The organism is Acinetobacter rathckeae, assembly GCF_015627125.1.
Classification (GTDB): Bacteria; Pseudomonadota; Gammaproteobacteria; order Pseudomonadales; family Moraxellaceae; genus Acinetobacter; species Acinetobacter rathckeae.
Genome location: NZ_VTDO01000012.1, coordinates 1 through 45,190 on the forward strand (window position 1 = coordinate 1; position 45,190 = coordinate 45,190).

The window sequence follows — 45,190 nt, forward strand, 5'->3', positions numbered from 1 at the left end:
CTTATTCCTTAAAAAGCCCCCTATAATAAGGGGGCTTTTTTTTATGCTGGAAATTCAATCAGACTTAAGAAAATATAATATCCTTCATAATGCGTTAGGACTTTATAGGTATAAAAATGAATATAATGAAACCATCTAAAATTTTATACAGCTAATAATCAAAGCTTTATTAACTGGTTTTAAACGGTTTCACTATAAAGCTTTTATCTACAATGCCTTAATAAAAGCAATTGTCACTTTTGCTGCATTACGTTGGGCAACACCAGATGAGAAAAAAGCACCTACATTTGGGTCATGATCTGCACCAGCTAAATCAGATAAGCTACGAAAGGCAATAAATGGAATATTGTTTGCATAAGCGACTTGCGCAACTGCAGCTGTTTCCATATCTACACAATCCCCTTTTAATTGATTGTGTAGATAATCTCTATATTCACTATTGGCTAGGAATGATCCACTCGATACACCACGCTCTCCTATAATAATTTTAGGCTGATAACAGTTATTCTTATTTGCACAAATCGCTTCTAAAGAGGGTTGAGTAATATTTTGAATGCGAGCTGCAGTATTTAATAATGTTGGATCTACACTAAAATCTGTTTTCATTTCACCATATGCAACAGGAATAGCTTGATCACCAATTTGTGTTGTTAATGCAATATTTTGGTAGTTTGATGAATTAATTACATTTGTTTGTCTAAAAAAATGAGTCTTATATGGCGGGATACTTTGATCTAGTTTCAGACCAAGACAGGAAATATCTCCTGTAGAACCACAAGCAGATGGCGTCTGTGTATTGTTTGCATAAAATATTTCATTTGGAGCAATCCAGCTTTTTACAATAACAACATCGCCTACATGATAGTTAGGGTTTAAGCTACCTGCAATGCCACTAAAAATAATGTGTTGGCTATTAAAGTGATCTGCTAGAAGCTGTGTAGTCATTGCTGCATTTGTCATACTTATACCACTTAAAGTAATGACAACGGCTTTATTTTCTAATAATCCTGTTGTGAATTTTTTACCTTGAATAATATAGTCTTTTTTGTCTTTTAATGAAGCCAATAATAAATCAGCCTCTTGACCAAATGCTGCAATAATAGCGAGTCTTGGTGTACTATCACTTAAGTATTTGTTATTTTGAAGTACTGCAGAGCTTGGTATCTTTTTATTGATGTTGTTAGAGCTACAGCCAATGAGTGCTATACCACAGCCAATCGCAAGGCTTAATAAAGATAATTTTTTAAGATTCATAGATATATCCTAAATAAAAGTAATAGTGAAACAGAAGTAACATCTTTCTTTTGAGCTGTCTATTAATAATAAATGTTAATTTTTCACTCTTCATTGAGGCTGTTTTTAATGGAGGTAGATTAGAGCAACACGTGCAGTATTCTTGAAAAAAGCTAGATTCTATTAATCTCTTTTGGAAGTTCTCAATTCACAATTAAAACGTATGTAATGAGCCAATATACCTTATTTTACAGATTAATATCGAGTAACAGAGAGGGAAAAGAATAAAAAATATCAATGGTTTAATTCGTAAACATTTGCCCATATTTTTATTATTCGCGTAGATGGTATACGTATGTTGAGTTATTATCTTCGTAAGTATTTAGGCTGGAGAATCTAAACTAAAGTTATAGCTAATTCGAGGGTGTTGAATGTGCAACTTGAATCTGTCTGATATACTTACTTTACAATTCAACGCCATGGTAAGTTACTGATAGTACACTTCATGGAGTGAATGATCTGTAAATAATATCATCTACAGATCATCAGTGACTTTAATCGTCTAATAAATCCATTTGTTTTGCAATTTGATATAAGTTATTTGCTCGGCTACCTGTACGGCAGAACATCAAAATAGGTTTTGGAAGTTCATTGTAGTGATTCGCAAAGGTTCTAACATCAAGTTCAGTGATTTGCCCTGAAATGACAGGTTGATAAACGTAGTCTAAACCAACATTTCTAGAGGCTTCTTCAATTTGTGCACTGGTGGGTTGTTCTGACCCACCTTCAAAATCAGGGCGATTGTTAATTACAGACTTAAAGCCTTTTTCCACAATTTGATCGACTTGTTGAGGACCAATTTGTCCTGCAAAACCAACATCTTCAGTCATTTGGTGCTCCAGTGTTTTAATGTAGATGTGTGTATATTACTCTAGATTATAAATAATATATGCTGTGATGTAAGTGCTTGTTAGGTTTTTATTTGATAACAATAGCGTTAATTGAGCTGGTGGCATGATACGCACTTTGTGATTATGATAGGGTATTGTTGTATGTTTAGAGATGAAATATAAAATGATTTTGGTTTGCCCAGCATGTACGGCTAAAAATAGAGTAGAGACAGATCAACTGGTTAATCAACCCATCTGTGGCCGATGCCAAGATATGCTAATACCGCAACATTCAATCGTGTTAAATGAGCAAAATTTTAGTGCTTTTATACAATATAGTGATTTGCCTGTAGTGATTGATTTATGGGCAGACTGGTGTGGCCCATGTAAAGCGATGGCACCACATTTTGAGCATGTTGCATCGCAATATACAAATGTGATTTTTGCAAAAATTAATACTGAAGAAAACCCACGTTTAAGCCAAGCATTTAATATTCGTAGTATTCCAACATTGGTTTTTATGAATAAAACAACAGAGTTAGCACGTGTGAGTGGTGCACTCAAAGCGACCGAATTAAAGCAATGGGTTGATCAGAGCTTAACAAAATTATAAAGCATAGGAGGGCAATCATGACACAAGCAATTAAACCAGAAGGGACTTTATCACTGCAAACGATTGCAATGCCTGCAGACACCAATTGGAGTGGTGATATTTTTGGTGGCTGGATTGTTTCACAAATGGACTTGGCAGGTGCGATTCATGCTGAACGTTTTAGCCAAGGTCGCTGTGCAACAATAGCCATTAATCAAATGTCTTTTTTAGTACCTGTAAAAATTGGTGATGTGATTAGTTGCTATACCAAAATTTTGAAAGTAGGAAATACATCTATTCAGATTCAAATCGAGGTGTGGGACAGTCACGATGAATCTAGACCTGCTAAGCAAGTCACTGCAGGTATTTTTACATTTGTTGCCGTAGATGCAAATGGCCGTAAACGTCAAATTGCTGAGGCATTAAAAGCGAAAATGTCTGATGAAACAGCTCCTTAAGGAGCTGTTTTTTTAATGTTTAGTCTTTAAAGTTGTTGAACTGTAAAGGGATACCAAACTGTTGTTCTTTCAAAAATGCCATGACATTTTGTAATGTGTCGCGCTTTTTATCTGTAACACGAATTTTATCGCCTTGAATAGATGATTGAACTTTAATACCACTTTCTTTAATGGCTTTGTTCACTTTCTTTGCAGTATCTGAGTCTAGGCCATCTTTAAGTTTAATCACTTGTACAATGTGCTTTCCCGAAGCTGTTGCTTTTTCTGGGTCCATGGCTTGTACGTCAATTTTACGCTTGTAAAAATGGTTTTCTAGCATACTGTAGACTTGTTCACACTGAAAATCACTTTCAGTCGAAATTTTAATTTCTTTGTTTTTTTCGTTAAGTTCGATTTTGACGTCTTGCCCACGAAAGTCAAAGCGTGTTGAGATCTCTTTTTGAGTGTTTTGTACCGCATGGTTCACTTCAAAAAGCTCAAGTTCAGAAACGATATCAAAAGATGACATATCTATACCTTTACAAATGGATGAAATATCTGAGATGCTATGAGGGTTTTCTTGATTTGCCAAGTGTTGTTTTATAAAAAGGAGTATAGCATGATCCGTAAACAAGAAATTACAACATTTGACTTCCCAAAGGATGCAGTCATTTGGGATGTTCGTGATGTTCAATCATACCGTGAAGGGCATTTGAAAGGCACAGTCAATTTACCAATTGATGAGATTACTGAGCAGAGTTTGATGAGTGTGTCAGTAGGCCAGCCGATCTATGTACTTTGTGGTGGTGGTAGTAAAGCACCACGTGCAGCAGAGAAATTAGAAAACTATGATGATAGCCGTGAATATGTAGTTTTAATGGGCGGTATGCGAGCTGTCCTAGCTGCAGGTATGCCTATACAAAGTTAAAAAAAGCGCCTTAGGCGCTTTTTTTAACTTTGATAGTAAGGCTTCTTAGCCTTCTTTTTTTTGTCAAAACGCTGTGGCGCGAGTTTATTGTATAACTGAGTAGGAATGGGGAGAAGCTCACCATGAATTTCAGCGGCCAAAATTTCAGCACACAGTGGTGCAAATAAAAAGCCTTTAGAACCTAAGCCTGTATGGGTATAAATGCGGGTACTCTCTGAGGTAATACCAACCAAAGGTAAGTAGTCTGGACTTTGTGCTCTAATTGCACTACGACCTTGCCACGTAGTGGTCTGAGGAAAGTGTTCGCTATATTTTGGGTAGGCTTGATTGAGCAGTGTTAAGTTATGCTCATGGTCTTCAAGAAGTACGTTTGTGTCTGTACGTTGTGGTTGAAATGATGCCCCTAAAATGACTTGTGTTTGGTCTAGCTGTGCCATATAGCCACCATAGCTGAGTGCAGTATGTGCTTTAAGTGGTGAACTGCTGGTTTCGAACCAACTGACTTGGCCACGAATTGGTTTTAATGTGGGGTGATTTTTCACAAGCTCTGGGCTTGCTGTCGCCACACAAGACACAACATAGTCTGCTTGATAGATGTTTTCGTGTGTGTCTGTTAGAACAACGTCATTAGCGTGTTCAGTGATGTGTCGAATATCCACTATATGCAACCGAATATTTGCATGTGCCAGAATTTCATCTTTAAGCAGGTGTGGTGTAATGGTGCCTGCATGCATAAGTGTTGCCGTTGGGTGATGACATTGATGATCAGGTAAACTCAGTGCTGTAAACGTATTCTTAGGATAGTTCTGGGCAATGTGATGTAGCTCGCCTGCATGTTTAAGGTCGCTTTGTTGCACGGCAATGGGTGAAAATGCATTAAATTGTTGATAGTAGTTTTGCGCATATTGCCAACTACAGACCATGAGGTGTTCATGGGCTTGTTCAATTGGGCAGACTTTTGGGTTAATGAGTGCCAGAGGGTTACCAGAACCACCACACAGTGGCGTGGTTTTCTCAAAGAGATCTACACGATACCCTCGCTGTGCAAAAGCCCATGCTGTCGTTAAACCTGCAATGCCTGCACCAATAATAGCAATGTGTTGCTGTTTATGCGTAGGTTGGTTTGGTTCAGTACTTATTTGTGGCCAGACACCTTTGAGCATTTCACGTTTATGTCCAAAGCCTTTAGGTCGGCTAATGTGTATGCCGTGAGCTTGTAGGCCTCGTTTGATTATACCTGCCACACTAAATGAAGCGAAGGTTGTTCCCATATCTGATAATCGAATGATATGTTTGAGAATATTTTCTTGCCATAACTCAGGGTTACAAGATGGGGCAAAGCCATCTAAAAACCAAGCATTAACAGGTGTTCTAGTCGTGATTACTGGGAAAATATCGGCCGCATCGCCAAACCAAAGGTCAATACTAAAGCGTTCTTCTGAGAATGAAAGTCGATGACAGCCTGCAATTGCTTGAGGGTATTGTTCTATCAACTGTTGTGCCAGAGGTTCAAGCTCGGGCCATGCTTTAAGTGCACGGCTCAGGTCTTGATGTGATAGCGGGTATTTTTCAACGCTGACTACGTGTAGGTGGCTGTGATTATCGCAACGTACCTCACGCCATAGTTGCCATAGGGCTAAAACATTTAAGCCTGTACCAAAGCCTGTTTCACCCACACAAAAATATTGATAATCTGTGAGTTGAGCTAGGCGTGTGCTGAGGTCATTGCCATTTAAAAAAACATGCCGTGTTTCGAGTAAGCCATTGGCTTTTGAAAAGTACACATCACCAAATTGGCGAGAGCAAGGGATATCTATACCATCAACGGACTGCCAGTCTAGTTCGGCATGTTCAATCTTTCCAAACACAAATATTCCTTTACTTACCACTGTCTACGGCGTTTGGTATAAATATAACCCGCCAAAATAAAGCCAAGCAGTACACCAACCCCAAGTGTTGCTGCACCATACATAAATAATTGTGCTGTACGTTCACTTTGTAGCACTTGAACTTGTACCCCAAGATTGTCATTTTTAAGTTGTAATTCTTGGTTGCGTGCCAGTGCATCAAGGTTGGCTTTTTCAAGTTGTTGCATACGTACTTCTTGATTTTTAACCAACGCTTTTATTTTAAGGTCATCTTCTGCTTTTTTTTGTGCCAATTGAGCAGGTGAGTTGGGCTCAACAAGAGGTGCTGGCCCTTTTTTTACTGTAGGCGATATAGCGACACTACTTGCCGTAGCTGTAGCCTGAGTAGTTTGTGCAGTAGGTGCTAGAGCCCAGCTCAGTGATGGTAGCCAGAGTATGCTTGCGAGGAAACGACAGACAACATGACGCATAATGTTAGCCTTTAGGGAAAACTTGAATGAATGGTTTAATATCGATATGGCGGTACACACCTGCTTTGAGGTAGGGTTCTTCTGCCAACCATGCATCGAGTGCCTCTCTCGTGGCAAAATCAACCACAAGCGTACTGCCATAAAACCCATCTTGAATATTGTCTGGATTTTTAGGCATTGGCCCACCAAGTATGAGTTGCCCTGCTGCGTCTAGTTTTTCTAAACGTGCCAAATGGTCCGGGCGAGCAGCAAGGCGTTGCTCGAGTACATTGTCATGGTCTGTGCAGGTAATGATATATAAAGCCATGTTAAATTCCTTTTAAATAATGTGCTTAGTTGTCTGATTTAAAGTGTTTTCTGAGTAAAATGAATTGTCCAATAATAAACGAAAACATCACCAGTAAATCACCAAATGATGTAAATTCACCCCAGTATTTACCTTTCATAAAAATAAATGCAAAAAATACATGTAGTGAACACATCACAAAAAACATAGCTGCCCAAGCATAGTTGAGTTTACGCCAGCCTTGAGCTGAAAGTTCGAGTACAGGGCCAAACATACGTTTGATGAGTGGTGTACGCTCTTTGTTAAAGAAAGGTGAGAGTAGGAATGCACCTGCAAATAATAGATTAAGTAGTGCCGCTTTAAGCTTAATATAGAAGTCATCACTGAGCATGAGGGTTACACCGCCAAAAACGACGGTCATGAATAAAATTAACCATTGTTGTTTTTCAAGACGAAACTTTTGGGAGATAAATAGTACGGTATAGACGACAACCATTGAAATAATGAGTGCTGCTGTTGCGACTAAAATATTATTATTGTCTTTACCACCTGCTGAACCAATCAGCGTGAGTAATGGGTGGTGGGTATTATTAGGATCAACAGTTTTATAAAAATAGAAAAATATAATTAATGGGATAAAGTCCAAAAGTGCTTTCATGTTAAAGTGTTTAATCCTATCTCTTGAGTGGTACAGTATAAGATATGCAGGGTATAGATTTACATACGCATAGTAATATTTCTGATGGTGCTTTGTCCCCCGAGGCGCTTGTAGAAAAAGCTGCTCATTTAGGGGTTCATACGTTGGCACTCACAGACCATGACTCGATGGACGGTGTGCAACGTGCAATAGATGCATCGACTGAGCATGACATAAAAATCATTACAGGTGTAGAAATTTCAAGCCAATGGTCACGCCCAAGCACCAATAAAAAATATGGTGTGCATATTGTGGCGTTAAACATGCAGCATGTCGAATGTTTAGAAGTAGTATTATGTACGCAAAAGCGTGTGCGTGCTGAAAGGGCACAGCTGATCTGTGAAAAATTAGAAAAAGTACTCAAACATGATTTCTATAGTGAAGTGTTAAGTCGTGTAGATGGGCAAGCAGATCATATTACCCGTAATCATATTGCACAGGCTTTGTTGGAAAATAGGGTGGTGAACCGCCTGCAACAAGCCTTTGATCGCTTTTTAAAAGAAGGCAAGCCTGCGTATGTGGGTTTAAATTGGATTGACTTGGCACAGACCATTCAAACCATTCATGAGGCTAAAGGCATCGCCATACTTGCACACCCAACACGTTATGGTTTATCTGCAACGAATATTCGTTATTTAATGGCGTTGTTTCACCAGTTGGGAGGCGATGCGGTAGAGTTGCCTCCACGTACTGAAACCGCTTCTACACGGCAAATGATAGATCGTTTAATTACACAATATGGTTTTGATGTATCTATTGGCAGTGACTTTCACGGTGACCATATGCCGTGGGCAAAGTTGGGTCAAACGCCTGTGTTGAAAGATGGACAAGTCGGCGTTTGGGAAAGGTTTAATTAGTGTAAATTGTGCTTATCTAGTGCAATGGTGGGTGGTAGAGGTTGTTTGAGTGAGGTGAGTAGCTCTCGCTCTATGAGTCTTACAATAGAGTCGAGTGGTAAGTCGTTATCTTGTTTACCAAAAGGTTCTTCGAGCTCTGCCCCGAGTTTATCTAGACCTAAAAACATATAAGCCAACAAGCCAACCAAAATGGGTGTCCAAATACCTAATACACTGCCTAAACTAAAGGGCAGTAGAAAACAAAAACTATAAACAGCACGGTTTAATAACACGGCATAGGCATAAGGAAGTGGTGTACCTGCAATGCGGTCGCAACCTGCTTGCACCGCACCGAGTTCAATAATATGGTTGTTGAGTTGAGTATATAAAATATCGCTGAGCTCACCTGCTTTGTATGCTTCAAAGAGTTCTTTTTGCATTAAGCTCAGCATATATTGCGGTGCATTGATGTGGTCTTTTAAGTCGTTGACGGCTTCTGTGCTGAGGGCAACACGTTCTAAATAATGCTCTAAGTCGGCGGTTTGTTGGCGTAAGCGGTCACGTAATACATTGGTAAAACAGATTAAATGATGCAATGTTCGTTCACGTCGTGGTGTTGATAAGATATGACTGTCACGGTCTATGTGGCGTGTGGTGGCAATGAGTGCTCCCCACAGTTTACGCCCTTCCCACCAACGGTCATAACTGGCATTATTACGAAACCCTAAAAAAATAGAAAGAATAATACCAAATACGGTAAAGCCAAGAGCAGGCACTTGTGGGACATCAATATGGTGCTGATAAGACAAGAATGTGGCTACACCAGAAATGAGCATTAAAATCATCAGTTCTGGAATGACTTTAGGCAAAATTGTGCCATGCCATGAAAATAACAGCTGAATAATATTATTTTTATCTCTGACAATCATATTTCAAATCTTTGCGTTGTGCTTTATATGAGTTGATGCTCTGCAAAAGAGAATGAACCTGTTGGTGAAATAATGCAATGGTCAATCAGCTGTATTTCTACTAAGGTGCAGATCTGTTGAATATTTTGGGTGAGTTGATGGTCTGCTTCAGAGGGTTGTGCATGCCCAAAAGGGTGGGTATGACAAATCACAATTTGTGAGGCATGCTGTGCAACAATATGCCGTGTAAATTGATTGCTTGAAAATTGGCATTGATTGATGCTGCCATAAAACAGAATACTAAAATCAAGTTTGCACAGGTCAGCATCTAAACACAGTACGGCAAAGACTTCTTGTTTTTCCCCTTGTAGTTGATAACGTAAAAAATCGATGACTTTTTTAGATGCATCAAAAGGTTTTTTTGCCAAGGTATAGTCTTGTTCAATATAACGCCGTCCAAGTTCTTTAACTGCCATTAGCTGTGCATATTTGGTGTGACCAATACCGTGAAAGGTGGTGAGCTGTTCTAAAGTACAGTCAAAAATGGGGTTAAGACCACCAAAGTGCTGAATGAGTTGCCGAGCAAGGCTCACCGCGGAATGTTGTTGCGAGCCTGAGCGTAAAAAAATGGCTAAGAGTTCAGCATCAGATAAACTTTGTGGCCCTTGTTTGAGTAGACGCTCTCTCGGACGTTCTTGCTCTGGCCACGAATGAATGGGTGATGTCGTACGATAATTGCTCATGTGATTTGGCGGTTTATGTGCTTGGGTGACGGCTTATTTAATGCTATTGTGAGCCACAGTGCAAGATGAGTTGCAATGGGTGAGTGGTTTGAATCAAGATATAAATTTCAGTAAAAACATCGTATTGGCTGTTACAGGTGGGATTGCTGCCTATAAGAGTGCCATTTTGGTTCGCCGTCTAAAAGATTACGGCTTTAACGTGCGTGTGGTGATGACCAAAGGGGCACAAGCTTTTGTTACACCGTTAACTTTCCAAGCACTCTCTGGTAATCCTGTACATACCACTTTACTTGACCCTGAAGCAGAAGCGGGTATGGGGCATATAGAGCTTGCTCGTTGGGCAGATTTGCTACTGGTTGCACCTGCAAGTTGTGATGTGATTGCAAAATTGGCTCAAGGCTTGGCTGATGATTTACTTTCTACAGTATATCTGGCCACTAAAGCACCTGTATGGGTTGCTCCTGCTATGAATAAGCAAATGTGGGCAGCGAAAGCCACACAACGAAATTTAAATACGTTGAATACAGATGGCGTGCATGTGATTGTACCCGATGCTGGTGTACAAGCGTGTGGTGATGTTGGTTTAGGGCGTATGCCAGAACCTGAGCTTTTAGCAGAGCAAGTTTATTTGTATTTTCAGCAAAAACAACGTGATTTAGCCAAAAGATTTGGTTTGTTGGCAGGAAAACGTGTGGTGATTACTGCAGGGCCGACCCGTGAAGCCATAGACCCTGTACGTTATATTTCAAACCATAGTACAGGCAAAATGGGCTTTGCTTTGGCAACAGCATGTTATGCTGCTGGTGCTGAAGTAGATTTAATTGCAGGGCCTGTGAGCTTATCTACGCCACACGGTGTTACACGTCATAATGTGACTTCTGCCAGTGCAATGCTTGAAAAAAGTCTAGCTTGTATAGACGTAGGTTGTGATGTGTTTATTGCAACAGCTGCAGTTGCAGATTATAGAGTGGCAGAAGTTGCGACACAAAAAATTAAAAAATCGGGTGATACTTTAGCCATTGATTTACTTAAAAACCCAGACATTGTGGCTACCATTGCCAAGCAACCTAAACGCCCGTTTATGGTCGGCTTTGCCGCAGAAACACAGCATGTTGAAGACTATGCCAATAAAAAACTAGTGGCGAAAAAATTAGATATGATTGCCTGTAACGATGTCTCTAGAGCCGATATTGGTTTTGCGTCAGATCACAATGCCATGGTGGTCTTTTTTGCACAGCAATATGCGATGCCTGCTCAAACCCTACAGCGTGCACCGAAACTAGAGATTGCACAGCAATTGGTTGAGGCGATATCAATGGCATTACAACAACATAAACGACCATAGCAAGAAGCTATGGCGTGTGTTGCTGTATGACTTGTTTATTGGTGATGTAGAGTCGACTGAGTAGTAAAATACAGGCAATTAGTAATCCGATATTTAAACTGAACCAAATGGCTTCAGGGCCATGAACTGAGTAACGAATCCAATAGATACTTAGTGGCATACTAATGCCCCAATATGAAATGAGCGTGACCCACATAGACGAGCGGGTATCTTGCATGCCTCGTAAACAGCCTGCTGCACTGACTTGCAGGGCGTCGAGCAGTTGATAACTAATACAAAAGTACAGTAAAGATAATGTAATTTGAGCAACACGTAGGTCATGGGTATACAGTGCGGTAATCTGCTCTTTAAAAACAGCAATAATCACCATGGTGATACAGGCAGAACAGGTGGCTGTAACCAGTCCCACATGTTGTACTTTTTTCATGGCATCCCAGTTCTTTTCACCATAATACGTACCTACACGAATCGTTAAGGCAATCGATAGTGACATGGGAATCATAAATAATTGAGATGTGACAGAAATGGCAATCTGATGTGCCGCCACGACAGTGTCCCCCAAAGTGCTTAAAATAATCGCACCTGATGAAAACACACTCACTTCAAAAAAAACAGCAAGGCCAATAGGTACACCCAATACAATAATCTTTTTTGCGATCACAGGGTTAAATCTATCCCAACGTGTAAACAGCTGATCATTGTGGTAGGTTTCAGCTTTTGAAATATAGGTGGCTAATGTAAAGAACATGAGCCATTGTAAGATGGCTGTAGCAACGCCACCACCTGCACTGCCTAGTGCGGGGAAAGGGCCCATGCCATACATAAACACACAGTTCAGCGGAATAAGTACAACTAAAGAAAGTAGACTAATGGCCGTGACTGGACGAGGGTGACCAAGCGCTTCAGAGTAACAACGCAAAGAGGTATACATGCACACTGCTGGCATACCAAATGCAATAGAACGTAAAAATAGGCTGACTTTGGCTTGTAGGTCGAGTGGCACTTTAAATGCAGACAGCATCAATGGCATGAGTTGTAAAACAAAAAAGGCAAAAATACCCAGTCCCGCAGAAAGCCATAGTGATTGTCTAACAATATAGGCAATATTTTGGCGTTGTTTTGCCCCAATCGCTTCAGCAATTAAAGGTGTGGTCGCAATGACAATACTGGCCGACAGTAACATAATTGGAATCCAAATTCCGACACCAATGGCGATTGCGGCAAGGTCTGCTGCTGAAATTTGCCCTGCCATGATGGTGTCAATTAAACCTAGCCCTGCTTGAGAGAATTGGGTCATTAAAATTGGAATCATGAGTGCCAATAATTTTTTGAGTTCAGTGCGAAAGCTCGCAGCCTGTGTCATACAAAGTACTCTTATATTGCGGTCGTGGTTTTGTAATAACTAAAGCACCCAGTAGGCACTTAAATTGTTGTGATTTAAACAGGTGGCAATATAGCAAAATCTCATTCAAAAAACTGCTTTTACCTGAGCAAAGCGTTTAATTGCGACAAGATTATTTTATTGTGACTGCCGCAATTGATAAGACAGCATGTTAATATTAACTTTGAAAAACCACCTTGTAATTGAGTTAAATTTTTGACTGTATTAAGCCCCCAAAGTATTCCGTTATCTTTGTATATCCACATGCCGTGGTGCGTAAAAAAATGCCCATATTGTGACTTTAACTCACATACTGTGCCCGATGGAACATTGTCTTTAGATTTAGAGCAACAGTATTTAAAGGCATTGGTTGAAGACTTAAATACACAGCTTGAATATGTCCAAGGGCGTGCAATTGAAAGTGTTTTTATTGGTGGGGGGACGCCGTCGCTCATTTCTGCTCGTGGCTATGCATGGTTATTTGAGCAGATTAAAAGAAAAATCAATTTCACGGCAGACTGTGAAATTACCTTAGAAGCCAACCCTGGTACGCTAGAGCATCAACCTTTTGAAGACTACTTAAATGTAGGGGTCAACCGTTTGTCACTCGGAGTACAAACTTTTGATACGGTGCATTTAAAGAAACTGGGTCGTATTCACTCGGCTGATAATGCAACGGATGCCATACAAAAAGCCAAGCAAGCAGGTTTTCGCCGTGTAAATGTCGACTTAATGCATGGCTTACCTGAGCAAACCTGTGAGCAAGCATTATTTGATTTAAAACAAGCGGTAGAACATGGTGCAACACATATTTCTTGGTATCAACTGACCATTGAACCGAATACCGTTTTTTTCCGAACCCAACCCATTTTACCGCATGAAAACACCTTAGAAGACATACAAGTCAAAGGCGAAGCCTATTTAACCGCTCAAGGTTTCAAACAGTACGAAGTATCTGCATGGCGAAAAGAAGCGCCATCTTTGCATAATATGAATTATTGGCAGTTTGGTGACTATCTAGCCATAGGGGCGGGGGCACATGGTAAAGTGACTTTGCCTGATGGTGTTTATCGCTTTCAAAAAACGCGGTTGCCAAAAGACTACTTAGCACAAGTGCCTGCACCAAACCTTCAGTGGCAACAGATTGCTGCTGACGATATGCCTTTTGAATTTATGATGAATGTCTTACGTTTAAATGAAGGCATTCATGCACAAGCTTATACAGAGCGAACAGGGCTTTCTTTAGCTCATTTACAGCCCAAAATTAAGCAACTACAACAACAACAGCTACTTTGTGATGCTGCTGATGTATTGGCCTGTACGCGAAAAGGACATTTGTTTTTAAACAGCGTGTTAGAGCAGTTTTTATAGCGTGCCATGCCGTTACTTTAAGCTTAAAAAGTCTGCTAAATTTGGTTTGCAACCATTCCAAATTTCAAAGGAAACAATCGCTTGACCCACAAGCATGCCAAAACCATCGCTGTAGGGAATGCCACGTTGTTCAGCCTGTGCTAAAAATGTAGATGGTTTGCCATAGGCCATTTCATAGGCGTGGCTAAATTGCAGTGTATCGGGGAGTACTAATGCATCACCTGACAGCGAAGCAGAAGTTGCGTTAATGACTAAATCAAATTCACCTGCCAAGTCATCTAAAGCACATGCATTGAGCGTTGTCGAGCCGACTTGGTTTTTAAGGTCTGCAACCAGTTGAGTTGCTCTTGTGAGCGTGCGATTGGCAATGACAATCTCTTGAGCACCTGCATGTGCGAGGGGGAGTACCACGCCACGAGTTGCACCGCCTGCACCTAAAATGAGAATTTTTGCACCTTGTAAAGACCAACCAAGGGCGTGAATTGCATCAACTAAACCTTGTCCGTCAGTATTGTCGCCATAAATTTTCCCTTCTTTTGACCACAGTGTATTTACAGCTTTGGCTGCTTTTGCACGGTCAGTCAGTACATCACACAATAAAAAAGCATCTTCTTTAAAGGGCACAGTGACATTCATTCCTTGACCACCTTGTTTAAAAAATGCAAAAACAGTGGTTTTAAATGCAGGGACTTCTGAAAAAATTTTGTCGTAATCTAGTGTAATATTTAGTTTTTTTGCAAAGGCTTGATGTAATTCAGGCGAGCGCGAGTGTTGAATAGGGTTCCCAATCACTGCAAATTTTTTAGTTTGATTCATAGACGGTACTTTAATGAATTGAATAAATTTCATGTAAACATATCATAACAAAAATACCGCCATAAAAACGATGGTTGTTGAATATTTGAGCGTATGATAGATTGTTATTTTTAATAATAAGTGAGATAAAATCGAAAGAAATAAGATGTTATGTAGATAAAAACAACAATCGAAACAATAAATTTGGAGTCAATAATGTCAATAAGCCCAATCGAGCTACTAAAACAGAAAGTTACACCACAGATTGTAAGTGCCCAACAGCTAGAGATTGATGCAGATAAGAAAGCATCTTTACTCGCTCAGTTTTATCCTATTTTTTTGTCATTACTATATAAGTTCCCAGACAGAGTTGATGCGATTTTAGCGAATAAAGGCAGTGCTCTTGCGCATCTGTTTGCTGATGATGCACCCATTACGAAACAGTTGGTTCATCGTTTAGCAAGCCACCATAGTTTGCCGGATCAAACAGTAGTTTCATTACTTGATCAGTCCATTGTACCGAGTATTGAAGCCATTAAAGATGAAGTTGGTCCGCATGGTTTTGCAGGTTATTTATCTGAGCATATGACCACAATTGCTAGCGCTTTTCCTGCATGGGCCTCAGGTCTACTATCTGCTTTGGGGTTAGGTGCAGTACTTGGAAGTGAAATAAAATCACAGCATGTCTATGCACAAAAAACAGATAAACCTATCAGTATTTTTAGAAAAATATTTCCGATTCTTGCATTAATTATTTTAGCAATTCTAGTCTTCTTCGGTTTAAGGTCATGCCAAAAACCGAATGAGCCTGTAACCAGTCCATCTACTGCAAGTGAGGCATCGTCAAGTGCTTCTGCGCCAAGTAATGCTTCTGATGTTGCAAAAACTACAGCACCCGCTTATTTGGCTTTAATATCAGGAAAAGAAAATACACTTCATTCGTGTGTGGCGAAAGTGGGTAATGATTCATTGGCAGTCAAGATTAAGTCTGCGATAGAAAAAGTATTTGGTGCCGCAATTTCAAATTGTAAGGTGATGGCAGACACAGCATATGCGACTGATTTGCCAAGTACGGCTCATTTAGAAGCCATTTTAACTGCGATTAATAAAGTTCCTGATGCAAGTTTTGAGTGGAAGGGTAATCAATTTTTTGTCAATGCGCCCAATAAGGCAGCACTTGCTACATTGGTAACTGAAATTAAGGGTCTTGCTCCAGATTTAGAGGTAACAGCGACTGTACCATTGAATGAAGAGCAATCTGTAAGTCAAAGTATTGATGACAGTAAACAGGCTTTAGCAAACTTAGGTCAACAAGCAAAACTTGAAGATATTGCACATGCATTGAACTTGCAAATTATTAACTTCCCGACAGGTTCAAGAGATTTACCTGCGCGTAATAAAGAAATTTTAGACCAAGCGGTGACCTTGCTTAAAGATGTACCTCATGTGAAATTGATTGCCGATGGCTACACAGACTCGACAGGAAATGCAGAAGCCAATAAAAAGCTGTCTCAACGCCGTGCCCAATCTGTTGTAGACTACTTGGTTGAAAAGGGCATATCTGCTGATCGATTACAAGCTGTAGGCTATGGTGCAGATAACCCTGTGGCTGACAATGCCACTGCAGAGGGACGTTTTAAGAACCGCCGTATTGAGTTTAAAGTGATTGATACTGCAAATGGGCAAACAGATGTTGTAAAAAGCCAATAATTTTATATATCAATAAAAAATGCAGACCACGGTCTGCATTTTTTATTTAAATGGTCTTGATTTATGGGTTACAGATGTCTTGCACTTTTTCAATGACAAATAATGATAAAAATAGGCAGATTGACAGCGCTAAAATGACACTGACAGTAATAGATACACTGTCAAATAACACATCATTACTATGCCTAAAAACAGAGCCGATTGCACTTAACATCAGGGCTGTAGAAATTGTTGAGAGCGTCAGCCATTTATGTTGATGAAGATGCTTAAGCATAATTTTTATAAATCCTACACGCTTACGCTGTGCTTAATAATATTTAGACCATATCATAGAGTAAATCTATTAAATAAATATGAATAAATTAAAATTTATCCATAAAAATCTTAACAGAATGTAAGCGGTTCAAAAATTAATGACTTCAACCACATGCTTATTGAGTAGGCGGTGCTAAAGTGAGCCAGTCACGAGGCTTTAGATAATAGCTTGTTAAGCGCTCTTCAGCAGATCCTTCTTCCCATATTGGTCTATAGCTCCAGCTGACTGCATTGGGTAAACTGACCAAAATAGATTCAATCCGCCCACCTGTTTGTAAGCCAAACAGCGTGCCTCGGTCATACACCAAGTTAAACTCAACATAACGGCCACGGCGATAGAGTTGAAAATCTCTTTGTGCTTGGGTGTAGGGTTGTTCACGATGCTTCTCAAAAATAGGAATGATGGCATTTAAGTAGCCATTGCCCACGGCTTGAATATATTTAAAGCAGGTTTCAAAGTCCCAGCGGTTTAAATCATCAAAGAACAAGCCACCTACGCCACGCTGTTCGTCACGGTGCTTGAGGTAAAAGTAATCATCACACCATTGTTTGTGTTCTGCATAGACTGTATCGCCAAATGGTTTGCATAAATCAAAAGCATTTTTATGCCATTGCTGAATGTCTTCGTCATCTGCATAAAATGGTGTTAAATCGAAACCACCACCAAACCACCAAATGGGGTCTTGTCCCTCAGGTTCTGCTACAAATAAACGAATATTGGCATGAGAGGTGGGAATGTGTGGGTTCTTCGGATGAATGACCAATGATACGCCAAGTGCTTGAGCCTTTGCCCCTGCAATATTAGGGTGTCGAGCAGTGGCAGAGGCAGGTAAGTTTTTAATATCGATGTGTGAAAACATCACGCCACCTTTTTCAATCACTGTACCATCTTGTAGTACGCGTGAACGGCCACCGCCACCTTCTGTACGTATCCAATCATCAATGATAAATTTTGCAGTTCCCTGACCTGACATTTCTTGTTGTTCTAGTGCTGTACAAATACGTGCTTGTAAATCAAGTAGAAAGTCTTTAACGCGCTGAATATCTACATGAGATGGGTTTTGCATAACAACCTCATAGTGATTAGTTGTAGTCGGTAGAGCCACTATAAGAACATAAAACCATAGAAAAAGTAAGGGATTTAATATGGATAAAATCCCTTAACTTAATTTATTTTTTAATTTAAGAGCGTCGGTTAAAGTCTTCTTTTTTATACAGGTGTGACATACGACTCACTTTGGTTTTTAAGTAAGACTCATTAAATGGGTTTAGTCCCACAGTTAAAGCCACACGATCAGTCACATCTATGCCTAAGTCGGTGAGTGCTTGTACTTTTAATGGGTTGTTGGTAATCAGTTTGACTTGCTTGACTTTTAAATGATCGAGCATGATTTTACACATATCATAACGTCGTGCATCTGCAGGCAAGTTCAACATGAGGTTTGCATCAACGGTATCATGTCCTTGGTCTTGTAAAGCATAGGCACGAATTTTATTGGTTAAGCCAATGCCACGACCTTCTTGGCGTAAATATAAAATCACGCCTTGTTCAGCATCTTGAATCATTTTTTGCGTGGCTTGTAATTGGGGGCCACAGTCGCATTTGAGTGAAGCAAACGCATCACCTGTTAGACATTCTGAATGAATGCGAACCAATACAGGCTGAGCAGGAGCCTCAGCATTTACCAAGCCTTTAGATAGAGCAACATGTTCCTCTTTGGTTTCTGGATCTTGAAATACACTAATCTCAAAGTTACCAAAAGCCGTTGGGAGTTGAGAGGTTGCGATAAATTTTATCGGCATAAAATACATTCTTCCATATTATAACTATTAAAAATTATAGCCCAAGCAGATGTCTTACGTAGATTAAATATACAAAAACGCCATCAAATATTTTATTTTCATCAAAAGTTAAAAATTAGTCATTGAATAAGGGTTCATTTTTTTTAGATAATTTACATAGATATACGGTAAGTGTTCACACTAAAATACATCTTTGCATATATTACATTGAAAATAAGTACCGATGATATAGAATTGTCGGTTTCAATATTACCCCCTAGCTTCGGGTTTGCCAGGCTAAAAAAGGCTCCGCTACATATGTTGTATACAGAAATACCAGCTCAGCGTCCTGTTACGCCATTGTTAGATCAGATTCATGGTCCTGAACAATTACGTCAATTTGCTTCATCACAACTTGTGCAAGTGGCAAATGAGTTACGTCAATACATTTTGTATGCGGCAGGAAAAAGTGGTGGCCATTTTGGAGCCAACTTGGGTGTGGTAGAGCTGACAATTGCATTACATTATTGTTTAAACACGCCACTAGACCGTTTAATTTGGGATGTGGGTCATCAAGCCTATCCACATAAAATTCTGACAGGTCGCCGTGAGCAAATCACAACAATCCGATCAAAAGGTGGTTTAGCGGCTTTCCCTACAAGAGATGAGTCTATTTTTGATACGTTTGGGGTTGGACATTCATCAACGGCAATTTCTGCTACTGTGGGTATGGCGTTGGCCCGCCGTTATCAAAAGAAACCTTGCGAAGTGGTTGCCGTAGTTGGTGATGGTGCAATGACTGCAGGTATGGCATTTGAAGCCATGAATGATGCAGTCGCTCATCAAGCTGATATTATGGTGGTGCTGAATGATAATGACATGTCAATTTCATGTAGTACAGGTGGATTTGCCAAGCACTTGGCAGGCATTTGGCAACAAGGCCAATTTGTTAATATTGATGTCAATGGTAAGCCTGTACTTGAGCCACACCCAGACTGGGAATACCGCTCAAGACTACATCAACCTGCAACCCAAGAAACAGATAACTTATTTAAAGCGATTGGTTTTGAGTACTATGGTCCATTTGATGGACATGACCTCGAGCAAATGGTGCGCGTGTTTAATGCAGTTAAACAGCGTAAAGGCCCACGCTTAATACATGTTTATACTAAAAAAGGTAAAGGTTTCTCGCCTGCAGAAGCAGACCCAATTCAATATCATGCTATTGCTAAAGTCTCGCAAACTGTCACCACGCAGCCTGTGATCACATCGAAAAAAGCACCAAAATATTCAGATGTGTTCGGACAGTGGTTATGTGATGAAGCCGCGCAAGATCCACGACTCCTTGCCATTACCCCTGCCATGTGTGAGGGTTCTGGTATGGTTGAATTTGCAAAAACATACCCAAATCGCTTCTTTGATGTTGCCATTGCAGAGCAACATGCGCTGACTTTAGCTGCAGGTATGGCTTGTGAAGGGGTTAAGCCAGTCGTTGCTATTTATTCGACCTTTTTGCAACGTGGTTATGATCAACTGATTCACGACATTGCGTTACAAAATTTAGATGTGACTTTTGGAATTGACCGTGCAGGGCTGGTGGGTGAAGATGGCCCAACACATGCGGGTGTATATGACTATGCGTACATGCGTACGATTCCAAATTTGGTATTAATGGCACCGAAAGATGAAAATGAATGCCGTCAAATGTTGCATACAGCATACCATTACGCAGGCCCTGCTGCTGTGCGTTACCCAAGAGGTGCAGGTTTAGGCGTGACAATGGATGCAGACTTTACACGTTTAGAGATTGGTCGTGCTGAAGTCGTATTGCAGTTGAATGCAAAAAGTGATGAGCAGATTACAATTTTGGCTTTTGGTAGTCGTGTTGCACCTGCAATGCAGGCTGCACAATCTATTTTTGAGCATTTAGATGTAGGCGTGTGCGTTGTAAATATGCGTTACATTAAGCCGCTAGACCACCAACTGATTGATTTATATAGCGACAAAACCAATCTATTTGTGACTGTAGAAGAACATGCAGTCATGGGCGGAGCAGGCAGTGCTGTAAATGAATATATGGCTCAAGCCAATATTGTAAAACCAATCATTCACTTAGGCTTGCCAGATTGCTTTTTAGAGCATGCAGAGCACAGTCAAATGTTGCAAGATGCAGGTCTTGATGCAACAGGTATTGCGCATAGTGTGGAGCAGGCATGGCATAAAACAATGCAGGTCATTTTATAATTTTGAAATTATTTTAGAATAAATCCTATCTAAAATAGGGCTAATTTGCTAAAATAATATGGCTTATATGCATTACTCTTTGTCAAAATCTTCAATATTTAGTGTGGGTGTTTAATGGAACCGATGGTGGTCATGGCTGCAAGAGCAGCTCAATTAGTTGGTCAAGAGCTTTTAAAGGCACATCAAAATCGTCATAAATTAGACCTACAGGTTGAAGAAAAAGGCATTGAGGGCCCAGTTACTCGTGTTGATCGTTATATCGAGCAATTAACCATTGATACGCTTCGCAAAAGCTATAAAAATCACAGCTTTTTAGGCGAAGAGTTTGGTTTACAAGAGGGTAAAGGTCACGATGCTGATTGGTGTTGGGTGATTGACCCACTTGACGGCACGTTAAACTTTATTCAAGGTTTACCACACTTTTGTATTTCGATTGCTGTTCAACACAAAGGTGTGACACAGCATGGTGTGATTTATGACCCTGTTCGTGATGAATTATTCTCTGCAAGTCGTGGCCGTGGTGCGGTATTAAACCAACGCCGTATTCGTGTGAATGTCAAAGAAAGCTTAGAAAACACATTTATTTCTGTAGGTCATGCTTACCGTGCTAAGCGTGGTGAAGAAGTTGTATCTTATGCAAAACAGCATTTTGATGCGATGTTAGCGATTACAGAAGCAGGTGCACAATTCCGCCGTGGTGGTTCAGCTGCACTTGACTTAGCATATGTTGCGGCTGGTCGTTTTGATGGTTTCTTTGAACTGGGTTTAAAGCCATGGGATATTGCTGCAGGCGAACTTATTGTAAAAGAAGCAGGTGGTATTGTTGTTGATGCACGTGGTGGCTCAGATTCAATGCAAAATGGCCAAGTGATTGCAACGTCAATGAAAATGTTGAAGCCATTGATGCAAGCTGTAACGCCATCTTGGAAAGATGCTGTAAAATAATTGTTATTAGTGATTCAATAAAAGGGCAATTAAAGATTGCCCTTTTTATATTTATTTAAAAAAACAAAAAAATAACGTGACATTTAAAAAAACATTGCTATAATTCGCCCACGCACTTCATTTCCGTTCATTACCTGAACATTTCTCTTCTTATTATTGTGTATGCGCGTCGGTCCATAGAGGACGAACTCTCGCGCCCCAATCGCTGAAAGCGATTCTTCAGGTTGCTATCGTATCAAGCGTGCGTACTATCCACATCGTCGTATCTCGGATCGCCGCTGAATCTTATAATTATTCAGCTGATGTTACTGGCCGCTGTTGCCGATGTTTATTTTTCATTATTAAATGGAGCACCCACTTTGGGTGAGACTCTCTATGAGCAAAACTTTTGCCGATTTTTCATTACACGAATCTCTTAAACAAGCATTAGAGGCGCTAAATTTTACAAGCCCAACGCCTGTACAAGAGCAGGCGATTCCAGCCGCTATCGCTGGTAAAGACTTACTTGTATCTAGCCAAACTGGTTCAGGTAAAACAGCAGCATTTTTATTGCCAACATTAAACCAACTTGCATCAAGCGACGTACTTGTATCATTCAAAGACCGCATGCGTGCAGTCACTCAACCCAATATTTTAGTGCTTTGCCCAACACGTGAACTTGCACAGCAAGTGAGCCAAGATGCAATTGCATTTGTTCGCCACATGAAAGGTGTTCGTATTGCCGCTGTTATGGGTGGTATGCCTTTTGGTAAGCAAATTCAACAGCTTAAAGGTGCACAAGTTGTTGTTGCAACACCTGGTCGTCTATTAGATTTAGTTAACCGTCGTCAAATCAAACTTGACCAAGTAGATGCGTTAATTGTCGATGAAGCTGACCGTATGCTAGATTTAGGTTTCTCTGAAGACCTAGAGGCAATCAGTGATTTTGCAAGCAACCGTAAGCAAACATTAATGTTCTCTGCAACATTTGCAGGCCGTATCATCAATCTTGCTGAACGCATGATGAACGACCCACAGCGTATTGCGATTGAAACTGGTCACTCAACCAACACAGATGTAACGCAAACATTACATTGGACTGATGGTTTTGAGCACAAGAAAAAATTGCTTTCTCATTGGTTAAGCGATGAAAGCTTAGATCAAGCTGTTGTATTTGCAAGCACACAAGAAGACACAGATATGTTGGCTGAAGAGCTAGCAGAAGCGGGTCACTCTGTTGTTGCTTTACACGGTGCAATGCCACAAACCGTACGTAACCGTCGTTTACGCAGTATTCGTGAAGGTCGTGCACGTATTTTAGTTGCAACTGATGTTGCTGCACGTGGTCTAGACGTTCCGACAATTTCTCACGTGATTAACTTTGGTTTACCAATGAAAAACGAAGACTATGTACACCGTGTAGGTCGTACAGGTCGTGCTGGCCGTACAGGTCAAGCAGTGACATTGGCAACGTATCGTGAGCGTGGCAAGATTCGTGCTTTAGAAGACTACTTAGAAACAAACCTAAAAGTATCTGAAATTGAAGGTCTAGAGCCATCTCCACCTCCTGCTCGTTCACGTCGTGACGGTGGCAATGGTCGTGGTAATGGCGGTGGTAAACGTGATGGCCGTCGCGGTGGTGGTTTTGGTGGTGGTCGTCGCTTTGAAGGCGAAAACAAATTTAAACGTGATGGTGACCGCCCACGTCGTGAATTTAATTCAGACCGTCCAAGCCGTGATGCGGGTTCAGATCGCCCACGTCGTGAATTTAACTCAGACCGTCCGAACCGTGATTTTGGTTCAGATCGCCCACGTCGTGAATTTAACTCAGACCGTCCGAACCGTGATTTTGGTTCAGATCGTCCAAAGCGTGAGTTCAACTCAGATCGCCCACGTCGTGAATTTAATTCAGACCGTCCGAACCGTGATTTTGGCTCAGATCGTCCAAAGCGTGAGTTCAACTCAGATCGTCCACGTCGTGAATTTAATTCAGACCGTCCGAACCGTGAATTTGGTTCAGATCGTCCACGTCGTGAGTTTAACTCAGACCGTCCAAACCGTGATGCGGGTCGTTTTAATGATAAGCCTCGTTTTGGTGCTTCAGATGACAACCGTGGCAACCGTACAGATTACAGAAAATCAAGCAAGCCAGCTGGTGAGCGTCGTTTTGATGACCGCCCACGTCGTAAATTCAACGACTAATTTGCTTTAGATGTAAAAAAGCCAGTATTTATACTGGCTTTTTTTATGTGCTTTTAAAAGATTTGATCATTCTACAATTTTTAAGCTTGGTCTCTTTTTAACTTCAGCAACTGGCTCTTCTGCTTGTTTTTCTTCAGGTTTAGGGGCTTGCACACCATCATATTCGGTTGGATCAAAAAATAAGCCTTGTCCATTTTCTTTGGCATAAATACCAATCAATGCTGCAAATGGCACATAAATATGCTTCGACACGCCACCAAATCTTGCAGAAAAGGTAATGGCATCATTGCTCATATTAAGTTGGTGTACGGCATGAGGGGCTGTATTGAGAACAATTTGTCCATCTTTAACAAATTGTAAGGGTACATCTGTATTGGGTTGTGTTGCATCCACCAATAAATAAGGTGTGAGTTGGTTATCACAAATCCACTCATAAATGCCACGTGCAAGATACGGGCGTGTAGGCGTGAGTTGTATTTCTTGGTCAGACATGGGTTTACTCTAGCGTTTTACAATATGTTTACTATACCTATTTTTTTCTTGTGTTGTCATGGCTTTGACAAAGCCTGTACGATTAAATATTTTTTGTTGGTATAAAAGAATCGCTCGACACTGTGCAGGTGGTAGTTGAATTCCCATCTCTTCTAAGCGCAGTAACATTGGAGCAATCATACAATCTAAGACTGAAAAATGATCAGACATAAAAAAAGGAAAATGTTGAAACAGTGGTGTGAGCGAGATAAGCGTATCTTTTAACTTTTTTTGTGCGAGTTGTTTCTTTTGAGGATCTAAACTATCGGCATGGCGTAGCATGTGGTCAGCCAATTGAAACCAATCTTTTTCAAAACGCCAAATATATTGCCGTTGTTCTGCACGTTGAATAGGGGTGTCTGTAAATAGCTTGTTTTGACGGTAACGATCATCTAAATATTCGGCAATAATTGCAGTATTAAACAGTTTAACGCCTTGATCGAGCAGTACAGGTAGATTTTGATATGGACTGAGTGAGATGAAGTCTTCATCATCATAGTCTGTTAAAATCAGTTGATGTTTTATCTCTTTTTCAGCAAGCATAAAACGTACCCAGTGTGATCTAAAATCATCTGAGTGACTCAGTAGAGTCATACTTTGATTGTCTGAAATGTCGAGTGTCATGAAAATACTGCAAGTTTACGTCAATCATTTAGCATACTAAAAATATGTTTTAAAAGCACGGGTTAAGCCGTTTCTTTTCTTGCATACAATCATGTACGATTTAGGTTATTCAAGTTGAATTTTAAGCAAATGATTATCTTGGTATGTTGAGATCATATACCCATCATAGCATCCTGATAATAAATTCTATGCCAAATTTAGCACAATATAGTTGTAGTTTATGTGTATGCTTTTTATGTTCATTGAGCTTTGCACAAGATACGCGGTCAGTGGTTGAACCCAAACAACCTAAAATATGCCAAACATTATTTGCAAATAATGATGACAGTACGCAAAGTATTCAGACTGCACTGATGAATTGTGCGAAAGGTCAAGCTGTAGCACTTAAAAAAACAGCCACTCAAACTGTATTTTTAACAGGACCTTTGCATGTGCCAACAGGTGTAAGTCTAGAAATTGATTCAGGTGTGGTATTACATGCAATGAATCGAAGTGCAGTTTTTGATCGAGGAAATCACAGTTGTGGCACTTTGGGAGGAGATGGGAATGGTTGTTTACCCATAATTACCTTTGACCATGTTTCTGGCAGTGGAATTTATGGCCCAGGAGAAATAGATGGCCAAGGCGACCAACAATTACAAGACCAGCCATGGAGTTGGTGGCAATTGGCAAGACAAGCACAGCATCTACACGAGAAATATAGTTCACCCCGTTTAATTCAAATCAACCATAGCCATGATTTGACTTTTTATCAGTTAAATATTCAAAATGCACCACACTTTGGGTTGGTTTTTGCACAAAGTAATGGTTTAACAGTATGGGGATTACATTTAGATAACCCAAGTGATGCTCGAAATACAGATGCTATAGATATTAACTCATCGGAAAATGTCACCATTACACACAGTTATATTTCTACAGGCGATGACCATATTGCGATTAAAGCCAATATACATACAGGCCCATCACATCATATCTCTATTATTGATAATGATTTTGGTGCAGGGCATGGTTTATCTATTGGCAGTGAAACGCAAGCAGGTGTTTATGCGGTAGATGTTGATGGGTTGTCTATTCATAATGCGGAAAATGGGTTGAGAATTAAAAGTGACCGTTCGGCAGCAGGTGAGGTTTCTCAAGTGGTGTATAAAAATGTGACATTAGCAAATGTAAAACATGCCTTAGTCCAAGATACTGTGTATGAAAATAAAGCGGGGGATACGAAGGCCAATTGGCATGATATTCAGTACCAAAACATTCAAATTTTAGGTAAATCACAGCTGGTTTTTAATGGTTTAAATGCAGTGCAACCTTTAGAAATTCATTTACAAGATGTGCATGGCTTAGAGGATGTAGATTGGTTAGTACAACGTGCAAATGTAAAAAAATAATCATGCACGGATAAAAAAACCTCGGAAAATCCGAGGTTTTTTGTCCAGTATCTTTAACCGAATTAACGCTTAGAGAACTGAGGACGCTTACGTGCTTTACGTAAACCAAGTTTCTTACGTTCAACTTCACGAGCATCACGAGTAACGAAACCAGCTTGACGAAGTGAAGATTTCAACGTTTCGTCAGATGCAATCAATGCACGAGTAATACCGTGACGGATAGCACCAGCTTGACCACCAATACCACCACCTTTTACAGTGATGTAAAGGTCGTATTTAGTTACAACGTCAAGTAACTCTAATGGTTGACGAACAACCATACGTGCAGTTTCACGACCGAAGTATTGCTCTAAAGAGCGGTTGTTAATTTTGATGTTTCCTGTACCAGCAGACAAGAAAACACGTGCAGTTGCGGTCTTACGGCGACCTGTACCATAATTAGTAGCCATGTGCAGTATCCCTTAGACGTCTAAAACTTGTGGCTGTTGAGCAGTATGAGGGTGCTCGCTACCAGCATACACTTTCATTTTCTTGATCATAGCATAACCAAGAGGGCCTTTTGGCAACATGCCTTTTACAGCGCGTTGGAAGATTTCTTCAGGTTTATGTGCAACTAACTTTTCAAAGTTAGTTTCTTTTAAACCGCCTGGGAATTCAGTGTGGCGATAGTATTTTTTGTTCAAAGACTTCTTACCAGTCACTTGAACTTGCTCTGCATTGATCACAACGATGTAATCGCCAGTGTCAACGTGAGGTGTGAAAGATGTTTTGTGCTTACCACGTAAACGGCGAGCGATTTCAGTCGCTAAACGACCAAGAGTTTTGCCAGAAGCATCAACAACGAACCAGTCGTGTTGAACCTCAGCTGGCTTTGCGCTGAGAGTTTTCATCTACTACATTACCTATTATAGTTGGTTTGAACATGAGAGTGCTCAAACAATAAAAAAGTTGGACATCTATGAAAAAATCATTTGAGGCCACAACATCAATATAAAATTGAGGGCACATTCTAGCTTAATCACTAGACAATGAAAAGTAATTTAGCTGTATTTTTTAGTTTGATTTAGCAAAATGCAACAGTCTAGCAGTCCAGTTGGCGTATAATTGTCAAACTTAGTATTGATGACTGAAAACTTACGGGAAGATCTATGAAACCACTTTATGTGACCAGTGGCGAACCTGCGGGTATTGGGCCAGATATTTGTTTGTCTTTGGCAAGTCAGGTATATGAGCGTCCTGTGGTGGTTTTAGCAGATTTAGATTTAATGCAAGCCCGTGCTCAGCAGTTAGGGTTGCGTGTTGAATGTATTATTTATACAGGTCAATCTGTGCCTGCACCGCTGAATCAACTGTATATTGAACCTGTGGTATTAAATGATCATGTGCAAGCAGGTGAGCTAAATATAAAGAATGCAAGCTATGTCATAGAACAACTCAAACGTTCTGCTGAGTATGCTTTATCTGGAAAAAGTGTAGGTGTTGCGACAGCACCTGTGCAAAAGTCGGTGATCAATGATGCAGGTATTGCATTTAGTGGCCATACAGAGTTTTATCAGGAGATGGCGGGCGTGCCACAAGTGGTGATGATGTTGGCCACAACCTCACTGAGAGTGGCATTGGTCACGACGCATTTACCTTTAAAAGCAGTGGCAGAAAATATTACCCCACAGCGTTTAACCCAAGTGATTGATATTTTGATTGCTGATTTAAAAGAAAAATTTAAAATTACTCAGCCTAAAATATTGGTCTGTGGTTTAAACCCACATGCAGGTGAGGGGGGATATTTAGGCCATGAAGAGATTGATACCATTAACCCTGTGTTGATGGGGTATCGTGAGTGTGGTGAACAGATCAGTTTGGCATTGCCTGCAGATACGTTGTTTAGACCAGATTATTTAAAAGATGCCGATGCCGTGTTGGCAATGTATCATGATCAAGGGTTACCTGTGTTAAAATCACAAGGATTTGGTGAAGCGGTCAATATTACCTTAGGTTTGCCGTTTATTCGCACTTCTGTTGACCATGGTACGGCACTGAGTCTAGCAGGTACAGGTCAAGCCAAAGCTTCTAGTTTACATGTGGCTGTAATGTTGGCATTACAGTTGGCACATGCTAAATAATTTGTTGGAATTTATATATGTATCAGATTAATGCCTTGAACCCAAAAGAAGAAGGGCATCAGGCAAGAAAACGCTTTGGGCAAAACTTTTTACACGATCAGCGTGTGATTGCAAAAATTGTACGTGCAGTACACCCAAGAGATGGTGAAAATATTGTTGAAATTGGCCCAGGTTTAGCCGCTTTAACTTCGCCACTGATTGGTGAGTGTGATGCACTCACAGTTGTTGAGTTAGACCGAGATTTAGCCGCAGGCTTACCGGGGCGGGTACCTCATCCTGAGCGTTTAACGATTATTGAAGCTGATGCATTAAAGTATGATTTTTCAACGCTATTTCAGCCTGAAAAGCCATTGCGTATTGTGGGTAACTTGCCATATAACATTTCAACACCACTACTTTTTCACCTTTTAACCTTTGGTGGCAACATTAAAGACATGCACTTCATGTTGCAAAAAGAGGTGGTTGACCGTATTACTGCTGAGCCAAATACCAAAGAATATGGTCGTTTGTCGGTCATGATTCAGTATTACAGCAAAGCAAGTTTTTTATTTGAAGTCCCACCGGGTTCATTTAATCCACCGCCTAAAGTGACCAGTGCAGTTTTTCGTCTTGTGCCATACGAAACTAAGCCATTGGTGGCTAAAAATGAAAAAGCTTTGGCGCGTTTGGTGGCACATGTATTTACGCAACGCCGTAAGACTTTACGTAATAGTTTAAAAGGTATGCTGTCTGAAAATGCCTTTGAAGCTACAGGCATTAACCCTATGGCACGACCTGAAACGTTGACATTGGCAGAATTTGTGGCGCTTTCAGATCAAATGCTTGCGGCTTAATATCATGAAAAAGTCGAATTATGTGATCGGTGATGTACAAGGGTGTTATCAAGCATTGTTATTATTGCTTGATGAGATTGCATTTGATCCATCACAAGACTTTTTGTGGTTTACAGGTGACTTGGTTGCACGTGGTGAAGACTCGTTGTCTGCACTGCGTTTGATTAAAACATTGGTCATGCAAGGCTGTGCAGCAACAGTATTGGGTAATCATGATTTAACCCTTTTAGCCTGTGCTAGGGGTTTAAAGAAAATCAATAAAAAAGACCGTATTGATGATGTCTTGCGTGCAGATGATGCATTAGAGTTAATGGATTGGTTACGTCAGCAACCGTTATTTTTACGTTTAAATGAAAATACTGTGATGACCCATGCAGGTATTCCTCATATTTGGTCAATCACACAGGCGCAGGCCTATGCGCATGAGGTAGAAGTCATTTTGCAAGATCAAGATTGGCATAAAGTCGATCTTTTTTTAGCCCAAATGTATGGGAAAAAGCCAAATCTTTGGTCAGATGACTTAATGAGTGAAGATCGTTTTCGGGTGATTGTGAATTATCTGACCCGTATGCGTTTAATTGCTCACGATGGTACGCTTGAGTTTAGTTTTAAAGAAAGCTTATCTGATCCTATGCCAGATGGGTTTATGCCGTGGTTTGAACATCATAGCACAGGCCAAGACCGACAGCAGATATTCTTTGGGCATTGGGCTGCATTAGAAGGGCAGACTCATCAGGCGTTAGTACATAATGTCGATGGTGGTTGTGTGTGGGGAAATCGTTTAATTGCACATCGTTTAGAAGATGGGCTGGTTTTTTCAGTCCCTAACCCAGTTACTCATATTTAGCCATGAATTAAAGAGAAGGCAAGTGGTAGCCAAATGGCTGTGAATACGCCGTTTACTGCCATGCCAAAAGCGGCGTAACGCCCTGCAACAGGACTGCGTTGCCATGCTTGCACTGTACCAATGGCATGTGCAGCTAGACCTAAAGCTAAACCAACAGCACGTTCATCATGTACATTTCTGAGTATGACTGATGCAAAGCCACCGCCAATTAAACCTGATAAAATCACAATCAAACTGACCATAGACACAGGCGAGCCAATTAAAGCTGCAATGTTAAGTGCAATTGGAGTGGTCACAGCACGTGTGGCAAAGGCTAAAATTGTTGGTTCAGATAAGTGAAATAAATAGGCTAAAATCATGGGTAAGCTGACAGCACTTAAGCTGGCAAAACTTAAAATGCCAACCAGAGGTTTTAGTGCTAAGTCATCATAACGCATGGTGGCTAAAGGAATGGCCAGTGCCACAGTGGCATAACCAAGTAGGTGGTTAAAGATATTTTGTGTACTCGTAGCATAGATCTCGTAAGGTACACGCAATACATATAAAAATACGACGACCAAACACATACTGGTGACAATCACAGGAATGCGAGGCAGATAAATACTGATGCCCTTTGCGACAAGATATGCAATTAGAGTGATCGCAAAACTGTAAATAATCACGAGTGTTCCTTTAGATTTTTATAAAAAGCGTTTTGAAATGTGCGCATACACCCATAGCGGTACAAGTGTACTTACAAATAAGATGAGTAGAAATACGGGCGTTTGTTTTCCCATATGCATAAGGGTGATTAAAGCCCCTGCACAGATGGGTAAAAATGCAAAAGCACTTTCTTTCATGATTTTATTGTTGGTATCGACCACACGCAGAGGCGATTGTTTAAACTTTCGCCATAGTGCCATACAGATAAGTAAGCTGATTAAACCCAGTAAGTTACCTAATTCGGGATGATGAAGTTGCGTCATAATCCACACAGCAACTTCACGAAACAGCACAATCAGTAGTATGTTGACAATCCATGCGGGCCAATCAATGGTACTTCGTTTTTGCATTGATGATTTGCTCTAGAAAAATGATGCTAAGACATTTCTTTTTCAAATGCTTCGAGTGGTCTTTCAAATTGTTGTGCTTGCTCACCTAAAATATCTTCGAGTGGTAAATGCAGTTTTTTGATGATTTCTTCAAGTTTCTGCGGTGCAATGACAATATTTAAAATGAGGTTGCCGAAGTCATCGTAATGTTCATTTTGTATGACATTTAAGTCATATAATTGTGTTTTGAGCTTACCATATTGCGGTTGAATTGTCAGTTCAAACTGCTGTCTATGACCAAGTAAAGACTCTTGTACCGCTTGCTTGAGTAGGTCTAAGCCTTGTCCACTATGTGCAGACACATAAACACGTTCAGGTAAGTGCGGTTTGGCATAAATGATTTTGGCCTCTTCTGCACTTTGGTCAATTTTGTTGTAGATCCGCAAGGTTTGAATGTCTGCTCCAATTTCTTTAAGCACTTTTTCTACAGCATCAATTTGCTCCATCATTTCAGGGCTACTGCTGTCAATCACATGTAGTAGCAAGGTCGCTTCAAGGGTTTCTTCAAGCGTGGCTTTGAAAGATTCGACCAATGCATGCGGTAAATCACGTACGAAACCTACGGTATCTGCAAGTACTAAAGCCCCAATACCATCCCATGTTAAACGCCGTAAAGTTGGGTCAAGGGTGGCAAACAGTTGATCTGCTGCGTAGACATCACTTTGCGCTAAAATATTAAATAGGGTCGATTTTCCTGCGTTGGTGTAGCCGACAATAGATACGGTTGGAATGGCTGCTTTTTGACGGGCAGCACGGCCTTGCACACGGGTTTGACGGACTTTGTCGAGTTTGTCTTTGAGTTGCCCCATACGTACACGTAGTAAACGACGGTCAGTTTCGAGTTGTGATTCACCCGGGCCACGTAAGCCAATACCACCTTTTTGTCGTTCTAAGTGCGTCCAACCTCGGACAAGACGTGTGGATAGATGTTCGAGCTGTGCAAGTTCAACTTGTAGTTTACCTTCATGGGTTCTAGCACGTTGGGCAAAGATATCTAGAATAAGACCCGTACGGTCAATGACGCGGCATTTAAAGACTTTTTCAAGGTTTCGTTCTTGTGCAGGTGACAGAGCATGGTCAAAAATGACCAGTTCTGCTTCAAGAGATTGTACGCGTTCTGCAATCTCTTCAGCTTTACCTGAACCAATAAACAGTTTCGGGTCTGGCTTTTGTCGCTGGGCCGTAATTTGTTCTAAAATGTCTGCACCTGCAGATTGTGCGAGCAGTTGAAACTCTTCTGCGTCAAGGTCTTGTAATATTTGTACGCTAACATGAACGAGTATGGCTCGTTCGCCGCCTTCATGCCGATCAAAATATTCCACGGATTGAGTTACCTACCTAAATTAAACTGTACACAAGTTAAAAAGTGTAGCATTAGGTGGTAAACAATACACTTATAAAATTGTTGAAAATATTTTGCAAACCAGCAAAAATGAACCAACATACAATATAGAACAACCCGCAATAATTTTTAACTGATACATGGCATTGTCTGGCTTCATTTTTTCGGCGGTATGATTTACAGTATTCATAACTTTTGCTCCTATCTTTAATAAACTTATTTTATTGAAATTGAACAATTAAATAAAATTGGAAAATATAATAGTTTTATTCGATTGTTTGAATGATAGGTCAATAACACTCAAAAAAGCCCTTTGTTGATAATGTGTCCCAATTATGATGAATAAAATACAAAATGTACTCGATTCGGGAAAGCGAAATGTGGCTCGTGCTTTTCTTTATGGAAAAAAAGCTGGTCATGGCGTGACTGTTATGGGGGAAGGATTTTTTGTTGTCTATAAAAATCAACTGTATAAATCACCCAACAACCCTGAAAATACCAAGTATATTCAGTGGTTTTGCCGAAAAATGTGCGATGTTTTTAATCTGAGTGTGCAAGTACATGGCCAAGTTGACCGTAAAGCAACGGCATTATGGGCAAGTAACCATGTGTCTTGGTTAGATATTTTGGTATTGGGTTCAAGCGCACGGGTGTTTTTTTTAGCCAAAGCTGAAATTGGTACATGGCCAATTGTGGGACAACTGGCTAAAAGTGGTGGTACATTGTTTATTAAACGTGGTTCAGGTGACTCGAATAAAGTACGTGAACAAATCACCACATTTTTAAAACAAGATATTCCTGTCCTGTTTTTCCCTGAAGCAACGACTTCCGACGGTACCAAAATTCAACGTATTCATGGACGTATTTTAGGTGCAGCCTTAGCGGCTGAAAAACCTGTGCAAGTGGCTTTGATCTGTTATGTCAATCAAGAAGGGCAGTTAGATCAAATCGCACCGTATTATGGTGATGTCACGATGGCGGAGCATTTGCAAAAAGTATTAGAGATGCAAAAAGTGACTGCCCATGTGATGTTTATGCCTGCAATTTCTGTACAAGGTCATAATTTAGAAAGTTTAACTGCTGCTGTAGATGCGACAATGCGTCAGGGCCTAAACACATTACATGAGCAAGTATTACATTAAGCCCTCTATCGGAAGCCAAGAAATCATTTTTAAGCCCCCTTTTTGCCACCACTGCATACTTGGTTCACTCAAGTAGTTGATTTGGCCTTGAGGGGTATCTGTGATCCATGTGATTTTTTGGTCTGGTGTTAATGTGAGTTTGTAGCTGTAGCTATTAATGTCTTTAGATAGCGTTTGGTGAATTTCTTGTGCCAATGGCTGACTATAAAGTAACACGCCAATTTCAGCATTGAGTTTTGCTGATCTTGGGTCTAAGTTAAACGAACCAATAAAGACTTGTTTATCTACTGCCATCATTTTGGCATGTAGGCTCGATCTACTTAAGGTTTTTAAACTGATTTTAGTATCACGAGAAACATTTTTGGTATACGCTTTGAGGGCTTTATCACTTAAAGTAGGTAAAAATTCATATAGTTGTACGCCATTTTTGAGTAAGTCCGTTCTATATTTTTGGTAAAAGGCATGCACTAGCCAAACGTCATTGGCTTTAAATGAGTTGGTGAGTACTCTTACTTTCACGCCTTGCTGTGCCATGTTGCTTAGTAGATTCACGCCTGTTTTTTCTGGCACAAAATAAGCAGAGACAATATCTAAATTTTCTTTGGGTTTTTCTAAATAGTTTGCCAATTGGCTTTCTAAGTAGTCTTGGGGTTTGGCTTGGTCATGTATTTTTCTGGGGTTGTCGTAAACGACTTTTGCTTTAACCCAATCTAAATCTAGTTCATGGTATAGCCATTGGTCAAAGGCGTGGGAATGGTTTGCGAGGTCTAAGTAGTTTTGTACCCCTACTTTTTCATAATGTGCGGTGAGCTGTTTTTTTAGGCTGTCATAGCGTAGTAAATGTTGGTTAGGGTTTACAATTTGCTGTACAGGGTAGGCATAAGAGTCATTCCAGTATTCATCAAATGAATGACTAATATCATTGACTGCTTGTCCAACCAAAACCACATCTAAGTCTGAAAATTGGTAGTTATCACTGGTGTAATAGTATTGATTACTCATATTTCGCCCACCAATCAAAGCGATACTCTGGTCAACTACAAAACTTTTGTTATGCATACGGCGATTGACACGCTTTAAGTCAAGCACAATATCGAGTGCACGTAAGTTTCTAAATTTATATGGGTTATATAGTTTGACTTCAATATTGGCATGTTGGCTTAATGCCAAGAAAATACCTTCCATTTCTTTGGCATTGTTGTCGTCAATCAGAAGCCTGACTTTAACACCACGGTCTGCCGCTTGAATAATTTCATAGAGTGCTAAAGCCCCAATTTTGTCGTTGTCCCAAATATAGTATTGCAAGTCGAGCGTTTTTTGTGCTTTGTTAATCAGGTTTAACCGTGCTGCAATTGCTTCTAAAGGATCAAATAAAAGATGGTATCCTGTAAGGCCAGCATGACTTTGTTTGAGTGGGGTAACAAGTTGTGAAAGTTGGGTTTGAGAGGTATCAAAATCGGTACTATAGACTGCTTTTGATACTCTAGCAGGTGGTAATGTGCTACATGCACTAAGACTCATTAAAAGACCAAGGGTGTATATGCTTCGTACGGCAGTTTTTTGAAGTGTCGATAAAGTCGGTCTATACGTCATATTGTTAAAGTAAACCTATGGTGGGTCATGTATATGTCTAGCGTAAACTTAATTTACCCTGATCTGAGGTAAAGTGTGTTGGATTCTAGTTTGTTTTTTCAAATATTTTATATCATTTTTGCTGTGTTGGTGATTTGGGCTGTTGCCATGTCATGGTATAGCCAGTCTAAAACGCTAACAACACAACCGATAAAGTCATTTATACATTTACTGGTATGGTATTTGAGTTATCTGTTATTTCCTTTATTTTTCATGTTGTTGTTGGTATGGAGTCGTGGTGCATTGTCATGGTGGGGGGCGGGCATTGGTTTAATACTGACACTGTGGCTCGGGTATGCTCGGTTTATAGAGCCCCGAACTTTAGTGGTGAAGTACACAGATTATGATTTAACAGATCAAAAAAATACGACACCTTTAAAAATTGCACTGATTGCAGATTTGCATGTTGGCCTGTTTTCAGGGGCAAAAAAACAAATTCAAATGATTGTTGAACGGATTCAAACCGAGAAACCAGACATTGTCGTGGTTGCAGGTGATTGGACATATGAGCCAACCCATCATTTGGCAGATCATTTAGTCGCTTTCCAACAGCTAGATATGCCTGTGTACTCTGTGAATGGGAATCATGATGAAACCTATCCAGGCCCGCCTATTTTGGCCTTACTTAAGTCTGCATTATCTGAGCACAATATTATAGACATTGAGCAACAAGTGATTGAGTTTGATCATTTCAGGTTGGTTGGTGTAGGTGACCTCTGGGCGGGTAAAGCAGACATGCAGTTTATTGCACAGTTACCACAAGACAAACCCTATATTATTGTGTCACATAACCCAGATACGGTAGATATGGTCCCGAAACTTGCATATAAAGCACTGATGTTGTCGGGTCATACCCACGGTGGTCAAGTTGAAATTCCGTGGTTTACCAATAACATGATGAAAAATAAATCTCGTTTAGGGCATAAGCGTGGTTTATATCAACATGAGCATGCAGATGTGTATGTGACGGTTGGTACAGGTATGGTTGGTGTACCTTTTCGTTTTCGTGTACCGCCAACCATTGACATCATATGCGTATCTTAAAAAAAACGCCCTTTTAAATCATTAAAAGAGCGACCTATAGGTTTACTGACTGGAGGGACTCAGTAAACCAAACGTAGATTAGGTTTTGCACTATGCCAGCATTGCTTGATGGCATATTTAGATACTAGCAGATGAAATTGATGATGCATCTTTTTGCAATATTTTGTTGCACTAAATTCTCATTTAGTGGGCTTCATCCCAGTTTCGTCCATGGCCAACATCTACATCTAGCGGTACAAGTAATGGGTGTACAGATGACATGATGCGAGAAATTTCAGGAATCAGCATATCGGCTGCATCACTATTCGCTTCAAAAATTAATTCATCATGGACTTGTAGCAGAAGTTTAATCTGATCTTTGGGCAGTTGTTTTTCAACTTCAATCATGGCCAGTTTAATCAGGTCAGCGGCACTGCCTTGTAGCGGTGCATTAATCGCTGCACGTTCTGCCCCTTTTCTAATCATTACGTTGCGTGCATTAATATCTGGTGTGTACAAACGTCGCCCAAGTACAGTTTCTACAAAACCTTGTTCAAGTGCCAACTGTCTGGTTTTTTGCATGTACTCGTAAATGCCTGGGTAGCGATGAAAATACTGTTTAATATAATCTCTAGACTCTTCACGGGTAAAACCAAGTTGGCGGGTCAATCCAAACTCAGACATACCATAAAGTAGACCGAAGTTGACGGCTTTGGCCTGACGGCGCTGGTTTGATGTCACATCATCTAGTGCAATGCCGAGTACTTCTGCTGCAGTACGCTTATGAATATCTTGCCCTTGGTGAAACGCATCAATGAGTGCTTCATCTTGTGAAAAATGTGCCATGAGGCGCAATTCAATTTGAGAGTAATCGGCAGCAATTATCGTTTTTCCGACAGGTGCGACAAAGGCTTTGCGAATCTGACGGCCAATGTCACTGCGAATAGGAATATTTTGTAAGTTCGGATCAGAAGATGACAAACGCCCTGTCGTGGTTACTGCCTGATGATAGCTGGTATGTACACGTAAAGTGTCATTATGTGCTTGCTCTACCAAACGATCTGTATAGGTACTTTTGAGTTTTGACAGGCTACGGTGTTCTAAAATAATTTCAGCAATTGGATGCTCAATTTTTTCAAGGACACTTTCACTGGTGCTATATTGCCCTGAAGCTGTCTTTTTACCTCCTTTAATGGTGAGTTTATCAAATAAGACCTCACCAACTTGTTTAGGCGATGCCACATTAAAGCTTTCGCCTGCAATTTCTATAGCGCGCTCTTCAAGTGAATGAATGGTTTTAGAAAACTCAGTACTTAATTTTTCTAAAAATACAGGGTCAAGCTGTACACCACGTTCTTCCATTTGCGTTAACACGGCAGCCACAGGCATTTCGACTTGATGTAAAATTTGACTTAACTCAGCTGATGCCTGTAATTTTTCATGCAACACTTCATATAGACGATAAGTTACGTGTGCATCTTCGGCCGCATAGTGAGCCGCGGTTTCGAGTTCAATTTGATTGAAAGTTTTTTGCTTTGCGCCTTTTCCTGCAATTTGCTCAAATGTCGTACTTAAATGGCTGAGGTATAAACGAGCAACATCATCCATGCCATGACGTGTGGCTGTTGAGTTGAGTACATAAGATGCCAGCATAGTATCAAAGTACCAACCTTGTAGTGTAATCCCATGATTGGCAAAAATATGAGCATCATATTTGAGGTGGTGACCAATCTTCTTCACCTGTTTATTTTCAATGATGGGTTTAATTTGTGCCAAGACCATGTCTCGGTCAAGTTGTTGCGGTGCGCCTTCATAGTCATGGGTAAACGGCACGTAGTAGGCATCTTTTGCATCAAATGCAATTGAAAAACCAACCATTTCTGCTAAACGGTAATCTAAAGATGTAGTTTCAGTATCAATAGCAAATTGTTTGGCCGTTTGCATGCGTGCAAATAGCTTTTCCCAGTCTTCTGTGGTGAGTACCGTATGATAGATTGCCTTGCCTAGTAGATCATCTTGACTACTTTGCGTTGCTTGGTCGAGGCCTGTGTTTTGTTCTTGGTTCACAGCAACATTTTGCTGTTGTTGATAACTTTTCGTATTCGGATTATTGGGATGATCTAAGGACTGAAGCTGATTACGAAATTCAAGTTCAGTATATAGCTTACGTAATTCATTGTTATTTTGTGGTTGTAACTTTAAATCGTCCCACTCAATAGCTAAGTCTAAATCGCAAACAATACTGGCCAACTGATGGTCGAGTGCAATACCATCGGCATATTCAACCAAGTTTTTACCCACACGGCTTTTAATTTTATCTACATTTTCTAAAATGCCACCAATAGTGCCATATTCAGTGAGTAGTTTAGCCGCTGTTTTTTGTCCTACACCGGGTACACCCATAATGCCGTCAGATGCATCGCCCATGAGGGTTAAGTAATCTATAATTTGGTGAGGCCATACGCCAAACTTTTCGAAAACGCCGTCCACATCGAGTACACGCTCTTTGAAACTATCTTCAAGTTTGACATTTTCATTGACCAGCTGTGCCATGTCTTTATCGCCTGTAGAAATCAAAACCTGTTGATTTTCACGTTCGGCCTGTTTAGTGAGTGTACCAATAATATCATCTGCTTCTGCACCTGGAAGGCTGTACAGTGGAATGCCTAATGCACGAATGATGGCATGCAAGTAGGGAATTTGCTCTGCCAGTTCTTCTGGCATACTTGGACGATTGCCTTTATAAATAGGCGAGAGCGTATGACGAAAAGTTGGCTCGGGCGTGTCAAAAATCACGGCCATGTGGGTGGGTTGGGTACGACGCATGAGTTTTTGGATGGCAGAAATTGCCCCACGAATGGCATTGGTATGTAACCCTGTAGATGTGGTGAGTGGAGGAAGTGCATGATATGCCCGAAACAAAAAATAAGACCCATCAACTAAAACAAATGGTGACATAGCAAAACTTCCTCAATAAAATCTGAGGCTATTTTACGTTAAAAAACTGTTCAGAGGCAGGCTTAGTACACAGATTGACGTAATAAAGCCAATACTCAATTCTTATTTTACGTTCATGTCGGCTAAAGGTTCTTGCACAAAACCAATTTTAGGTACAGGAATTTCAATATTATGCTCAATGAAGTTATTACGAATTCGTTCTAAAATTTCATCTTTCACTTGCCCATAGTGACTTTGGTGGCACCACACAAAAAAAGTCAGTTGTATAAAAGATTCTGCAAATTCTGTCACGGCCATGTGAGGTTTTGGATCATCTAAAATTAATGGGTGGTGAAATGCAGTAGAAATAAGAACTTTACGTACTTTGCTTAAATCTTCTTGGAATGAAATAGGAATGGATAGTGGAATACGCCGAATGGGGTATTTAGACATATTATAAACAGGTATTCGAATCAGTTGTTCATTCGGTACACGAATATAAGTATTGTCTAAGGTTAGTAACTTTACAGACAACAAGTCAATGGATATGACTTCACCCTCAATAATTTGACCACGAAGCAAAGACATTTGAACCATATCACCGACTTCAAAAGAACCCTCACCAATTAAAAATAGACCACTAATAATGTTGGTAACAGATGTCTGTGAGGCAAAACCTAAAGCAACGGTTAAAATACCTGCAGCACCAAGGAAAATACTGACTTTAAAGCCCGCTTCTTTCAATGCAGCAATAATAAAAAAGACAAAAATGACATAAAAAATACCGCGTCGCCAAACCATGCGTTGATGTGCGTTAAAACGTAAACCAACGGTACGAATAAACATATTCGACACCAGTCGGGCACTGATAAAGCCAATTGCACACAGTAAAACAGCAATAAATAACTCACTGACGCGGTCTAAGCTAAATGAGGTAAATAAAGCCTTAATACTAGAGATAAGATCTTGTGGAATTTGTGTTTTATCCATTATTTTGCCTAGAAAAATGAGTCAAACATGTTAAATAAAACACCTCCAGGTGATCTGGGTGCATGCATATACATGACTTCACCTGCATGAGGAGGGGTACGGTTTTCTATTTTAATACGAGGAAGCCTTTCTGAAGAATCATGTACAACTTTAATATGTGATGTCCACAAACGGTTGGTGCTTTCACTATAAAATAAAGGTAATGCGACAATAGGGACATTCATTCGATCAAAACGCAGTTGTTCATGACTGGTATTCTGAAAAATAACGGGTGTCACTGCTCTAAATAAATTATGTCTTAATTTTTCTAAATCTGTACGCCCATTAACCTCTGTTGCATAACACAATTCACCTTTGCGTGTGTCTGGCCCAAACCATGTTTCTTTAGGTTGTATAATTGGCATGTCAAATAAAGGCTCTTCTTGCCCTTCAGCAAAACCAACAATCCAAAGAGGTGTCGTAACGTAGAGTAACCCTTTTTGCCCCGCAGGTACATAAATGGGTTCAACAGGGTGTATGATCACAGAGTGATCTGCAAGCTTAGGCATTAGTTGTAATTGAGGCTGTGTTTTTCTAAACATATAGCGTTCAATATGCACAGGCTCAGGTAAAGTAAATGCTGGGTCTAAAATTTCATGCCAACCCATTTCATCATCATGTTGAACAAATGGTCGATGATATTCCATACGCCATTCTTGAGCGTGGCGAGTAATACGCAAAATGAGAGAGCCGAATTGCCACGTTCTAGGTATATCTATGTCAAAGAGATATTCCCCCCACCAAAAAGACCCTTCAGAAGCTTGATTGTCTTGTGTAGAATCAATGCTCACAGCAACCCCATTTAAATTTATCTATCTGTAGCATATATGAAAAATAAGTAGTGTATACAGTGCTTAAAATGAAAAGTAATATTATTTATAAACGACGATGTTGCATCAGTGGCATATTATAGCGAATAGATTGCTGTGCTGTGAGGTCAATTTCAGCATGAGCCACATGGTTACCCGCAGTTGTTACTTCACATAACAGTTTGCCATAGGCGTTGACAATACCCGCATGCCCCCATGTTTCACGTTTTTCGCCGTGTAAGCCTTGCTGTGCTGCACCAAGAACCGCACATTGTGTGTCAATGGCACGTGCTTTTAGCAATATTTGCCAATGTGCTTGACCTGTTAAAAAAGTAAAGGCGGCCGGTGCTGTGAGAAAATCTGCATTTTGCTTGCGTAAAGCCAAAGCCAGTTCAGGAAAACGTAAATCGTAACAGACCATTAAACCCAGATGACCAAATGGTGTCCTAGCTACGACAATTTCGTCACCTGCTTCAAACTGGGCAGATTCTTGGTAGCCACCAATTGCATCGTTTACGATGACATCAAATAAATGAATTTTATCGTAACGTGCAACGGTTCCCTCAGGTGAAATACATAAACTTGTTGTACGTACTTTACCATCAGGCACAATATCGCCATTTGGACGAAACGGGCAGGGAATTGTACCTGCCACAATCCAGATTTGAGATGTATGTGATAACTGTTCTAAATAAGATTGAATATACTCAAACTGAGCCGCCGTTTCTCTTTGTTGACCTGGTGCAAAACACGCAAAGTTTTCCGGTAAAACCAATAGCTGAGAGCCTTGAGCCTGGCAAGCCAGCACTAAATCTTTAACGTGAGATAAATTATCTTCAATCACATTTTGAGATGTCATTTGTGCAACAGAAAGGAGTGCCATACTCAAAATCCTATAAAGTTTTAATGGCTACATTTTAATGCATCTTGTTCTTTTTCTAATTGTTTGACTAAAGGCTCAAATACATTTTTATTACTACTGTTCAGTTGGCATAAGGTCTTATGTGCATCTAATACAGTCGTGAGCATAGATTTTTGTGTTAAATCATTATCTGGTAAAACTTTAGTACAGACATTGGTTTCTTCATTACAGGTTAAAATTGCAAATACCTGCCCAAGTCCCATGCTATTTGCCAAAGTGGTAATATCTGGGTTAGTCGAAAGCATCACACTTTGTATCGCATGCTTTTGTTTTAACTTAATACCTAGCTTTGCTAAAATACCAAGCACAGTACTATCAATAAAAGTGGTTTGTGTGAGATCTACAACAGCACTCACAATATTTGTAGATTGTTGCTCAATCTTACCCAATAGTTTGTCGAGGCTTATACAAGACTGTGCACGTACTTCTCCAATAATTTTGAAAAAGTGAGTACCATTTAAGCTCGCATATTCAACATGACCTGTTGACATATATATGCCATTTCTTGAGAAGGATTAGGTAATTATCCCACAGCCTATACAGATACTCAAGAGGGGGATATATTAAAGTCAGATGCTATATGTTAAGTTTTTGATATATAATTATTTTTCTCGAATAATCGTCAACATTGCCATATCATCAACAACGTGATCTGGTGCAACAAAATCACCATATTCGAGCTGTTTGACCAATTGTTTGAACTGTTCATTTAACCCACCGTCAAATGCCTCTAATATGCCATCAGAGCAAACAATAAAACGAGAATTTTTAGCTAATACACATTCAAACTCTTCAATATCTAACTCTTCTGTTAAGCCTAAGGCAAAGCTACTTGTGTTTAAAACGGTGGGTTGATTTGTGCCATTAAATAAAATCGCAGGTGGATAATGTCCTGCACTAGACCAACGGAGTGTATGTGTTTCGAAGTTTAAAATACCAGAGATCATGGTGATGTGTTTTTCAATGTCTTCTTGAATTAACATGGCATTTAGCTTTTTAATTAATTCTCTTGGTCGCTTAGAGCTGCCATGAAAAGCAGCCATCCAAGATGTGAGTAAGCTACTTGCAACGCCGTGTCCAGAGACATCGGCTAAATAAAAAATCACTTCCTTGTCGCTAATTTTCCAATAATCATACCAATCACCAGATAAATAAGCTGAAGGTTTGAAGAAGGTATTAATTGTATAGTTGGGAATATCTATGGCATCGGGTAAGAGCTTTTTTTGTAAAATAGCAGCAGTTGGCAGGTCTCGACTATCTTGATTTCTTTTATACTGAGCATTAATTTTGCTCAGTTGTTCTAAGGGGTGTTGAGGGATTTTATGCCAAATCCATCCAGCCAATGCTCCCATTTGCCAAGCTTCTGCCAAAGCGGAGCCTTCATGCTCAAAGGCAAGCACAACAGTTGGGCTTTGCCATTTATATTTTAAAAAATCATGTACATCAGCAATTCTCACAATATTGGGATCACACTGTGACAGATCTTCAATGGAAATAATCGCAATATTAGGTAACGCCTTTAAAACAAAATCAAGGTGAGACACTGTGCGAGAAGGCTGAATAAAGTACATAAATAGTAATGACACCTAATTAATAAGCAAAATAACGATATTTACCTAAAAACTAAGGTGAATTTGTATCATCGACAAAAGACACACCTTCATCAGGATTACCTTGTTTTTCGGCAATCACAAATTTATTACGTTGCAAATACGCATCGCGTAATGCAGCGTACTTATCACCTTGTAGTGTGCCATCTACATCTAGAAAAGAGCTTCTTAAATCAATGGCACCCAATGCGGTATCTGTCCAATATAAACCATCGTGATCTTCAAAAATATACTTTTGAGGGCGAGCTTGTCGATCAACAACCCAGCCTAAACTATCACGTAAAGTACTTGGCCCTAAAAAAGGTAGCATGATATAAGGCCCAGATGGCACATGGTAATAGCCTAAAGTGGTGCCTAGGCCTTCATCTTCATAAGATAAGCTTAAACGCTGTGCGGGATCTGCCAGTCCTAAAGTTGTTAAAGTATTTAAAGTAAAACGACCAAGTGTTTTTAATGCCTTTAAAGGTTTCCATTGAATGATCTGATTCGTCGCATTCCAAGGCTCACCTAAATTGTTACGAAAAGAGCGGTAAGAGCCACGAACCTCTGAAGGGACTTTTTCTTTATATTGCACAGCAATTGGACGTAATATATGACTATCTAGGGCATTATTAAATACATAAATCTTTCGGTTTAAAGGTTGAAAAGGGTCTTTGACGTGATCTGGCTGTGATGCACTGGCATCTACTGCCAAAGTTCTTCCCAAGTGCTTCAGTTGCATTTGTGCCGATTCAGTCAGACTTAGTTGATCCATAGCCAAGTTTTTCGGATTACTTTTATTACTGGTATTTAAAGTACTTTCTGCATGGCTAGCACATGACAAAAATAATGATAATGTGAGCAAAGATATTTTAATTTTTTTATCAGATCGATTATACATGCCATTAAGTCCAAAATAACACAAAGAATAGTCTCTAGTTTATAACATGCATCTGTAAATGGGGCAAAAACATCATAAATCTTTATAAAATGCTTTATTCTTCCACTTTTGTTTAAAAAATATTCGCTTGATAATTAAAATCGCATAAAATTATTATAGGGGGTTGCAAAGGGATTAGTTTCGTCTATAATGCGTATCCATCGGCGGTGCTGTTGGAAGAAACTTCTTAATAAACAATATCTTAGTTAATTAGTTTAGGGTTTAGGTCTTAGATTGATTGGTTAAGGGAGTTTAGTTAGGGAGTAGAAAAAACTTTTAAAAAGCATTTGACAAACTTTGGAAACGGAGTAGAATGGCCGACCTAGCTTACTGATGACGAATCAGTTAGACGATCATTAATAGAATTGAAGAACAACTTGTGTGGATTTTTACTAAGTTTAATCACTGATATGAAATAAAATATCATTGAG

46 protein-coding genes are annotated in these 45,190 nt (G+C 40.0%); 16 read left to right on the plus strand and 30 right to left on the minus strand.

All coding sequences use genetic code 11. From position 1 onward, the window contains the following. Window positions 1-207 precede the first annotated feature (207 nt). Window positions 208-1,254, minus strand: a complete 1,047-nt coding sequence (locus I2F31_RS12620) for a 5'-methylthioadenosine/S-adenosylhomocysteine nucleosidase (protein ID WP_195769976.1) — start codon at window positions 1,252-1,254, stop codon at window positions 208-210. A 533-nt stretch (window positions 1,255-1,787) separates the two neighbouring features. Further along, a complete protein-coding gene (locus tag I2F31_RS12625) occupies window positions 1,788-2,123 on the minus strand; it encodes a TIGR01244 family sulfur transferase (RefSeq protein WP_195769977.1) in 336 nt (111 codons plus the stop codon). 184 nt (window positions 2,124-2,307) lie between these two features. On the opposite strand from I2F31_RS12625, the gene trxC reads away from it, so the two are divergent. Both trxC and I2F31_RS12635 read left to right on the plus strand, forming a co-directional pair. Next, window positions 2,308-2,736, plus strand: coding sequence for a thioredoxin TrxC (gene trxC, locus I2F31_RS12630; protein ID WP_195770016.1), 429 nt, complete (start codon window positions 2,308-2,310; stop codon window positions 2,734-2,736). A 17-nt stretch (window positions 2,737-2,753) separates the two neighbouring features. Next, entirely contained in the window at window positions 2,754-3,173 is a 420-nt protein-coding gene (locus I2F31_RS12635) for an acyl-CoA thioesterase (RefSeq protein WP_195769978.1), read from the plus strand. 19 nt (window positions 3,174-3,192) lie between these two features. Here I2F31_RS12635 and I2F31_RS12640 read toward each other — a convergent pair whose 3' ends face one another. Then, complete coding sequence (locus tag I2F31_RS12640) at window positions 3,193-3,681, minus strand: YajQ family cyclic di-GMP-binding protein (RefSeq protein WP_195769979.1); 489 nt, start codon at window positions 3,679-3,681, stop codon at window positions 3,193-3,195. A gap of 90 nt (window positions 3,682-3,771) precedes the next feature. On the opposite strand from I2F31_RS12640, the gene I2F31_RS12645 reads away from it, so the two are divergent. After that, window positions 3,772-4,080 (plus strand): rhodanese-like domain-containing protein, encoded by a 309-nt coding sequence (locus I2F31_RS12645; protein ID WP_195769980.1) that lies wholly within the window; start codon window positions 3,772-3,774, stop codon window positions 4,078-4,080. Window positions 4,081-4,103: 23 nt separating this feature from the next. Here I2F31_RS12645 and mnmC read toward each other — a convergent pair whose 3' ends face one another. The 4 genes from mnmC to I2F31_RS12665 are packed head-to-tail and all read right to left on the minus strand — an operon-like array spanning window position 4,104 to window position 7,362. Further along, window positions 4,104-5,954 (minus strand): FAD-dependent 5-carboxymethylaminomethyl-2-thiouridine(34) oxidoreductase MnmC, encoded by a 1,851-nt coding sequence (mnmC, locus tag I2F31_RS12650; protein ID WP_195773984.1) that lies wholly within the window; start codon window positions 5,952-5,954, stop codon window positions 4,104-4,106. An 8-nt stretch (window positions 5,955-5,962) separates the two neighbouring features. After that, entirely contained in the window at window positions 5,963-6,418 is a 456-nt protein-coding gene (locus I2F31_RS12655) for a hypothetical protein (protein ID WP_195769981.1), read from the minus strand. Between the two features lie 4 nt (window positions 6,419-6,422). Next, window positions 6,423-6,725 carry a YciI family protein gene (locus tag I2F31_RS12660; protein ID WP_195769982.1) on the minus strand — a complete coding sequence of 101 codons (303 nt, stop codon included), beginning with the start codon at window positions 6,723-6,725 and terminating at the stop codon, window positions 6,423-6,425. A gap of 25 nt (window positions 6,726-6,750) precedes the next feature. After that, window positions 6,751-7,362, minus strand: coding sequence for a septation protein IspZ (locus I2F31_RS12665; protein WP_195769983.1), 612 nt, complete (start codon window positions 7,360-7,362; stop codon window positions 6,751-6,753). 44 nt (window positions 7,363-7,406) lie between these two features. Here I2F31_RS12665 and I2F31_RS12670 point away from each other — a divergent pair, with 44 nt between their 5' ends. Then, on the plus strand, window positions 7,407-8,258 hold the full coding sequence (locus tag I2F31_RS12670) for a PHP domain-containing protein (protein WP_195769984.1): 852 nt from the start codon (window positions 7,407-7,409) through the stop codon (window positions 8,256-8,258). Here the strand turns inward: I2F31_RS12670 and I2F31_RS12675 are convergent. Further along, on the minus strand, window positions 8,255-9,166 hold the full coding sequence (locus I2F31_RS12675; RefSeq protein WP_195769985.1) for a bestrophin family protein: 912 nt from the start codon (window positions 9,164-9,166) through the stop codon (window positions 8,255-8,257). The genes I2F31_RS12670 and I2F31_RS12675 overlap by 4 nt on opposite strands. A 23-nt stretch (window positions 9,167-9,189) precedes the next feature. Continuing rightward, window positions 9,190-9,888 carry a RadC family protein gene (gene radC / locus I2F31_RS12680; protein WP_195769986.1) on the minus strand — a complete coding sequence of 233 codons (699 nt, stop codon included), beginning with the start codon at window positions 9,886-9,888 and terminating at the stop codon, window positions 9,190-9,192. Window positions 9,889-9,976: 88 nt separating this feature from the next. Here radC and coaBC point away from each other — a divergent pair, with 88 nt between their 5' ends. Further along, window positions 9,977-11,233, plus strand: coding sequence for a bifunctional phosphopantothenoylcysteine decarboxylase/phosphopantothenate--cysteine ligase CoaBC (coaBC, locus tag I2F31_RS12685; protein ID WP_195770018.1), 1,257 nt, complete (start codon window positions 9,977-9,979; stop codon window positions 11,231-11,233). A gap of 7 nt (window positions 11,234-11,240) precedes the next feature. Here the strand turns inward: coaBC and I2F31_RS12690 are convergent, their stop codons facing one another. Continuing rightward, a complete protein-coding gene (locus I2F31_RS12690) occupies window positions 11,241-12,596 on the minus strand; it encodes an MATE family efflux transporter (protein WP_195769987.1) in 1,356 nt (451 codons plus the stop codon). Window positions 12,597-12,830: 234 nt separating this feature from the next. Here I2F31_RS12690 and hemW point away from each other — a divergent pair, with 234 nt between their 5' ends. Continuing rightward, complete coding sequence (gene hemW / locus I2F31_RS12695) at window positions 12,831-13,985, plus strand: radical SAM family heme chaperone HemW (protein WP_195769988.1); 1,155 nt, start codon at window positions 12,831-12,833, stop codon at window positions 13,983-13,985. 12 nt (window positions 13,986-13,997) lie between these two features. Here hemW and aroE read toward each other — a convergent pair whose 3' ends face one another. Continuing rightward, on the minus strand, window positions 13,998-14,801 hold the full coding sequence (gene aroE / locus I2F31_RS12700) for a shikimate dehydrogenase (RefSeq protein ID WP_195773985.1): 804 nt from the start codon (window positions 14,799-14,801) through the stop codon (window positions 13,998-14,000). 195 nt (window positions 14,802-14,996) lie between these two features. On the opposite strand from aroE, the gene I2F31_RS12705 reads away from it, so the two are divergent. Next, entirely contained in the window at window positions 14,997-16,490 is a 1,494-nt protein-coding gene (locus I2F31_RS12705; protein WP_195773976.1) for an OmpA family protein, read from the plus strand. Between the two features lie 61 nt (window positions 16,491-16,551). On the opposite strand, the gene I2F31_RS12710 is transcribed toward I2F31_RS12705, so the two are convergent. From I2F31_RS12710 to ribA, 3 genes are all read right to left on the minus strand, one after another. Next, complete coding sequence (locus I2F31_RS12710) at window positions 16,552-16,764, minus strand: hypothetical protein (RefSeq protein ID WP_195769990.1); 213 nt, start codon at window positions 16,762-16,764, stop codon at window positions 16,552-16,554. Window positions 16,765-16,921: 157 nt separating this feature from the next. Then, window positions 16,922-17,872 (minus strand): oxygen-dependent coproporphyrinogen oxidase, encoded by a 951-nt coding sequence (gene hemF, locus I2F31_RS12715; protein WP_195769991.1) that lies wholly within the window; start codon window positions 17,870-17,872, stop codon window positions 16,922-16,924. Between the two features lie 115 nt (window positions 17,873-17,987). Next, a complete protein-coding gene (gene ribA, locus I2F31_RS12720) occupies window positions 17,988-18,608 on the minus strand; it encodes a GTP cyclohydrolase II (RefSeq protein ID WP_195769992.1) in 621 nt (206 codons plus the stop codon). A 297-nt stretch (window positions 18,609-18,905) separates the two neighbouring features. On the opposite strand from ribA, the gene dxs reads away from it, so the two are divergent. From dxs to I2F31_RS12735, 3 genes are all read left to right on the plus strand, one after another. After that, complete coding sequence (dxs, locus tag I2F31_RS12725) at window positions 18,906-20,831, plus strand: 1-deoxy-D-xylulose-5-phosphate synthase (protein WP_195773977.1); 1,926 nt, start codon at window positions 18,906-18,908, stop codon at window positions 20,829-20,831. 114 nt (window positions 20,832-20,945) lie between these two features. After that, window positions 20,946-21,776 (plus strand): inositol monophosphatase family protein, encoded by an 831-nt coding sequence (locus tag I2F31_RS12730; protein ID WP_195769994.1) that lies wholly within the window; start codon window positions 20,946-20,948, stop codon window positions 21,774-21,776. Window positions 21,777-22,151: 375 nt separating this feature from the next. Beyond that, entirely contained in the window at window positions 22,152-23,957 is a 1,806-nt protein-coding gene (locus I2F31_RS12735) for a DEAD/DEAH box helicase (RefSeq protein WP_195773978.1), read from the plus strand. A gap of 66 nt (window positions 23,958-24,023) precedes the next feature. Here I2F31_RS12735 and I2F31_RS12740 read toward each other — a convergent pair whose 3' ends face one another. Both I2F31_RS12740 and I2F31_RS12745 read right to left on the minus strand, forming a co-directional pair. Beyond that, window positions 24,024-24,449, minus strand: a complete 426-nt coding sequence (locus I2F31_RS12740; protein ID WP_195769996.1) for a ClpXP protease specificity-enhancing factor — start codon at window positions 24,447-24,449, stop codon at window positions 24,024-24,026. Between the two features lie 9 nt (window positions 24,450-24,458). Further along, the gene (locus I2F31_RS12745; protein WP_195769997.1) at window positions 24,459-25,112 is read right to left on the minus strand and encodes a glutathione S-transferase N-terminal domain-containing protein; all 654 of its coding nucleotides are present in this window, start codon (window positions 25,110-25,112) and stop codon (window positions 24,459-24,461) included. 188 nt (window positions 25,113-25,300) lie between these two features. On the opposite strand from I2F31_RS12745, the gene I2F31_RS12750 reads away from it, so the two are divergent. Next, the gene (locus tag I2F31_RS12750) at window positions 25,301-26,503 is read left to right on the plus strand and encodes a glycoside hydrolase family 28 protein (protein WP_195769998.1); all 1,203 of its coding nucleotides are present in this window, start codon (window positions 25,301-25,303) and stop codon (window positions 26,501-26,503) included. Between the two features lie 62 nt (window positions 26,504-26,565). Here I2F31_RS12750 and rpsI read toward each other — a convergent pair whose 3' ends face one another. Beyond that, window positions 26,566-26,952, minus strand: a complete 387-nt coding sequence (gene rpsI / locus I2F31_RS12755; RefSeq protein WP_195769999.1) for a 30S ribosomal protein S9 — start codon at window positions 26,950-26,952, stop codon at window positions 26,566-26,568. A 12-nt stretch (window positions 26,953-26,964) separates the two neighbouring features. Continuing rightward, a complete protein-coding gene (rplM, locus tag I2F31_RS12760) occupies window positions 26,965-27,393 on the minus strand; it encodes a 50S ribosomal protein L13 (RefSeq protein WP_195770000.1) in 429 nt (142 codons plus the stop codon). A gap of 258 nt (window positions 27,394-27,651) precedes the next feature. On the opposite strand from rplM, the gene pdxA reads away from it, so the two are divergent. Genes pdxA through I2F31_RS12775 form a run of 3 tightly spaced genes read left to right on the plus strand, consistent with a single transcriptional unit; the run spans window position 27,652 to window position 30,303 of the window. Beyond that, on the plus strand, window positions 27,652-28,623 hold the full coding sequence (pdxA, locus tag I2F31_RS12765; RefSeq protein ID WP_195773979.1) for a 4-hydroxythreonine-4-phosphate dehydrogenase PdxA: 972 nt from the start codon (window positions 27,652-27,654) through the stop codon (window positions 28,621-28,623). Window positions 28,624-28,640: 17 nt separating this feature from the next. Beyond that, a complete protein-coding gene (rsmA, locus tag I2F31_RS12770) occupies window positions 28,641-29,456 on the plus strand; it encodes a 16S rRNA (adenine(1518)-N(6)/adenine(1519)-N(6))-dimethyltransferase RsmA (RefSeq protein ID WP_195770002.1) in 816 nt (271 codons plus the stop codon). Window position 29,457: 1 nt separating this feature from the next. After that, on the plus strand, window positions 29,458-30,303 hold the full coding sequence (locus I2F31_RS12775; protein WP_323127589.1) for a symmetrical bis(5'-nucleosyl)-tetraphosphatase: 846 nt from the start codon (window positions 29,458-29,460) through the stop codon (window positions 30,301-30,303). On the opposite strand, the gene I2F31_RS12780 is transcribed toward I2F31_RS12775, so the two are convergent. The 4 genes from I2F31_RS12780 to I2F31_RS12795 all read right to left on the minus strand — a co-directional run bounded on the left by I2F31_RS12780 (window position 30,300) and on the right by I2F31_RS12795 (window position 32,926). Then, window positions 30,300-30,965 carry an LrgB family protein gene (locus I2F31_RS12780; RefSeq protein WP_195770004.1) on the minus strand — a complete coding sequence of 222 codons (666 nt, stop codon included), beginning with the start codon at window positions 30,963-30,965 and terminating at the stop codon, window positions 30,300-30,302. The two genes, I2F31_RS12775 and I2F31_RS12780, sit on opposite strands and share 4 nt — an antisense overlap. A gap of 18 nt (window positions 30,966-30,983) precedes the next feature. Further along, window positions 30,984-31,355 carry a hypothetical protein gene (locus I2F31_RS12785; RefSeq protein WP_195770005.1) on the minus strand — a complete coding sequence of 124 codons (372 nt, stop codon included), beginning with the start codon at window positions 31,353-31,355 and terminating at the stop codon, window positions 30,984-30,986. A 26-nt stretch (window positions 31,356-31,381) separates the two neighbouring features. Further along, the gene (gene hflX / locus I2F31_RS12790) at window positions 31,382-32,716 is read right to left on the minus strand and encodes a ribosome rescue GTPase HflX (RefSeq protein ID WP_195770006.1); all 1,335 of its coding nucleotides are present in this window, start codon (window positions 32,714-32,716) and stop codon (window positions 31,382-31,384) included. Between the two features lie 72 nt (window positions 32,717-32,788). Next, window positions 32,789-32,926, minus strand: coding sequence for a hypothetical protein (locus tag I2F31_RS12795; protein WP_195770007.1), 138 nt, complete (start codon window positions 32,924-32,926; stop codon window positions 32,789-32,791). Between the two features lie 145 nt (window positions 32,927-33,071). Here I2F31_RS12795 and I2F31_RS12800 point away from each other — a divergent pair, with 145 nt between their 5' ends. After that, window positions 33,072-33,878 (plus strand): lysophospholipid acyltransferase family protein, encoded by an 807-nt coding sequence (locus tag I2F31_RS12800; protein ID WP_407647894.1) that lies wholly within the window; start codon window positions 33,072-33,074, stop codon window positions 33,876-33,878. Here the strand turns inward: I2F31_RS12800 and I2F31_RS12805 are convergent. Further along, the gene (locus I2F31_RS12805; RefSeq protein WP_228285163.1) at window positions 33,870-35,399 is read right to left on the minus strand and encodes a phospholipase D-like domain-containing protein; all 1,530 of its coding nucleotides are present in this window, start codon (window positions 35,397-35,399) and stop codon (window positions 33,870-33,872) included. The genes I2F31_RS12800 and I2F31_RS12805 overlap by 9 nt on opposite strands. Window positions 35,400-35,546: 147 nt before the next feature. Here I2F31_RS12805 and I2F31_RS12810 point away from each other — a divergent pair, with 147 nt between their 5' ends. Beyond that, entirely contained in the window at window positions 35,547-36,554 is a 1,008-nt protein-coding gene (locus tag I2F31_RS12810; protein WP_323127588.1) for a metallophosphoesterase, read from the plus strand. Between the two features lie 183 nt (window positions 36,555-36,737). Here the strand turns inward: I2F31_RS12810 and polA are convergent, their stop codons facing one another. The 7 genes from polA to I2F31_RS12845 all read right to left on the minus strand — a co-directional run bounded on the left by polA (window position 36,738) and on the right by I2F31_RS12845 (window position 44,720). Further along, on the minus strand, window positions 36,738-39,491 hold the full coding sequence (polA, locus tag I2F31_RS12815; protein WP_195773980.1) for a DNA polymerase I: 2,754 nt from the start codon (window positions 39,489-39,491) through the stop codon (window positions 36,738-36,740). A 102-nt stretch (window positions 39,492-39,593) separates the two neighbouring features. After that, window positions 39,594-40,460 carry a mechanosensitive ion channel family protein gene (locus I2F31_RS12820; protein WP_195770010.1) on the minus strand — a complete coding sequence of 289 codons (867 nt, stop codon included), beginning with the start codon at window positions 40,458-40,460 and terminating at the stop codon, window positions 39,594-39,596. Window positions 40,461-40,468: 8 nt separating this feature from the next. Then, complete coding sequence (locus I2F31_RS12825) at window positions 40,469-41,290, minus strand: hypothetical protein (protein WP_195773981.1); 822 nt, start codon at window positions 41,288-41,290, stop codon at window positions 40,469-40,471. A gap of 85 nt (window positions 41,291-41,375) precedes the next feature. Continuing rightward, a complete protein-coding gene (locus tag I2F31_RS12830) occupies window positions 41,376-42,191 on the minus strand; it encodes a carbon-nitrogen hydrolase family protein (RefSeq protein ID WP_195773982.1) in 816 nt (271 codons plus the stop codon). Window positions 42,192-42,211: 20 nt separating this feature from the next. Next, window positions 42,212-42,721 carry an anti-anti-sigma factor GigB gene (gigB, locus tag I2F31_RS12835; RefSeq protein ID WP_195770013.1) on the minus strand — a complete coding sequence of 170 codons (510 nt, stop codon included), beginning with the start codon at window positions 42,719-42,721 and terminating at the stop codon, window positions 42,212-42,214. A 111-nt stretch (window positions 42,722-42,832) separates the two neighbouring features. Beyond that, complete coding sequence (locus tag I2F31_RS12840) at window positions 42,833-43,801, minus strand: PP2C family protein-serine/threonine phosphatase (RefSeq protein WP_195770014.1); 969 nt, start codon at window positions 43,799-43,801, stop codon at window positions 42,833-42,835. A gap of 52 nt (window positions 43,802-43,853) precedes the next feature. Beyond that, window positions 43,854-44,720 carry an MlaA family lipoprotein gene (locus I2F31_RS12845; RefSeq protein ID WP_195773983.1) on the minus strand — a complete coding sequence of 289 codons (867 nt, stop codon included), beginning with the start codon at window positions 44,718-44,720 and terminating at the stop codon, window positions 43,854-43,856. Window positions 44,721-45,190: the final 470 nt, after the last annotated feature.

Coding starts and splice junctions, on each gene's coding strand:
- I2F31_RS12620 (WP_195769976.1), bottom strand. CDS start 1,254: ATGAATCTTAAAAAATTATCTTTATTAAGCCTTGCGATTGGCTGTGGT.
- I2F31_RS12625 (WP_195769977.1), bottom strand. CDS start 2,123: ATGACTGAAGATGTTGGTTTTGCAGGACAAATTGGTCCTCAACAAGTC.
- trxC (WP_195770016.1), top strand. CDS start 2,308: ATGATTTTGGTTTGCCCAGCATGTACGGCTAAAAATAGAGTAGAGACA.
- I2F31_RS12635 (WP_195769978.1), top strand. CDS start 2,754: ATGACACAAGCAATTAAACCAGAAGGGACTTTATCACTGCAAACGATT.
- I2F31_RS12640 (WP_195769979.1), bottom strand. CDS start 3,681: ATGTCATCTTTTGATATCGTTTCTGAACTTGAGCTTTTTGAAGTGAAC.
- I2F31_RS12645 (WP_195769980.1), top strand. CDS start 3,772: ATGATCCGTAAACAAGAAATTACAACATTTGACTTCCCAAAGGATGCA.
- I2F31_RS12655 (WP_195769981.1), bottom strand. CDS start 6,418: ATGCGTCATGTTGTCTGTCGTTTCCTCGCAAGCATACTCTGGCTACCA.
- I2F31_RS12660 (WP_195769982.1), bottom strand. CDS start 6,725: ATGGCTTTATATATCATTACCTGCACAGACCATGACAATGTACTCGAG.
- I2F31_RS12665 (WP_195769983.1), bottom strand. CDS start 7,362: ATGAAAGCACTTTTGGACTTTATCCCATTAATTATATTTTTCTATTTT.
- I2F31_RS12670 (WP_195769984.1), top strand. CDS start 7,407: ATGCAGGGTATAGATTTACATACGCATAGTAATATTTCTGATGGTGCT.
- I2F31_RS12675 (WP_195769985.1), bottom strand. CDS start 9,166: ATGATTGTCAGAGATAAAAATAATATTATTCAGCTGTTATTTTCATGG.
- radC (WP_195769986.1), bottom strand. CDS start 9,888: ATGAGCAATTATCGTACGACATCACCCATTCATTCGTGGCCAGAGCAA.
- I2F31_RS12690 (WP_195769987.1), bottom strand. CDS start 12,596: ATGACACAGGCTGCGAGCTTTCGCACTGAACTCAAAAAATTATTGGCA.
- aroE (WP_195773985.1), bottom strand. CDS start 14,801: ATGAATCAAACTAAAAAATTTGCAGTGATTGGGAACCCTATTCAACAC.
- I2F31_RS12705 (WP_195773976.1), top strand. CDS start 14,997: ATGTCAATAAGCCCAATCGAGCTACTAAAACAGAAAGTTACACCACAG.
- I2F31_RS12710 (WP_195769990.1), bottom strand. CDS start 16,764: ATGCTTAAGCATCTTCATCAACATAAATGGCTGACGCTCTCAACAATT.
- hemF (WP_195769991.1), bottom strand. CDS start 17,872: ATGCAAAACCCATCTCATGTAGATATTCAGCGCGTTAAAGACTTTCTA.
- ribA (WP_195769992.1), bottom strand. CDS start 18,608: ATGCCGATAAAATTTATCGCAACCTCTCAACTCCCAACGGCTTTTGGT.
- dxs (WP_195773977.1), top strand. CDS start 18,906: ATGTTGTATACAGAAATACCAGCTCAGCGTCCTGTTACGCCATTGTTA.
- I2F31_RS12730 (WP_195769994.1), top strand. CDS start 20,946: ATGGAACCGATGGTGGTCATGGCTGCAAGAGCAGCTCAATTAGTTGGT.
- I2F31_RS12735 (WP_195773978.1), top strand. CDS start 22,152: ATGAGCAAAACTTTTGCCGATTTTTCATTACACGAATCTCTTAAACAA.
- I2F31_RS12740 (WP_195769996.1), bottom strand. CDS start 24,449: ATGTCTGACCAAGAAATACAACTCACGCCTACACGCCCGTATCTTGCA.
- I2F31_RS12745 (WP_195769997.1), bottom strand. CDS start 25,112: ATGACACTCGACATTTCAGACAATCAAAGTATGACTCTACTGAGTCAC.
- I2F31_RS12750 (WP_195769998.1), top strand. CDS start 25,301: ATGCCAAATTTAGCACAATATAGTTGTAGTTTATGTGTATGCTTTTTA.
- rpsI (WP_195769999.1), bottom strand. CDS start 26,952: ATGGCTACTAATTATGGTACAGGTCGCCGTAAGACCGCAACTGCACGT.
- rplM (WP_195770000.1), bottom strand. CDS start 27,393: ATGAAAACTCTCAGCGCAAAGCCAGCTGAGGTTCAACACGACTGGTTC.
- pdxA (WP_195773979.1), top strand. CDS start 27,652: ATGAAACCACTTTATGTGACCAGTGGCGAACCTGCGGGTATTGGGCCA.
- rsmA (WP_195770002.1), top strand. CDS start 28,641: ATGTATCAGATTAATGCCTTGAACCCAAAAGAAGAAGGGCATCAGGCA.
- I2F31_RS12785 (WP_195770005.1), bottom strand. CDS start 31,355: ATGCAAAAACGAAGTACCATTGATTGGCCCGCATGGATTGTCAACATA.
- I2F31_RS12795 (WP_195770007.1), bottom strand. CDS start 32,926: ATGAATACTGTAAATCATACCGCCGAAAAAATGAAGCCAGACAATGCC.
- I2F31_RS12800 (WP_407647894.1), top strand. CDS start 33,072: ATGATGAATAAAATACAAAATGTACTCGATTCGGGAAAGCGAAATGTG.
- I2F31_RS12805 (WP_228285163.1), bottom strand. CDS start 35,399: ATGAGTCTTAGTGCATGTAGCACATTACCACCTGCTAGAGTATCAAAA.
- polA (WP_195773980.1), bottom strand. CDS start 39,491: ATGTCACCATTTGTTTTAGTTGATGGGTCTTATTTTTTGTTTCGGGCA.
- I2F31_RS12820 (WP_195770010.1), bottom strand. CDS start 40,460: ATGGATAAAACACAAATTCCACAAGATCTTATCTCTAGTATTAAGGCT.
- I2F31_RS12830 (WP_195773982.1), bottom strand. CDS start 42,191: ATGGCACTCCTTTCTGTTGCACAAATGACATCTCAAAATGTGATTGAA.
- gigB (WP_195770013.1), bottom strand. CDS start 42,721: ATGTCAACAGGTCATGTTGAATATGCGAGCTTAAATGGTACTCACTTT.
- I2F31_RS12840 (WP_195770014.1), bottom strand. CDS start 43,801: ATGTACTTTATTCAGCCTTCTCGCACAGTGTCTCACCTTGATTTTGTT.
- I2F31_RS12845 (WP_195773983.1), bottom strand. CDS start 44,720: ATGTATAATCGATCTGATAAAAAAATTAAAATATCTTTGCTCACATTA.